This window comes from Vagococcus elongatus (assembly GCF_003987645.1).
Lineage (GTDB): Bacteria > Bacillota > Bacilli > Lactobacillales > Vagococcaceae > Vagococcus_A > Vagococcus_A elongatus.
In genome coordinates this window covers 1-57,671 of sequence record NZ_NGKA01000014.1, presented here as the reverse complement: position 1 = coordinate 57,671, position 57,671 = coordinate 1, and the positions used below count along the sequence as shown (strand labels likewise).

Below are 57,671 nucleotides of genomic sequence, written 5' to 3'. Positions count from 1 at the left end.
TCTTCTTTAAGTTTTTTTGCAATGGTTTCGAGGGTCGTGGCAAATTCAAGTAAACTTTGGCGATCTTCGCGATCAATCAGGACATTTGTTACAGGTTTATCATTCATTGTCATCGCTCCCTTATTGTTGTTACTTAAATTATACCTTATTTTTACTATTTTTTTAAGTTTTATCATGTCAATAAGGAAACAAAAAACGATAGAAAATAAATGAATCAGAGTGAAAAGTTCTTTACTTATGAAAGGAGGTTGGACGGTGGAAAGGATTTAAACAAACTAAAAAGTCGATGGCGATTACAGAGGATTAAGAAAGATTGCTTGTAAAGGTTTCAAGGTAAAAGTTGATTTTTGGCAGAAGAAAAAATCTCCATTGATTTTAATACTTGTATTTGCTATACTCAATTAGTGACCGCATCTTATCTTGTGTCAGAGTCATGTTTGAAACAAGTCAACTGATTGCAAAAATCAGGTGAGATAAAAAATAAATATTTTAAAGGTTCCTTAGCTCAGTTGGGAGAGCACTACCTCGACAAGGTAGGGGTCGCTGGTTCGAGACCAGTAGGGACCATCATGCCAAACGCTCGTATACCAAGGGTTTGGCTTTTTTTGTGCATATCTGTAAAGTTTTTACATAGAATTATCTTTCTTCATTTTTAACAAATCAATTTTTTATCTTTGGAGGGGACAGGTAAGAAAAACTCTATCCTTTATAACATCAACACCCAAACTAATCCCACATATAAGAAAGGAACAAAAGGGAGTCTGGTGACTTCCTTCTTGAGAAGATTCAGCAGCAAAACATATATCAACGCTAAGATAGTCGCAAGAAAGATAATCTGCCACATGGAAATAAAATCAATGAAGCAGCTCCAGACACATAAAAGCTTAATATCACCTTCACCAAAACCGTCTGGTACGATGTGGGTCAAGAAGCGAAAAGATAAATAAAAACAAATAGACGCCCACCAAAAGAAGGAATGGTCGGCTGGAGATATCAGTGTGATGGTCCACATTAAAAGAAACTGTCCATATAAAATACTGGGAGATAATAAAGTATAGTGAGTATCGGTGTAGGCAAGGAGAAAATTTGCATAAACTAAAATAACTGTCACTGGTGACGAGAGATTTTTTTGAAAAGCTGTGCCAAAAATGAAAGATAAAAAAATAAGAACCCGCAAAAAAGGAAGGGGTGTTTGTTTAGGCAGAATCTCGGAAAATTCCAGATGGATTAATTTAGGCAGAGATACAGAGGCTAACGCAAGAAAAAGAACAGGCACCACTAATGACTCCATAAGTTTCCTTCTCCTTAGAATGATTTATAATAGAATTCGACAAAGGGATGTTTTCCATTGAAAAACACTTCGTTTTGAAGGATAATGAAACTACCTTTACCATCGATACAACAATCAGCTAGAATTATTTGAGATGGTTTAAAAAAATAAGATAGGATGTTAGGGATGAGTCCAATAACGAAAAAGTCTGTATTTCTGATCATGTTCCCTTTGCTTGCTGTTTTAATGCTGACTTCTTGTAAAGAAGCAGTGAAACCAGAAGAAGCAGGAGTTTTGTTTGTTAATCAATTAGTTTTTCAAGAAGATAAAGACTTATTTGCTGCCAATTTTTCGAATGGGGAAGAACTGTCTGAAGAAATCAATCTGCAGAAAAAGACACTGGTGGCCAATATCGTTTCAGATATCAATCAGTTTGGGGGCGTTATTTCCTCCGAGCAGACAGAGGCAATGGTAGAGCTTTGGATTAAAAAAATGATGACAACCACACAATTTCAACTGAAAAGTCTGAAAGATTTGGGGCAGCGTCAGTATGAAGTCTATTTCACTGTGACAGGGTTGGATTTTATTCGCTCCTATCAGGAAATGACAGATGATTTAGTAGATGAAATGTTGAATAATCCTGAAATCTCGACAAATAATTACAAGCTGGGAGACAGCATGGTAGCTTCTATGACAGAGGCAATCGAGGATATTCGTCAGAGCGAAGAGTCAGTGAAAGTTTCGCTAATCCTTGAAAAAGACGGGTCGCAATGGAAAATTGATCCAAAAGAACGTGAAAAAAAAGCAACGCAAATGTTGCTGGCGTTTTTATCTGGTCATGGATCATCAGAAAGTTTGGCGGAGGAAATGCAGAAAGTCGTTCAAAGAAGTATGACAGAGGCGCAAAACATGATCGATGATGAATATAAAGGTAAAAAAGAAAAGACTTCCAGAGATGAAAATAAACCAGAAGATTCTTCCAGTGAAAAAGAAGAGACATCTGGGGAAGTGACGATTGAAACCGAGGAAACTTATGATACTGGCAATGATTCTTCAAATGAAAAACCATAAGCTATAAATTAAAAAGTCGCAGCACTGCTAAAAGGTTTTGGGCAGTTGCCGGCTTTTTTTGTGTCGGGAGTTCTGAAGTTAATGTATACTTAGAACAGAAATCAAAGAAGGAGTAAGAGAATGAGAGAACTGATTGAAAATAAGCTAGATTTGCTGCCGTCAAGTCCCGGATGTTACTTGATGAAAGATAAACATCAAACAATCATTTATGTCGGCAAAGCTAAAAACCTGAAAAATCGTGTGCGTTCTTACTTCAGAGGAAGCCATGATACGAAAACAGAACGCCTCGTCAGTGAAATCACTGATTTCGAATATATTGTCACAGAGTCCAACATTGAAGCTCTGCTGTTGGAAATAAATCTGATTAAAGAAAATGACCCCAAATATAATATTATGTTAAAGGATGATAAAAGTTATCCTTTTATAAAGATTACCAATGAAAAATATCCTCGTTTATTGATTACTCGAAAAGTAAAAAAAGATAGAGGGTTGTATTTTGGTCCCTATCCTGATGTGAGAGCAGCAAATGATACAAAAAAACTATTGGATAAGCTGTATCCTCTGCGAAAGTGCAAAGTATTGCCCAAAGAAGTGTGTCTATACTACCATTTGGGTCAATGTTTGGCACCTTGTGTGATGAAGGTGGACTCGCAAATTTACAAAGATATGGTAGAAGAAATCAAGCAATTTTTAAATGGCGGTTATACCGAGATTCAGAAGGATTTGGAAAAACAAATGCTGTCAGCGGCGGAAAAAATGGAATTTGAAAAAGCAGCTGAATTGCGAGATCAAATGAAGGCTATCGAAACCGTGATGATTAAACAGAAAATGACTTATGCAGACTTTGTAGATCGTGATGTCTTCGGCTATCACGTAGACAAGGGGTGGATGTGTGTCCAAGTTTTCTTTATACGTCAAGGAAAATTAATTGAACGAGATGTGTCGGTGTTTCCTTTTTATAACGAACCGGAAGAAGATTTTTTGACATTTATCGGACAGTTTTATTTGGAAAATCAGCATTTTGTGCCTAAAGAGCTTTTTATACCAGACGATATTGATTTGGCTAGTGTGGAAGCATTAGTCAAAACAAAGGTATTCCAGCCTAAAAGAGGGGAAAAGAAAAAGTTGGTAGCCTTGGCAAATAAAAATGCGAAGGTTGCTCTGACTGAAAAATTTGATTTGATTGAACGAAGAGAAGAAAGAACAATCGGTGCTGTGGAAGGACTGGGGAATGCGTTGAATATTCCTGCACCAATTCGGATTGAGGCATTCGATAACTCCAATATTATGGGAACCAGTGCAGTCTCGGCGATGGTCGTATTTATTGACGGGAAACCAGCCAAAAATGAGTATCGAAAGTATAAAATCAAAACAGTTACTGGTCCAGACGACTATGCCTCTATGAGAGAAGTTATTTACCGGCGATATGCCCGAGTACTAAAAGAAGAACTGCCGTTGCCGGATTTAGTTATTATTGATGGCGGCAAAGGTCAAGTGGATGCAGCTAGAGAAGTTTTGGAAAATCAGCTGGGACTGGAGTTGCCGATAGCAGGTTTGGCCAAAAATGAAAGACATAAAACGAGCGAGTTGTTATTTGGTCCCACTTTGGACACCGTGCCTTTAAAAAGAAATTCCCATGAATTCTTTTTATTGCAGCGGATTCAGGAAGAAGTCCACCGTTTTGCAATTACTTTCCACCGTCAGCTTCGCAGCAAAACCAGTTTTTCTTCTCGCTTAGATGGCATCGAAGGGTTAGGGCCGAAACGTAAACGGTCTTTGTTGAAACATTTTAAATCTATTAAAAGTATTGAGCAGGCAACTTTGGAAGAGCTTCAGAAAGCAGGCTTGCCAAAAAATGTGGCTGAACGTGTCCGCCAACACTTTCATAGCGAAGCTGAGAGACCAAAGTCTGATGACAATTAATTTGATTAGTGGTACAATTTTGAAGTCAGTAAAATTGTTGAATAATGAAAGAGATGGGAAAAATGAATAATGCTATCATTCAGATAATTTGCGGAATTATTATTTTTGTGAGTATCTTATATTATTTAAAAGTAATGCCTAGTTATCGCCAGACGGACCGGGGCAACCGTGTGTTGTCGGCTGCCAGTCAACTGACTTTCAGCAGCTATATGGTTGGGTTTGCTTTAATTTTAATTGTTATCAGCATTCAGGGGATGTCCACTCGTAACTTCATTCAGAGCTGTTTGTTGCATGCAACAATTGTTTCTGTTGTGAATGCTGGAAGCATCATTTTTTATAATATAAAACTGCCGAAAAATTAAAGTTGCAGACAATTTCTGATAGGAGACAGAAGGAGGGGAAACATGTTAGAGGTAAAAAATCTTAACAAAACTTTCGGCTCATTGAAAGCTGTGGATGATGTTTCATTTGCAGTGCCTGGCGGGAAGATTTTGGGATTGATTGGTCAAAATGGTGCGGGGAAATCAACGACATTTCGTTTGATTTTAGATTTCTTAAGTCCTGACTCAGGAGAAATTTTATGGAATGGCGCACCCTTAACTGAAAAAAATTATAATGAGATTGGTTATTTGCCAGAAGAAAGGGGATTGTATCCCAAAATCAGCATTGAAGACCAGCTGATTTTTTTTGCCAAATTAAGAGGGAAAACCAAAAAGGAGATTTCTCCTTTAATTGACCAGTGGATGGAAAACTTTCAAGTGAAGGGTAAAAAAAGTGATAAGATTAAATCCTTGTCCAAAGGGAATCAACAAAAGGTTCAAGTGATTGCCACCTTGATTCATAGTCCCAAGTTGATTATTTTAGATGAACCATTCAGCGGACTGGATCCGGTCAATGCAGAGTTATTGAAAGACGCAATTCTTGCCTTGAAGGAACAGGGATCATCAGTCATTTTTTCAAGCCACAATATGGAAAATGTTGAAAAAATTTGTGATCATTTGATTATGCTAAGAGATGGTGCTGTTGTTCTAGATGGTGCGGTCCATGATATTCGCCATCAGTTTGAGCGGACGAAATTGCTGATCGATTCCAAGTTGCCGATGGAAGCTATCTCTGAGATAGAGGGAGTGAATCGAGTTGTTCGCCGGGTGGATGGTATTCTGCAAGTTGATTTGGCGAATGAAAAAGTAGGAGAAGAAATTTTCAGACTCGGAGCTGACTTAGGTTATATGCCGATTTTCAGTCAGACCCCGCCTACATTGGAGGAAATTTTCAAGATGAAAGTGGGGGAGAATCATGAATAAATTTTGGGTCGTTGCGCTAGAAACATATAAAAGAAACGTTAAAAGCGTCACGTTTTTAGTCATGTTGCTAGCTCCGCTGCTGATCATCGGGATTGGCGCCCTTTCCGGGTTTATTGGTTCTAAGATGGGCGAAGCAGACGAAATTGCTGTGGTCTCCGACAATGAAGTGATTCGTCAGGCATTTCTTGAACAAAGTGATTTGACGATCGTGGAGAAGTTTGATACTGAACCCGAGGCAGAGCAGGCGCTGAAAGATGATAAAATTGGCGGTTATCTGGCAATTGCTATCGATGAAGAGACGCAAAAATTAACGGGAAGTTATATCGGAACCTCAGCAATGGGCACTACGGATAAAATGATGACCACTCAGATTTTGTCCAGCATTCAAATGAGTTTTATCAGTCAGGAGCTGGGACTGACAGGAGACGATTTGCAAAAATTATTGACTCCTGCCGATCTAAGCGAAAAAACAGTAAAAGTTGAAGATGGGAAAATCACTGAAGCTAAAGGCAATCAGCTGGCGATGATGATTGTTTCCATGCTGGTCAGTGTTGCGATGTTTATGATTATCACCTTGTATTCACAAATTGTGGCACAGGAAGTAGCCTCGGAAAAAGGCACCCGAATCATGGAGATTATTTTATCCAGTACTAAGGCGTCAAAACATTTTTACGGTAAAATGATGGGGATTCTAATGGTGATACTGACGCAATTAATTGCTTACGTACTGGCTTTTGTTGCAGCTTTTCCATTAGTGAAGAATTTGGACATCGTCAAAGATTTTTTGAAGGTGGTTCCTTTGAAAGATTTAGCGAAGAGTCTTTTAGGCTATAATATGTTATTTCTTCTTTTAGGGGTCATGATTTATACGATTGCAGCAGCTTTCAGCGGCTCCCTAGTTTCTAAAGCAGAAGATGCCAGCAAAGCAGTGGTACCTGTTTCTTATCTGTCTATGGCAGGTTACTTTCTGACGATTTTCTTAGGCATGAATTCCCCTAACCATTTATTGTTTAGGATTTCATCTTTTATTCCGTTTCTGTCTTCTTACACAATGCCTCAGCGAATTGCCAGCGGAGGCGTCAAAGATACAGAAGTAATTATTTCTCTAGTGATTTTAGCCGTATCTGTCGTTTTACTTTTGAAACTTTCTGCCACACTATATAAATCAACAGCACTTGTGTATAGTGATGCCGGCATGTGGAAAACACTGAGACAATCTATCGGGAATAATCACACAAATAAAGCTGATTAATTTTTTATAAAACAAAGACCTGTCTGATGTAGAATTTGTCTAATTAGAAAGGTCTTTGCTTTTTTCATGCAGAGAAAGCTGTTTCATAGTAAAATAGTAAGCAAGGAGGTAATGACTAATGGACATAACAAAGACAATTCGATTGAACAACGGGGTGGAAATGCCTCGTCTCGGCTTAGGAGTTTGGAGAGCTGAAGAAGGCGGACAAGTTGAAAATGCTGTGAAGTGGGCTCTGGAATTCGGCTATCGTTCCATCGATACAGCGAAAGTGTACGGTAACGAAGCAGGGGTAGGCAAAGCCATCCGTGAAAGCGGCGTCCCTCGTGAAGAACTATTCGTAACGACGAAAGTTTGGAATGATGAGCAGGGGTATGAATCCACGCTGAAGGCCTTTGATAACAGTTTGAGAGATTTGCAGCTGGACTACATCGACCTGTATTTGATCCACTGGCCAGTGGAAGGCAAGTACAATGATACTTGGCGGGCAATGGAAGAGATTTATGCCAGCGGAAAAGTCAAAGCGATAGGCGTCAGCAATTTTCATGCCCATCATTTGGACGATTTAATGTCTCATGCAGAGATAGTACCAGTCATCAACCAGATAGAACTTCACCCATATTTGAATCAGAAAGAGTTGCGAGATTACTGCAAAGATAAAGGAATCGTGGTGGAAGCGTGGAGTCCTTTAGGGCAAGGCAAAGTCCTTGAAAATGAGGTGTTAAGACAGATTGCAGCAAAATATAACAAAACAGTTGCTCAAATTATTTTGCGCTGGGATCTGCAGCACGATATCGTAACCATCCCTAAATCGGTCACCAAGAGTCGAATCATTGAAAATGGCAGTGTCTTTGATTTTCAATTGACTGATGAGGATATGGCAAAAATTGACGGTTTGAATAAAAATGAAAGATTTGGTGCCAATCCGGATACCTTTGATTTCTAAAAATCAGAAAAATAACTTTCCAGAGCGTGAGCTTTTGGGAAGTTGTTTTTTTGTTTTCGTGAGTAAATATTTTTATTAAATTATTGTATAAGCAAACGTATTCCTAGAGAAGTTTTCTAAGATTTTTGTTATAATGGTAAAGATTGTAAAATTAGAAAGGACGTTGTGTATGTCGCATATAAATACTTTACTAAAGGGAATGAATCCCAGGCAAAAAGAAGCCGTAAAGCTAACCAACGGTCCATTATTGATCATGGCAGGCGCAGGGAGCGGAAAAACAAGAGTGCTGACCCATCGCATTGCCTATTTAATCGAGGAAAAAGAAGTCAATCCCTGGAATATTCTGGCGATTACCTTTACGAATAAAGCAGCCAAAGAAATGAGAGAACGTGTCAGCCGGCTTGTGAAAGAAAACAGCGAGGCGATCTGGGTGTCGACGTTTCACGCAATGTGTGTTCGTATCTTACGTCGGGACGTGGATTTAATTGGTTACAGCAGTAACTTTACGATTGTTGATACTTCAGAACAGCAAACGCTGATGAAACGTATTCTTAAAGAATTGAATCTCGATCCTAAAAAATTTGATCATCGGGCCATGTTATCTCACATCAGTCAGGCAAAAAATGAATTGTTGACTGCTAAAGCCTATGAGGCCCGTCAGGGGGATTATTTCCAGCAGCAAGTGGCTAAATGTTATCTCCTTTATCAAAAAGAGCTTAGACTCAATCAGTCCATGGACTTTGATGATTTGATCATGTTGACGATTCGTCTGCTTCAAGAACATCCCGAAGTCTTGTCATATTATCAAAATAAATTTCAGTATATTCATGTGGATGAATATCAGGATACGAACCATGCGCAGTATACATTAGTCAATTTGCTGGCAGCACGTTTTAGAAATCTTTGTGTGGTTGGGGATGCGGATCAAAGTATTTATGGCTGGCGTGGTGCGGATATCCAAAACATTATGGATTTTGAAAAAGACTACCCTGATGCCAAGGTCATCTTACTGGAGCAAAATTACCGGTCGACGCAAACGATTTTAGATGCGGCAAATCATGTCATCAACAATAATGATAACCGCAAGAAAAAAGAGTTGTGGACGGAAAACACAGAAGGGGATAAAATCACTTACTTCCGCGGCAGGACAGAGCGGGAAGAAGCGTTGTTTGTCATCCAGCAAATCGAGGCACTGAAAGAAAAAGATCAGCGTTCGAATGGCGATTTTGCTGTGTTGTACCGGACGAATGCCCAGTCGCGGGTATTGGAAGAAATGTTGTTAAAATCAAATATTCCTTACACTATGGTAGGAGGACATAAATTCTACGATCGAAAAGAGATCAAAGACATCATCGCCTATCTGCGTTTGATTGCTAATCCCATGGACTCTTTAAGTTTCGAACGTATTGTCAACGAGCCAAAACGAGGCATCGGTGCAACCTCCATTAGTAAATTGCAAGATTTTGCGTCACTTTATGAATGGGGTTTACTGGAAGCAGCAGTGAACGTTGATTTAGCCAACATCACAGGAAAAGCGGCCAGAGAATTAGTGAAATTTGCTCATATGATACAGGATTTGCAAAAGATGGTTCCTTATTTGACGATAACAGAACTTGTTGAAGAAGTTCTAAAACGGAGTGGTTATACAGAAAGTCTAGCCATTCAAAACAATTTGGAAGCTGAGACACGTATCGAAAACTTACAGGAATTTATGACTGTGACAAAAGAATATGATAAAGAATCCGCCACAGCTGAAACTCAGTCAGAAGAAAATAAGCTGGTCAGCTTTTTAAATGATCTGGCGTTATTGTCTGATATTGATACATTTGATGAGGAACAGTCCCAAGTGACGTTAATGACTCTTCACGCAGCTAAAGGTCTGGAATTTCCAGTAGTTTTCATCATCGGTATGGAAGAGGGACTTTTCCCTTCCTCCCGCAGTATTCTTGAAGACGATACGGTGGAAGAAGAACGACGGTTGGCTTATGTGGGAATTACCCGAGCTGAGGAGAAACTTTATCTGACTAACAGTCTATCGCGAAATTTATACGGTCGTTTTCAGGAGAATCCTTCCTCTCGTTTTATTTCAGAAATCAATCAAAATCTGCTGGAAATCGAAGGAACAGCTCGAAAGACGATATATAGCGGGACAAGTCAGATGACTGGCAGAAGTCGTACTGCCACACAGAATCAGCGACCTCGCCCAGAAACAAAAGTTGTGACTAAAAAACAACTGACAGGCGGCGAGCAGCTTGGCTGGCAGTTGGGAGATAAGGTGCTCCATAAAGTTTGGGGCGAAGGGACGATTATCAAAGTTACCGGTACGCAAAATGATTTGGAGTTAGATGTTGCTTTTCCAGCTAAGGGAATCAAACGGCTGTTGGCAGCATTTGCCCCAATTACTAAAAAGTAATCAAACAGAAGGAAGATAAAGCTTATGGAAGAATCTCGGATTCGTGAAAGAATCACCGAATTAAATAAACAATTGAAGCAATATGCTAAAGAGTACTATGAGTTGGATCAGCCCACAGTTACGGATCAGGAATACGATCAACTGTATCATGAATTGGTTCAATTGGAGACAGCTAATCCAAACTTTATCACTGAGGATTCTGTGACTCAACAAGTGGGCGGGAAAATACTGGAAGGATTCGAGAAAGTCCGTCATGAACATGTGATGCTGAGTTTGGGCAATGCCTTCAATAAAGAGGACCTTCTGGCATTCGATCAACGGGTTAAAAAGTTGACAGACCGTCAGATTTCCTATATTTGCGAGTTGAAAATCGACGGCTTGGCAATCTCGTTGACTTATGAGAATGGCAGATTTATCCAAGGGGCGACACGCGGCGATGGAACTGTCGGCGAGAATATCACCGAAAATCTGAAGATGGTCAAATCCATTCCTAAGAGATTATCTCAGCCATACACCGTAGAAGTTCGGGGAGAATGTTACATGCCTAAAGACTCTTTTTTGAAGTTAAATATGGCTCGGGAAGAATCTGGAGAAAATGTTTTTGCTAATCCACGAAATGCCGCAGCAGGCAGTTTGCGTCAATTGGATACGAGAGTAGTAGCAAAAAGGAATTTAAGCAGTTTTATTTATAGTGTGGCTGTATTTGGCGAGCTGACGGCTATTTCTCAATCAGAAGTTTTGACGGAATTGAAAGAGTTGGGCTTTAACATCAATCAGGAAGCTGAAGTGTGTCACTCAATGGAAGAAGTTTGGACATTCATTCAAAAATTTCAAGAATTGCGTAATACTTTGCCCTATGAAATTGACGGGATAGTAGTAAAAGTAAATGAATTTGCAGCACAGGAGGATATCGGCTTTACGGTCAAGGCCCCGCGTTGGGCAATCGCCTACAAATTTCCTGCGGAAGAGTCTGAAACAAAGCTTTTGGACATTGAATGGACAGTGGGACGAACAGGAGTGGTCACGCCGACAGCCATCATGGAACCTGTACGTTTGGCAGGAACAACCGTTGCCAGAGCGAGTCTGCACAATGCGGATTTGATTCAGGAAAAAGATATTAGGTTGAACGATTATGTGATGGTTCATAAAGCAGGAGACATTATTCCTGAAGTGACTCGTTCCATTCCTAGTAAACGAGCCGATGACAGTCAGCCATACGAAGTGCCTACCCGCTGCCCGGTGTGCGACAGTGAGCTGGTCCATTTGGCAGAAGAAGTAGCCTTGCGCTGTATCAATCCGATGTGCCCTGCACAATTGAAAGAAGGCGTGATACACTTTGCTTCGCGTAATGCCATGAATATCGATGGTATGGGCCCGAAGGTAATCGAGCAGCTTTTTGATAGAGAATTGATTCACGATGTGGCGGATTTATATCTTTTGACAGAAGAACAATTGTTGACTATGGATAAGATAAAAGAAAAAGCAGCCGGGAATTTGCTGGCAGGCATTGAGCAGAGTAAAGAAAATTCCTTGGAAAAATTGTTATTCGGTCTAGGTATCCGCCATGTGGGAGCAAAGGCCGCCCAACTTATTGCCGAGAGATTTGGGACCATGGATAAAATCATGGCAGCATCGGTGGAAGAGTTGACTGACATCGACTCTCTCGGAACAGTAATCGCTGAAAGTCTCGTGACTTATTTTGAAAAAGAAGAAGCCAGACAGCTGGTTGAAGAGCTGGAGGATGCTGGAGTAAACATGACTTATCAAGGTCTTTCAAGTGCACAAATTGCTTCGGTCGAATCTGATTTCCAAGGTAAAACCGTGGTTTTAACAGGAAGTTTGACGACGTATAAGCGAAATGAAGCTAAAAAGGTGATTGAGTCTCTCGGCGGAAAAGTAACAGGCAGTGTTTCTAAAAAGACCGACTTGGTTATCGCAGGAGAAGAAGCGGGAAGTAAATTAGTCAAAGCTCAGGAGTTAGGGGTAACTGTTTGGACAGAAGATCAGATGGTCGAGGCATTTGAAAGAGGTGGACACGATGAAAAAAGCTAAATGGTTTATTTTTCTAGCTAGTACATTGATGTTGTCAGCTTGCGGTAATTTGGAAAACAGCGGCGGACAGATGACTCCTGAAAAAACCGGTACCGGAGAAGCGGTGACCACCGGACAAATCAATAGCGACAGTTATCAGGCGTTGATGATTGAAGGGCAATATAAAACCAGCCCTGCCCGCACGATGGCTGCCAGTCGCATGAACAGCAATTACAACTTAAATAATTATGATAAAGGACTGCTGGAATTATCAAAAGAGCAATTTGCAACGGATAAATATTTTTTCGAAGAAGGACAATTTTTAACAGTCAATCTGTTGAAAGAATGGTTAGCCAGAGAATCATCAGAAAACAAAGAGGGGCTGAATCCGTCAGATGGAGGAAAGCCTGTCATTTTACAACAAATAATCGAACAAAATTTTATGGATAAGGATTCACAAAAACTTGCCGGTATTAGTATCGGAGTCGCTCTTAACAGTGTGGATTACAGCGGAGATGCTGCTGTGGAGATTAGTGATGAAGAAATCATTGATTCAGGAAAAAAAATAGTTGAAAAAATTCTTCCTCGCTTAAGGGCGTTGGAAGGTGTGGGAGATGTTCCTATCATTTTTGGTTTGTTTAATCAAAGCAGGGAAGATGATGTGGCTGGAGGAAATTATTTTGCCAGTGTTGTCAGCAAAAAAGGCGATAAACTGGCAGATTGGCAAGCAGTGGATGAAGAATATATCGTCTTGCCTGTAGATGAGGGAGTAAACAATTCCGCTGCCGAAGATGGTGTGAATGTAAAATACAAAGATTTTAAACAAAATATTCAGGGCTTTTTCCCTAATCTGAGCGGTTTTTCTGGAAAAGCTTACTATCGAAATCAACAAATGCAAAAAATAACTATTATCATTGAAGCAAAATATTACCATACGTCCGAATTACAAAGTTTCACACAGTTTGTCGGGAACAGTGTGCGTTCGATTTTCAATGTGCCCGGTGCAGTGGAAGTTCAAATCAATCATTTGGGTGTGACATCAGCAGTGGTTATGAAACCCGCTGGAGAGGCTGAGGTCATTGCTCAGGTTTTTAATTAATCCCTACTACTATATCTGATAGAGTATGATAGAATAAAAAGGTGAATAAAAAAATAGTTATTTTTTTTAATAGAAGATTCTTGTTAAAATAACGACGAGTGCAATGACAAATCCGTCATGGATAAGGAAAATGTTGTGCTAAAAGAAAAGAAGGGGTCTTGCGAAATGCCGATTAATGCTGAAGAGGTCAAAAAAGTTGCTAATCTGTCAAAACTGGCAATTACGGAAGAAGAAATTGGAATGTTTACACGACAAATGGTAGACATTATCCAAATGGTCGAGCTTTTGGATGAAGTCGACACTGAAGGGGTGCCGGTAACCTTTACTGTAGCTCATGATCATACGGTGCTAAGAGAAGATATTGCTGTCCAAGCTAATCTGACTGAGGAACTATTGAAACAAGTACCAGAAACAGAGGACGGTTATATCAAAGTACCTGCTATTATGGATAACGGGGAGGCTGGCGCGTAATGAGTGAACTATACAAAAAAAATGTTGACGAACTTCAAAGCTTGTTGACTAAAAAAGAAATCAGTGCAGTAGAATTAATAACAGATACTTTTGACAGGATCGAATCGACGGAAAAAGAGATCGATGCTTTTTTGACATTAAACAAGGAAAATGCTCTGAAAAAAGCTGAAGAAATCGATGAGAAAGGAATCACCTCTGAGAAACTGTTAGCAGGTATTCCCATCAGTGTGAAAGATAATATTGTTACTAAAGATATGAGAACGACCGCAGGAAGTAAAATGCTGGAAAATTTTGTGTCAGTTTATGATGCAGCAGTTATCGAAAAAATGTCAGAAGCTGGTCTGATTAATGTGGGGAAAGTCAACTTGGATGAATTTGCCATGGGGGGAACCACAGAAAACTCTTATTTTAAACCAACTAAAAATGCTTGGGATCAAACAAAAGTTCCCGGGGGTTCTTCCGGAGGCTCGGCCGCTTCGGTTGCTTCTGGGCAAGTCCCGGCATCTATAGGGTCTGATACTGGCGGAAGTATTCGTCAGCCGGCTGCTTTTAATGGTATCGTAGGCATGAAGCCTACCTATGGACGGGTTTCCCGTTATGGTTTGATTGCTTTTGCTTCCAGTTTGGATCAAATTGGTCCGCTCACACGCACAGTGAAAGACAATGCGTTGATTCTTAATGCCATCAGCGGTCATGACCCGAAAGACAGTACCAGTGCCAAACTGGCAGTTCCTGATTTTACCGCAAACTTAACTGGGGATATCAAGGGAATGAAAATAGCCGTCCCTGAAGAATATCTTAAAGACGGCGTGGCACCAGATGTTTGTCAAGCTGTTCAAGAAGCTATCAAGACGTTTGAAAGCTTGGGGGCGATTGTAGAACAAGTCAGCCTGCCTCATACGAAATATGGTGTTGCCGCTTATTATATTATTTCTTCAGCTGAAGCGTCATCGAACCTTCAGAGATTTGACGGGATTCGTTATGGTTACCGTTCTCCAGAAGCAAAAAGTTTAGAGGACGTTTATGTTATGTCCCGTTCAGAAGGCTTTGGTCCGGAAGTTAAACGCCGCATCATGTTGGGGACATTTTCATTGAGCGAGGGTTCTTATGATGCTCATTTCAAAAAAGCCAGTCAGGCGCGGACGTTGATCAGACAGGATTTTGACCATGTCTTTTCCGAATATGATTTAATTATCGGGCCTACCACACCTACTGTGGCTTACGGTTTTGGAGAAATCGTCGATGATCCGGTGGCGATGTATATGGCTGATGTCCTAACCGTTCCAAGTAATTTTGCCGGGCTTCCGGGGATGTCTGTTCCTTGCGGATTTTCAGAAGGATTGCCGATTGGTTTGCAGTTGCTAGGAAAACATTTTGACGAAGATACCATGTATCGGGCAGCTTATGCTTTCGAACAAGCGACTGACTTCCATAAAAAACAACCAGCAATTCTAGGAGGTAAGTAAGATGAACTTTGAAACAGTGATCGGCTTGGAAATTCACGTTGAATTAAAAACTAACTCTAAAATATTTTCGAGTTCTCCAGCACATTTTGGGGCTGCTCCTAATGTCAATACAAACGAAATTGATTTTAGCTACCCGGGCGTATTGCCTGTAATGAACAAAGGGGCGCTGGAATATGGTATCAAAGCGGCGTTGGCCTTAAATTGTGAGGTTTCTCAGCATACTCATTTTGATCGTAAAAACTACTTTTATCCAGATAACCCAAAAGCCTATCAGATTTCTCAAAATGACAATCCGATTGGTTCCAATGGTTGGGTAGAAATTGACGTCGAAGGTCAAAAGAAAAAAATCCGGATTGAACGAGTCCATTTGGAAGAAGATGCCGGGAAAAATATCCATGGAGATGCTGGGCATTCCTACGTAGACTTGAATCGTCAAGGGACACCGCTGATTGAAATCGTGTCCGAACCAGATATTCGTTCTCCAGAAGAAGCTTATGCTTATTTGGAGACGGTCCGGTCAATCATCCAATATTCTGGTGTCAGTGATGTGAAGATGGAAGAAGGCTCGATGCGTTGCGATGCTAATATTTCCATTCGTCCTTATGGGCAAGAAACCTATGGGACAAAGACCGAACTTAAAAATTTGAATTCTTTAAACTTTGTTAAAAAAGGCTTGGAATTTGAAGAAAAACGTCAACAGAAAGTTTTGTATTCTGGCGGTGTTATTCAACAGGAAACAAGAAGATTTGACGATGTCACAGGTGAAACGATTTTGATGAGAGTCAAGGAGGGGGCAAGCGATTATCGCTACTTCCCTGAACCGGATATTCCTACGATTGATATTTCTTCTGAATGGATTGAAGAAATTCGTGAGACCTTGCCGGAAATGCCGAGTGTCCGCCGTGAACGCTACGTCAATAAGTTAGGTTTGCCTGAGTATGATGCCATGGTGTTAACATTGACTAGAGAAATGTCAGATTTCTTTGAAGCGACGATTGCCCATAAGGTAGATCCTAAACAAGCGTCTAACTGGCTGATGGGAGAAGTATCTGGTTACCTTAACAGTAACGGGGTAGAATTGCATGACACTAAACTAACCCCAGATAATTTGGCTGGCATGATTTTGCTGATCAAAGATGGTACTATCAGTTCTAAAATGGCTAAAAAAGTCTTCCTGGAACTAATAAAAAATGGTGGAGACGCTAAAAAAGTGGTCGAGGCAAAAGGTTTAGTACAGCTTTCTGATCCAAAACAGTTGTTACCGATTATCACAGAAATATTAGACAATAATCAACAATCAGTAGAAGATTTTAAAAATGGCAAAGATCGTGCAGTCGGCTTTTTGGTCGGACAAACGATGAAAGCAACAAAGGGACAGGCCAATCCGGGCGTGGTAAATAAATTATTGATGGAAGAGTTAGCGAAGCGCTAATGCATGAGGGAAAGTGATGAAAGCAAGAGTAATTTATAATCCTACATCTGGTAAAGAACTGTTAAAGAAAAATTTGCCGGATATTCTGACAATATTGGAAGATGCGGGATATGAAGCAAGTGCCTATGCCACCACTCCCGAACCTGATTCAGCTGAAAAAGAAGCACGTCGGGCAGCCTTGGCTGGGTTTGACTTAGTCATAGCAGCTGGCGGAGATGGTACCATCAATCAGGTGATTAATGGTATCGCCCCATTGGAGAAAAGACCGAAGATAGCTATTATCCCGGGCGGGACGACCAACGATTATGCTCGCGCGTTGAAAATCCCCCGCACAGATGTGATCGAAGCAGCAAAAGTGATCGCAAAAAATCAAACGTTAAAAATCGATATCGGGAAAGCTGACACGCAATATTTTATTAATATTGGTGCTGGAGGTTATTTGACAGAACTGACCTACGAAGTGCCTTCTCAATTGAAAAGTGTTTTTGGTTACTTAGCCTATTTGGTTAAAGGTGCGGAAATGCTGCCACGAGTAAAACCAATCAATATGAAACTGAAATATGATGACGGGGAGTATGACGGGAAAGCCTCAATGTTTTTCTTAGGCTTGACTAATTCGATAGGCGGTTTTGAAACAATTGCCCCTGATGCGCAACTAGATGACGGGAAATTTTCCCTTATTGTAGTAAAAACAGCCAATATCATTGAAATTTTAGCTTTGATTGTTTTGCTATTAAATGGCGGCAAACACGTGAATGATCCTAACATCTTGTACACGAAAACATCTAAGCTCTACGCTGAAGCATTGGACGATGATGTGCGGATGATGATCAACCTTGACGGGGAATATGGCGGAGATGCGCCGATGACTTTTGAAGTTCTGCCTCAACACATTGAATTTTTCGTCAATTTGGATGAAATTTCAGAAGATGCGATTGCAGGAGATGAAGAAATCTTGGAAGTTTCAGAAGCCTTCGTCAAAGAGGTGGAAGGATTGACAGGTGAGGATTTAGATGGGGATGGAAAAATTTCTTAACTGAATAGATTGAAGGAATCAGGCAACTGATTCCTTTTGTTGTGTTTGGATAGGAAAAGAAAGTGAAGGTGTTTTATGTATCCAGTGAAAAAAAATGACCAAGTGATTGCAGATATAGTAGATTTAACCCATGAAGGTTTGGGTGTGGCAAAGATAGAAGGGTATCCCATCTTTGTTGAAAATGCTTTGCCGACAGAAAAGGTCAATATCCATATCTTAAAAACAGGGAAAAAATTCGGTTTTGGCAAAGTTATCAGTTATCTTGAGAAATCAGCGGTTCGAAATGAAGACTTGAAGCAGGAATTGATTCGGACGGGGATTGCTCCTTTGCAACATATGACCTATGAAGCTCAACTGACCTTTAAACGAGAACAAGTTGTGAATGTTTTGGAAAAAATTGCAAAGATGACAGACGTAGAAGTTGCACCTACGTTAGGGATGGCTGAACCGTATAGGTACCGGAACAAGGCACAGATTCCTGTTCGCCGTGTTGATGGTGAACTCTCTACCGGTTTTTATCGGAAAAACAGTCATGATTTAGTACCTATCGAAGATTTTTATATTCAGCATAAAGAAATCGATGACGCCATCATCGCCGTCAGAGATATTTTGAGAAGATTTAAAGTGAAGCCCTATAATGAGGAGGATCATACTGGACTGATTCGTCATATTATCGTCAGAAGAGGCTTTTATACGGAAGAGATGATGATTGTTTTGGTGACGCGGGTGGCGAAGATTTTTCAAGTGGAAAAAATTGTGGAAGCTATCGCAGCTGAATTACCTCATGTAGTTTCTATCATGCAAAATATCAATGGTGAAAAGACCAATGTCATCTTAGGCAAGGAAACAAGAAATTTATTTGGGAAAGAATTTATCACTGATCAGCTCCTAGGAAATCAGTATCAAATTTCTGCGGGGTCCTTTTTCCAAGTGAACACAGAGCAGGCAGAAAAATTATATCAGACAGCAATAGACTTTGCTGATTTAAAATCTTCGGATATCGTGATCGATGCTTACTGCGGTATCGGAACGATCGGCTTGTCTCTTGCGAATAAAGTCAAACATGTCTACGGTATGGAAATCGTTCCTCAGGCGGTAAAGGATGCTAGAACCAATCAGCAAATAAACTACATCGAAAATGCGACATTTGAGGTGGGGGCAGCGGAAAAACTTTTACCTAAATGGCAGGCGGAAGGTGTTTCTGCAGACGTGTTGATCGTGGACCCTCCCAGAAAAGGATTGGCGGAGAGTTTTATCGAAACATCAGCGGAGATGAGTCCAGATAAAATAGTTTATGTTTCCTGCAATCCTGCAAGTTTTGCTCGGGATGTCAAGCGGTATGAAGAGCATGGCTATCGATTAGCAAAAGTACAGCCGGTGGATATGTTCCCGCAGACGAACCATGTGGAGACTATTGTGTTGCTACAACGAGCAGATACGTAGAAATCCTTTATTTCAAGCACTTTTACAAACATATCGTCTTTACGAATGAGGGCGGTAAAATCAGAAATAAAGTGATTAAAAACTACATCAATGTTTCTGTAGTAATTGATATAGAGTGCGTAGATACAAGAAAATAGACAAGCCATGTCTATGAAAAACTTATTTACATTTTGGAGGGTTAATATGAAACCGATTAGTTTGGCAGAACGATTGATGTTTAATACTGTGAGAATAGAAGCTCATGATGGTTCTTCTGGAACAGGATTCTTTTTTAACTTTAAGCAAGGAGAGCTTACCATTCCTGTTCTTATTACTAACAAACATGTTGTAAACTATAATAGAACTGAAACAGTAAAGTTTCTTCTACATTTAAGAGAAGAAGATGGTGAAATTAAAGAAAACTATGCACTCACATTACAGACAGAATGGTTTTTTCATTCTGAAAAAGATTTGTGTTTTACATTTATAAATCCAATATTTGAGGAAGTAAAAAGGCGAACAGGAAAAGAAGTATTTTATATAGCTAACGAGGAAAGCTTGATTCCTAGTCTAGAGAAATTAATGGAATTAAGTGCTTTAGAAGAAATTGTAATGATTGGATATCCAATAGGATTATGGGACAGTAAGAATAATTATCCTATTTTTAGAAAAGGCTATACAGCGTCACACCCTGCTTATGATTTTAACGAAAAAGGAATTGCTTTAGCAGACATTTCTGCTTTTCCAGGGTCATCTGGATCACCAATTTATATTTTAAATGACAATGGCTATTCTGATAAAAAGGGTACTACTTATGTGGGAGCTAAAAGATTAATTTTTTTAGGTATTCTGTATGCTGGTCCAACAATGAATGCAAGCGGTGAAGTATCAGTCATTGATATACCTACACAACAAAAAGTAGTCAGCAGAACATCTGTAATGACTAATTTAGGCTACTATGTTAAATCTGTAGAATTACTTGAATTTAAAACCATAATTCAAGAGAAGTTAAACCTGCAAAATAATACTTAAGATTAATTATTATTCAAAATAAATAAATTTGAATACACTATTAGACGTTCTGAATAAAAAGAGCGTCTATTTTTTTACCCAATTTTGAAAGCAGGTGACGTTATGAGAGCAAAACTACTAAAAAATAAAGGTCGTTCCCCACCCTATAGACCATCAAACAAATTAGATTCATGAAACCATTAAACAGAAAGGATAAGTAAAAATATGGAACTTAAATTTGTCATTCCTAACATGAAAAAAACATTCGGAAATTTAGAATTTGCTGGCGAGGATAAAATCGTACAGCGAAGAATCAACGGACAGCTTACCATCTTATCACGAAGTTATAATCTCTATTCAGATGTACAACGTGCAGATGATATTGTGGTGGTACTTCCTGCTGAAGCTGGCGAAAAACATTTCGGCTTTGAGGAACGTGTGAAGCTCGTCAATCCACGCATTACTGCCGTGGGCTATAAAATCGGTACTCGTGGCTTTACTAATTACATCTTAGAAGCTGACGACATGATTAAAGAATAGAAAGAGAGGAAAAATTATGAGATTAGCCAATGGCATTGTTTTAGAAAAAGAAGCTACATTCGGGGAATTGAAGTTCTCTGCACTCCGTCGTGAAGTAAGAATCCAAAATGAAGACGGTACAGTATCGGAAGAAATCAAGGAAAGAACCTATGACCTTAAATCCAAAGGACAAGGACGCATGATTCAAGTGAGTATTCCTGCCAGTGTTCCACTGAAAGAGTTTGACTACAACGCACGAGTGGAGCTTATCAATCCAGTTGCTGATACGGTGGCTACTGTTACCTATATGGGTGCTGATGTTGACTGGTATATCAAGGCTGATGATATTGTGCTGACAAATGATTCCAATTCCTTTAAAACACAACCTCAACCAAAGAAAGAATCTATACAAGATAAATAGACGCTAGGGGTGAAAGGAGGATTTTACTCATGAAACAGCGTGGTAAAAGGATTCGCCCGTCTGATAAAGATTTAGTCTTTCATTTTACGATTGCTTTACTTCTGACTGTTTTCCTGCTGGTTGTCGGACTGTTTCATGTGAAGACAATCCAGCAGATCAACTGGCAGGACTTAAACCACTCACAAACAGATAAAATTGACATTTCATATTTAGCTATCAGTTTCAGTGTCGCAATTCTTGTCTGCTTGCTGGGGGTGCTTCTATTCAGAAGATATCGATACGATACGTTCAAACAACTACAGCACCGTCAAAAGCTGGCAAAGATGATACTTGAAAACAAGTGGTATGAATCGGAACAAGTCAAAACTGATGGCTTCTTCAAGGATAGTACCAGTCGGACAAAGGAAAAGATAACCTACTTCCCTAAAATTTTCTATAGACTGAAAAACGGTTTAATTCATATCCAAGTGGAAATTACGCTGGGAAAATATCAAGACCAGCTTTTACACTTGGAGAAAAAACTAGAAAGTGGTTTGTACTGTGAATTGACCGACAAGGAGCTAAAGGATTCTTATGTAGAATATACCTTGCTCTATGACACTATTGCCAACCGACTTTCCATTGATGAAGTACAAGCCAAAGATGGTAAACTCCGCTTAATGACAAATGTCTGGTGGGAATACAACAAGCTCCCTCACATGCTGATTGCTGGGGGAACTGGTGGCGGTAAAACCTATTTCATACTGACACTGATTGAAGCTCTGCTTCATACCAACTCAAAACTATACATCCTTGACCCAAAGAACGCTGACCTTGCAGACTTAGGCTCTGTAATGGGAAATGTCTACTACAGAAAAGAGGATATGTTATCTTGCATTGACCTTTTCTATGATGAAATGATGAAACGCAGTGAAGCCATGAAAAAGATGGAACACTACAAGACAGGCGAAAGCTATGCATACTTAGGATTGCCAGCACATTTTCTTATCTTTGATGAATACGTGGCTTTTATGGAAATGCTGGGAACAAAAGAAAATACCGCAGTGCTTAACAAGCTGAAACAGATTGTTATGTTAGGTCGTCAAGCTGGTTTCTTTCTGATACTGGCTTGTCAAAGACCCGACGCAAAATATTTAGGCGACGGAATCCGTGACCAGTTTAATTTTAGAGTGGCTTTAGGTCGTATGTCTGAAATGGGTTATGGCATGATGTTTGGCAGTGACGTACAGAAAGATTTTTTCCTAAAGCAGATTAAAGGACGAGGTTATGTTGATGTTGGCACAAGTGTTATCTCTGAATTTTATACTCCCCTTGTACCTAAAGGACATGATTTCTTAGAGGATATAAAAAGGTTATCCCACAGCAAACAGGACACGCAGGCGACGTGCGAAGCGAAAGTCGCAGGTGTGGACTGATTTGCTGGCTGGTGTGGCGCCAGCCACGCCAGCACTTAACCCCCCGTATCTAACAGGGGGGTACAAATCGACAAATAACAGAGACAAAAATTGAAGTTTACCCTTTAAGTACAAGGGATTTTAAGCAGACAGGCAGGTGTCAACTAAGTGACTAAAAGTTGACATTTGCTTTTTTGATTGGAGGGATAAAGCTGAATAAAGAAAAAAGCGGACAGAAACTACAGGAAACACGCTTGGCTTATGGGCTTACTCAAAATCGTTTGGCAGTTGCTACAGGCATTACAAGGCAGTATCTAAGTGATATTGAAACAGGCAAAGTCAAGCCATCAAATGATTTACAACAGTTGCTTTGGGAAACATTGGGACGCTTCAATCCCGATGCTCCTTTAGAAATGCTCTTTGATTATGTACGGATTCGCTTTCCGACGACGAATGTTCAGAAAGTGGTGGAAGAAATCTTGCGTTTAAAGCTCTCTTATTTTCTCAATGAGGACTATGGCTTTTATTCCTATTCAGAACATTACCACTTAGGCGATATTTTTGTCCTTTGTTCTAACGACTTAGAGAAAGGTATTCTTGTGGAATTAAAAGGACGTGGGTGCCGTCAATTTGAAAGCTATCTTCTGGCACAAGAGCGGAGCTGGTATGAGTTTTTCATGGATTGTTTGATAGCTGGTGGTGTGATGAAACGAATTGACCTTGCTATCAATGATAAGACTGGAATTTTGAATATTCCAGAGTTGACAGAAAAATGTAGGCAGGAAGAATGTGTTTCCGTCTTCCGCAGTTTCAAAAGCTATCGCAGTGGCGAACTGGTACGCAAAGATGAAAAGGAATGTATGGGCAATACGCTCTATATCGGTTCATTACAAAGTGAAGTCTATTTCTGTGTCTATGAAAAAGATTATGAGCAATACAAGAAGAATAACATTCCCATTGAAGACGCTGATGTGAAAAATCGCTTTGAGATTCGCTTAAAAAATGAACGTGCCTATTATGCTGTCGTTGATTTATTAACCTATGGCAAGCCAGAGCGGACCGCCTTTAAAATTATCAACCGCTATCTTCGTTTTGTGGATAAGGACGATTCAAAACCTCGTTCGGATTGGAAAATTAGTGAAGAATGGGCTTGGTTTATCGGACACAATAGAGAACAACTCAAATTGACCACCAAACCAGAGCCTTATTCATTCCAGCGAACGCTAGGCTGGCTTTCTCATCAAGTCGCTCCCACCTTAAAAATGGCCATCAAACTTGATGAACTTAATCAGACGCAGGTCATCAAAGAGATTCTCGACCATGCAAAGCTGACAGAACGACATATGCAGATTTTGAAGCAACTGTCGGCAAAAGAACAGGACGTGATAACAAAAAAATAACTTAATACAAATTCATTGAATACAGAGAGGAGAACAATTGTATGAATTTCGGACAAAACCTATATAACTGGTTTCTATCAAATGCTCAATCCTTAGTGCTATTAGCAATCGTTGTGATTGGGCTTTATCTTGGTTTCAAACGTGAGTTTAGTAAACTCATTGGTTTTTTGATTATTGCGATTATCGCAATCGGCTTGGTCTTCAATGCAGCAGGTGTCAAAGATATTCTGTTAGAACTTTTCAACCGCATTATTGGAGCGTAGAAAGGACGTGAACATATGGACGATATGGCTGTATATATTGCGAACTTAGGTAAATACAATGAGGGCGAATTAGTCGGAGCTTGGTTTACCTTTCCCATTGACTTTGAGGAAGTCAAAGAAAAAATCGGCTTGAATGATGAGTATGAGGAATATGCAATCCATGATTATGAAATGCCTGTTCCAGTGAGCGAATATACTTCCATTGGCGAACTCAATCGCCTATGGGAGATCATATCGGAACTGCCAGAGGAATTACAATCGGAGCTATCCGCTTTACTCTCTTATTTTTCAAGCCTTGAAGAATTAAGCGAACATCAAGAGGATATTATCATTCATTCAGATTGTGATGATATGTCTGACGTGGCTCGTTACTATATTGAAGAAACTGGAGCATTAGGCGAAGTGCCAGTCAGTCTTCAAAACTATATTGATTATGAATCCTATGGCCGTGATTTGGAACTTTCGGGAACATTTATCACAACTAATCATGGGGTCATTGAAATCATCTACTAAATCTGTTGGTGTATGACTGCTGACAGATTTTCTTATTTTAGGGGTAGCCTTAAAAAAGCTATTCCTCTTTTTTATGAAAGGACTGATTACATGAAAAAAATACGAAGCTATACCAGTATCTGGTCGGTAGAAAAAGTCTTGTATTCCATCAACGACTTTAAGCTACCGTTTCCGATTACTTTTACTCAAATGACATGGTTTGTGGTGTCTATTTTTGCAGTCATGCTTCTTGGCAATCTGCCACCACTCTCCATGATTGAGGGAGCATTCTTGAAATACTTTGGACTACCTGTCGCACTGACATGGTTTATGTCTACAAAGACCTTTGATGGCAAAAAAACTTATGGCTTCTTGAAGTCTGTGATTTCTTATGTGTTAAGACCAAAGCTGACTTATGCAGGAAAAACCGTGAAACTCGGTAGCAGTCAACCACAAGAAGCCATTACAACAGTTAGGAGTGAATTTTATGGCAAATCCAATTAAATACATTGAAAATAACTTGGTCTGGAATAAAGATGGTGAGTGTTTTGCCTATTATGAGCTAGTTCCTTTTAACTACTCGTTTTTAAGTCCAGAACAGAAACTACAGGTGCATGATTCCTTTCGGCAGCTCATTGCACAAAATCGTGATGGGAAGATTCATGCTCTACAGATTAGCACTGAATCCAGTATTCGTTCTGCACAAGAACGCTCAAAACATGAAGTTACTGGCAAATTGAAAAATATTGCCTATGAGAAAATCGACCAGCAGACAGACGCTTTAATATCCATGATTGGTGAAAATCAAGTGGACTATCGTTTCTTTATCGGCTTTAAGCTCCTGCTCAACGATCAAGAGTTTTCTATGAAAAATCTTACCGTTGAAGCGAAAAATGCTGTAAGTGATTTTGTTTATGATGTGAACCATAAGCTGATGGGCGATTTTGTTAGTATGAACAATGATGAAATCCTGCGCTTTCAAAAGATGGAAAAGCTATTGGAAAACAAAATCTCTCGTCGCTTCAAAATACGTCGTTTAGAGAAAAACGACTTCGGCTATCTGATAGAACATCTCTACGGACAGACAGGGACTGCTTATGAAGACTATGAGTATCACTTATCTAAGAAAAAGCTGGAACATGAAACTCTCATTAAATATTTTGATCTTATTAAGCCTACTCGCTGTTTGGTGGAAGAAAAACAGCGATATTTGAAAATCCAGCAGGAAGATGAAACCGTCTATGTGGCTTACTTTACCATTAACAGTATTGTCGGAGAGCTGGACTTTCCATCTTCTGAAATCTTCTATTATCAGCAACAACAATTTACATTCCCGATTGATACTTCTATGAATGTGGAAATCGTGGCAAACCGTAAAGCACTAAGCACCGTTCGCAACAAAAAGAAAGAATTGAAAGATTTAGATAATCACGCTTGGCAAAGTAATAACGAAACCAGCTCCAATGTGGCAGAAGCATTAGATAGTGTCAATGAGCTGGAAACCAGTTTAGACCAATCCAAAGAATCCATGTACAAGCTCTCTTATGTGGTGCGTGTATCTGCACCTGATTTAGACGAGCTGAAACGTCGTTGTAATGAAGTCAAAGATTTTTACGACGATTTAAGCGTGAAGCTGGTTCGACCTTTTGGCGATATGTTAGGACTGCATGAAGAATTTCTACCTGCCAGTAAGCGTACCGTGAACGACTATATCCAGTATGTGACTTCGGACTTCTTAGCTGGACTTGGCTTTGGTGCGACACAAATGTTAGGCGAAAATGAGGGAATCTATGTCGGCTACAGCTTAGATACAGGACGCAATGTTTATCTCAAACCAGCTCTAGCCAGTCAAGGCGTCAAAGGCTCTGTCACTAATGCGTTAGCTTCGGCTTTTGTGGGTTCATTAGGTGGCGGTAAATCTTTTTCGAATAATTTGATTGTCTATTATGCGGTGCTTTATGGAGCACAAGCGGTTATCGTTGACCCAAAGGCGGAACGTGGCAACTGGAAAGAAACTCTACCAGAAATCGCTCATGAAATAAATATTGTCAATCTAACTTCTGATGAGAAAAGCAAAGGGTTACTTGACCCTTATGTCATACTAAAAAATTCAAAGGATTCAGAATCACTGGCGATTGATATTTTGACATTTTTAACTGGTATTTCTTCCAGGGATTCTGACCGTTTCCCTGTTTTAAGAAAAGCCATTCGAGCGGTCACTAATAGTGAAGAACGAGGACTACTCAAAGTGATTGAAGAATTGCGTGTTGAGGGAACAGTTATGAGTACAAGCATTGCCGACCATATCGAGAGCTTTACCGATTATGATTTTGCCCATCTTCTTTTTAGTGATGGCACGGTGGAACAATCCATCAGTCTTGAAAAGCAACTCAACATTATACAAGTTGCGGATTTGGTACTGCCAGATAAGGAAACTTCTTTTGAGGAATATACCACTATGGAGCTTCTTTCGGTCGCTATGCTGATTGTCATTAGTACCTTTGCTTTGGATTTCATTCATTCAGACAGAAGTGTTTTTAAGATTGTAGACCTTGATGAAGCATGGAGCTTTTTACAGGTGGCACAAGGCAAAACCTTATCTATGAAATTAGTAAGAGCTGGACGTGCTATGAATGCTGGGGTCTACTTCGTAACTCAAAATACAGATGACCTGTTAGACGAGAAATTGAAAAACAATCTTGGTTTGAAGTTTGCCTTTCGTTCCACTGACCTTAATGAAATTAAAAAGACCTTAGCCTTTTTCGGCGTTGACCCAGAGGACGAAAGTAATCAGAAACGACTGCGTGATTTAGAAAATGGACAGTGCCTTATCAGTGATTTATACGGTCGTGTCGGTGTGATACAATTCCACCCAGTTTTTGAAGAACTACTTCATGCCTTTGATACCAGACCACCCGTGAGAAAAGAGGTGTCATGATGGTACAAAAATTAAAATCAAACTGGACGCTCAAACGTCTAGGCAAAGTGGCAATGACAGTGGCTCTCACACTTGTAATTGCCATTTTACTTTTAGCCATGCTTGGAACAGTGGTTCAAGCTGCTGGGCTGGTAGATGATACCGTCAATGTAGCGAATGAATACAGTAAATATCCTTTAGGAAACTATCAGCTTGATTTTTATGTTGATAATTCTTGGGGCTGGTTGCCTTGGAACTGGTCGGACGGAATCGGAAAACAAGTCATGTATGGCTTATATGCCATTACCAATTTTATCTGGACGATTAGCCTATATCTTTCCAATGCGACAGGCTACCTCATACAAGAAGCCTACTCTTTAGATTTCATTAGTGATACAGCGGATTCTATTGGGAAAAATATGCAGACCTTAGCGGGTGTCACAACAGGTGGGTTATCAACAGACGGCTTTTATGTCGGTTTTCTTTTAATCTTGATTTTGGTGCTTGGTGTCTATGTAGCCTATACAGGACTGATTAAGCGAGAAACTACAAAGGCGATTCATGCCATTGTCAATTTTGTGATGGTCTTTGTTCTATCGGCTTCTTTCATTGCCTATGCTCCCGACTATATTAAGAAAATCAATGATTTTTCATCAGACATCAGTCAAGCCAGTTTATCACTAGGAACAAAAATCGTACTACCTCATTCAGATAGTCAAGGCAAGGACAGTGTGGATTTAATCAGAGATAGCTTGTTTTCAATACAGGTGCAACAGCCTTGGTTATTGCTTCAATACAATAATTCAGACATGGAAAGTATCGGCGTGGAACGTGTAGGAAATCTACTTTCAACCAGCCCAGATACCAATAATGGTGAGGATAGAGAAAACATTGTCATTGAAGAAATTGAGGATAGAAATAATACCAACCTTACCATCACAAAGACCATTAACCGACTAGGTACCGTTTTCTTCCTCTTTATCTTTAATATCGGGATTTCAATATTCGTCTTCCTGCTTACAGGTATCATGATTTTTTCACAGGTGCTTTTTATCATCTATGCCATGTTTCTACCTGTGAGCTTTATTTTAAGTATGATACCGTCCTTTGATAGCATGTCAAAACGTGCTATTACAAAGCTCTTTAATACCATTTTGACACGAGCTGGTATTACGCTTATCATCACAACCGCTTTTAGTATCTCGACCATGCTCTACAGCCTATCTGTTGGCTATCCATTTTTCTTGATAGCTTTCCTACAGATAGTGGTATTTGCAGGTATTTACTTCAAGTTGGGTGATTTAATGAGCATGTTCTCACTTCAAAGCAACGATTCTCAAAATATGGGAAGTCGTATCATGCGAAAACCTCGAATGCTTATGCACGCTCAAATGCACCGATTACAGCGGAATCTTGGACGCTCTATGACCGCTCTTGGCGTTGGTTCGGCTATTAGCAGTGCGTCAAGAAAACAAGGACAATCGGGTTCGGGTAGTTCTGCAAGGACACAAGCAGATCATACACGACCAGACAGACAGGAAAAATCAACGCTTGGAAAGCGAATCGGACAAACAATCGGAACGGTGGCAGATACCAAAGATAAAATCGTTGATTCGGCTGGTAATCTCAAAGAACAGGTTCAGGAGTTGCCGACCAATGCCAGATATACGATTTATCAAGGAAAATCGAAAGCCAAAGAAAATGTGCGTGACCTCACTTCCAGTATTTCTCAAACCAGAGCGGAAAAGTCTAGTGGACGTAAGGAACAGCAGGAACAAAGACGACAAACTATTGCGGAACGTCGCTCTGAAATGGAACAAACAAAACAGCAAAAACAACCTGCTTCCAGTATTCATGAAAGACCTGTTACAAAGCAAACACAATCCCATGAAAAACAGACTACAAAGCAATCTACTGTACAGGCTTCACGCATGGAAGCACAACAGGAAAAACAGAAACGACCAACAGTGAAACCAGTTACTTCAACTTCAAATGTAGAACGTCAAAATACTATATCACAAGAAAGAATAGCTCAAAATCCTACAGTTTCAACAGTTCAGCGACCATCTACTATACAGAAAGTTCAAAGTTCAACCATTAAAAACAGACCCTCACTAAAATCCGCCACAATCAAACGAGAGCCTAGAAAACCATGAAGCTAAAGTATCTTGTAATTAGTTTCTCTGGACTATTCATGATGGTGTTTGCCTTACTTCTTTTTGTCGCACTGCTCTTTTCAGATGAACAGGACAGCGGATTTTCTAACATTCACTCTGGCGGTGTGAATGTGTCCGAAGAAGTATTGGCTCATCAACCGATGGTGGAAAAATACGCTAAAGAGTATGGAGTTGAAGATTATGTCCATGTCTTACTTGCGATTATTCAAGTAGAATCGAGTGGTGCAGCAGAAGATGTTATGCAATCATCAGAATCCCTTGGACTTCCACCAAACTCATTAAGTACAGAAGAATCCATCAAGCAAGGGGTAAAGTATTTCAGCGAGCTTCTTGCCAGCAGTGAAAGGTTGGGAACGGATTTAGAATCTGTCATTCAGTCCTATAACTATGGCGGTGGCTTCTTAGGCTATGTTTCCAATCATGGTGGAAAATACAGTTTTGAACTGGCACAAAGTTTTTCAAAGGAGCATTCAGGTGGCGAGAAAGTGTCTTATCCCAATCCAATCGCCATTCCCATCAATGGGGGCTGGCGGTACAACTATGGAAATATGTTTTATCTTGCTTTGGTAAAACAATACCTCATCACAACGACACACTTTGATGATGAAATGGTACAAGCCATTATGGACGAAGCTTTGAAATATGAAGGCTGGACGTATGTGTATGGCGGTGCTTCTCCCACGACTTCTTTTGATTGTAGTGGTTTGACTCAATGGTCATATGCAAAAGCTGGAATTAACCTACCTCGAACTGCACAAGAGCAATATGATGTCACACAGCATATCCCACTTTCAGAAGCTAAAGCTGGCGACTTGGTATTTTTCCACTCGACCTATAACGCTGGCTCATATATTACGCACGTTGGGATATATCTTGGCGATAATCGTATGTATAATGCTGGCGACCCGATTGGCTATGCCGACCTTACAAGTTCCTACTGGCAACAGCATTTAGTGGGTGCTGGAAGAATCAAACAATAAAGAAAGGACGATTCAATAATGAAATTAAGAAAAAATCAGAATAAAGAAAAGCAACTTCCAAAAGAGAAAAAGCAAAAAATTTATAAGGTAAATCCTCGTAAGAAGATTGTGATTGGTTTATGGGTACTTTTAGCCCTTAGCTTTAGTTTTGCCCTATACAAAAACTTTACAGCCATTGATACCCATACCGTTCATGAAACCAAAATCATAGAGAAAGAATATGTCGATACGCACAAGGTAGAAAACTTCGTGGAGAACTTTGCGAAGATCTACTACACTTGGGAGTTAGACGATAAATCTATTGATAACCGCATGGAAAAGCTCAAAGGTTATCTGACAGAGGAGCTTTTAGCTCTTAATGCTGGTACGGTTCGTAAGGATATTCCTGTTTCTTCTTCTATGAGAGCTATTCAGATATGGACGGTTGAGCCTACAAGTGATAATATCTTTGATGTGACCTATAGTATAGACCAGCTCATTACAGAGGGCGAAAACAAGAAGACCGTTCAATCTGCTTATGAAGTAACGGTCTATGTAGATGAATTTGGAAACATGGTGCTAATTAAAAATCCGACCATAACTAGCATTCCATCAAAATCAGATTACAAACCAAAATCTATGGAAAGTGACGGAACGGTTGATTCCGTTATGACCAATGAAATCAATGAGTTTCTAACGACATTCTTCAAACTCTATCCCTCTTCAACCATGAGTGAGCTTTCCTACTATGTGAATGAGAGTGTCTTAAAATCAATCGGCAAAGACTATATTTTTCAAGAACTCGTCAATCCGATTTACAATCGCAAGGACAATCAAGTCACGGTATCACTGGCAGTAAAATACCTCGACCAACAGACCAAAGCAACACAGGTGTCTCAATTCAATTTAACACTTGAAAAGAGTGGGAGTAACTGGAAAATTGTAGAATGATTTGAGAGTTCTGTTTAGAACAGTATTTTCTATAGTTAACAAAATTAATTGTAGTGTTATAGAATAATTTGCGATGTCCAATTTCTTGTGCGGTAAGTGATTATAATGTAATCACAAAGTTATCGGAAGATATAATCCCATCAATTTAAATTTCTATCTTCCGATTTCTATTTTTTACTATATAGAAAAAATAAAAAATAACACAAAAATCCATAAAAAAAGCTGATAAACCGACGGATTTATCCTATAATAGTAATAGGGACAAAACTAATACTCGGCTGTGCACAATATAAAGGCTATCATAAAACATCTGATACGCTTCGGTATGAAACTTAACCTGGGTAAGCACAGAATTCATATTAATCGTGAAGAAAATCCTTGAGACTTTAATATTGTTGGCCTTGATTCAAAAAAATTCAGCACTACTGTAATTAACGGACAGCAGTAAACGAGGCAGCGGTTAAATTAATCGAAACTACCTTGCTCCCTAGATCCTAGATTGAAAAAGCTGAAATACTTCCTACAAAAGAGATGCATAGTCCTAACAAAAAAAGATAAGAAAAACAACGATTTCATGTGCTTTAATAAATTATTGAAATAATATAACTGAAGAAAAATTAAACTGCAATCTAATCGAACAGATTTGACATGAAATTAGAAAAGAGGCTTTGTAAATCAGCTTTGCGAGACTATTATGAGCTTGACAACTGACGAAATACCATTCATCATACATAGAAGATAGATATTAGATTAAATTTAGAGTTCTTTCAGTATAAGCGTAGTTAATAGGTAAAGTTAATAGGTAACTCAAAAAGTTCTATGAAAACTTCTGTAAAAATGACCAGGGCACTTGACAACGAGCCTCCATCGTTGAGCATTCTGACGTTAAAAAGCGCACTAAGAAAGCGCGTCAGAACAGGCTATTATAGCTCAACAATGCTCATTGTCAAGTATACGCTACGTCACTTCAGATAATAAAATTTTTCTAACAAAATTTTTATTTGATTGAGGGGGGAGCGCTTGTTTTAGCTAAAACCTTTTTGTAGCAACGTTTACAGTGAATTTTGATAAAAACTTTTTGAATTACCAGTTAATAGGAGGAGGTTAATGTATGAATTCTATTTTTCATGATTATAATTCAGAAGTGGAGGTTAGAATATATTTTAATCACTCAGTAGGCACTCATTGTCATTCAGAAATTGAATTTATTTATGTTTTAGAAGGTGAACTAAATGTTGTTGTAGAAAAGCATGATTATATATTAAAAAGTCATGACTATTTGATTATCAATTCAAATGAGTCTCATCAATATGAATCTGTTTCTTATGAAACTTTAATTACTGAAGTTCATATTTCTTATCAGTTATTGAAGAGCATTATTAAGAATAAAGATATAATCTTCACAAATGATTCAAATATGCTTGATTTGAGAAGAGAAAATATCGGGAAAATAGTCAAAACGCTTGTCAATCAGATAGCTATCATGGAAAAGGGAAAAAATTTTAAACATTTTTCCCTAGTATATGAACTTATTGATGAATTATGTAAAGGCTATTTGGTTTCAACAAATCAAAATGAAAGATTTAAAAGTAATTATGATGAAAGAATTTCTTTGATTATTGACTACATTAATAGAAACTTTTCTAGCGATATTTCTTTAACAGAAATTTCTGAATATTTTTCTATGTCACCTTCCTATTTTTCACGTTTTTTTAAACGAAATTTCTCAGTTAATTTTTCGGTCTATCTAGTGAATCAAAAACTTGATAAGGCATATGAACTTATTCGTGATACTGATGCATCCATTACTCAAATTGCATTAGAATGTGGATTTCCAAACATAAATTCCTTTACAAAGGCGTTCAAATCAAGATTTGACTCCTTGCCAAGTGAATATCGAAGAAAGTTAGGGATTCAGAAAAATGAAACTCTAATGGATAGGCAAGAATCTACAAAGCAAACTTTAGAAAAACTACAGAAATTTATGATTAGTAATAAAAGTGATTTTATTCAAGAAGAGACTGAACTAATTGATATTTCGAAAAAAAATCATAAGCGACATAAAATCAACAAAAAATTTAATGACGTCATTACCATGGGTTCTGCTAAAGATTTGCTTAACTCACAAATAAAATCTCATATATTATTTTTGAAAAAAGAATTGAAGATTAAGTATGTCAGATTCTCGGACATCTTCTCACAAGAAATGGGTATAGATATAACTTCGCATAGTGAAATTAATTTTGAACGAATATACGAAATACTGGACTTTCTAACAGAGAATGGTTTGAAAATATGGCTTGATCTTTCTGTAAAAAATTATAACCACCGAAAAGATTTTTTTATTTTAAAACCGATTGGTGACTCTGATAATGTAGAGATGGCAACTTCATGGAAATCTCTAATTACGATGTTTATTGTTAACGCTATACACCGGTATGGCATTGATGAAGTAGAAACTTGGATGTTTGAAATTTGTCCAGATAAAACATTACAACTAGATGATGATAAAAAGATATTCCGTTTCTGTATAGAAATATATAAAATATTCAAAGATTACTCGCAAAAAATAATTGTCGGTATCTCAGGTTTTGACGATAACCAGCTAAAAAAAACTTATGAATTCATTTTGAAGGCAAAAAGTAAAGGAATTGAATTTGATTTTATTTCTTTGAAATTGTTTCCATATCAATATGATAAAAATCAGAATGAAATTCGTTCAAAAGACGAAAATTTTGTTTTGAAACAAGTCAAAAAATATATAGACATTTTTAATTTTTTTACAAAACCCATCTATATATCAGAATGGAATATTACAAAATCAAACAAAAGTATCATCAATGATAGCTGTTATAAAGGTGCTTATATAGTTAAAAATTTGATTGATATCATTGATTTGGATTTTAAATCGATTGTCTATTGTGCAGGTTCGGATGCTTCTGGTCAGTACTTTGATACCAATAATATTTTAAATGGTATCTCGGGTCTTGTCACCAAAAGTGGAATTCCGAAACCATCTTTTTTTGCTTTTGATTTTGCAAATAGGCTGGATGAAACAATGATCTCAAAAGGTAAAAACTATCTGCTAACGGAACGCGATGATAATCATTACACTTTGCTTTGTCATAACTATAAGCATTTGAATTATTTGTACTATTTCAAAGATGAAGAAGAAATATCTCTGAACAACTATGATACAATATTTGAAAATAATACCGATAAATCGATAAAAATTAAGCTTACTGGAATATCCAATGGTATTTATCAGATAGAAAAGTATTCTGTATCAGAAGAAAAAGGTAGTATCATGAATGAGTGGAAGAAGTTCGGATATTTGGATAAAATGAACAAAGAACAAGTTGATTATCTTTATAGAAATATTTTACCTGATTTAACAATTGAGACACTCAAAGTTAGTAATAATGAAATCAAATTTACAATTGATCTTTCAGCAAACGAAATATGTTTAATGAAAATAACCAAAAATTTCTGGACCTGATCAAATTAAGGAAATATCGTTATAAAATTATAATAGCAAAAGAAGCAAGTCATCAAAAAGTAGACTTGCTTTTTTTTACGTGTGTCAGCCATGATATTTATCAGGCTGTTGAAAATCCAGTCACGGTTAGTTACCGCTGAGTGTAGCGAACCAAAAAGCAAAAATCAGTGATGTTGGGTGAAGGGAGTAGTTTAGCAAATCTCTTGAGCCTATGAACTGAAATCTGATGAGGATAAATGGTAGACAAGATTGCGGTATAAACCGAAATCAAAAGATTTACCTTGAGGAGGCGGTCGAATCGAAGACATAATAGTGAAAGTAAACATGAAAGACTGAACAATTTATCGTGTTTCTACGATTTGAATTACACGAAAGATATTTTTCAAAATTTGCTAATAAGGAAAATATGAGAGTAAATTGATGAGAATGATCTCTCAGATGATTAAAAATGGAGATGTCATATTTTCTTGCAAGAAAATATGTTGTTAACAGTATTATTGTCAATACTAAATATGAAGATACACCACTCGGAAATCCTTAAAGAATTTTGGAATCCCAATTCTAGCAAACTTATTCATACATACACCTATGATAAATGGAAAGATAGACACTAATTTTTCGAATGTTCTCTTTGAATGATACGTTCACTATGCCTTTAATCAGCGTAAATCAAAAAGAATCCCAAATAATTCTGAAATAACTGAAACACGATTAAAAAAGTAATGTGAAATTGAATTACACCCCGATAAAACAAAGATAGAAAATGATAGCGAATACAAAATGACAATAATAATTCATCAAATAATGTCATGTGAGTTTTGGACTACAGTAGTAATGGAAATAATAGACGACGATTATTGAAAGAAATCGGGAGAGATAAAATATTTTGAATACTATAATTTGATTGTAGTTGGTGATGCGAAAGCCAATTATTACAGATTCTTTATAAAAAGAGTAAGGAGGAATTGAAATGACTGAAACTAAAAAGTATGCGAAGAAATTGAATGTAATTGACAATGTTATTGTTGCTGACAGCTTGAGAAATCAAGTGATTCATAACAATACGTTAGGGTATGCATTTGAAGTATGCTTGGATTATTATCGTGGTCAATTTTTAACAGTAATTGATGAATTTCAAATTACAATTGATGGAGAGGTTGTCCCAACAGAAACCATTAAGTTCTGTATTAACGGAAAAGAATTCAATCCAATTGAATTTGAACATTGTTATTCAGAATTTTGGCAGGCTATTGAACCAGCAACGATTAATGTATTCAAACCTGGTGGACTCAAAGCTGGAGAACACAATGTGGAATTGCATTTGATTTTTCGTTCACCTTACATGCCAATTGGATCAAATCATGAATATATGGCCATTGATAATTGTGGAAAAAGAACTTTGTCACTAGTTGAGGAGGAATAATATATGACAAAAATTAAAACTGGAGTAATTCTATTTTCATTTGGAACTTTATTCCTTAATAAGAAGCTTGATTTAGAAGGAGTTATTCGAACTGCGGCTGAAATTGGTGCAGAAGGCTATGATATTGTTGCTGCACAGTCAATCCCAACTTATCCATATGTATCAGACGAATTTGTTGAATTTGTTAATGAATGTAAGAGTAAGTATGGCATTGGTCCTATGTGTTATTCGGCACAACTAGATCGAGGAATGCTGAAAGAACGTGATTTAACTGAAGAAGAGGCATTACAGCAAGCAATTACTTCTGTTATTTCTGCAAGCAAACTTGGCTGTACTGTAATGCGTGAACAGTATTTGTTGTCGCCGGCATCACTTGAAAAATTGGCACCTTATGCCGAAGCATACAACGTACGAGTTGGAATTGAAATTCACAATCCCGAAAGTCCAATTACACCAGCAATTTTGGAATATTTGGAAGTTATTGAACGAACAAAAAGTAAATTTATCGGATTTATCCCTGATTTTGGAGCATTTGCGACAGGTCCTAATAAGCCAATTTGGGATAGAGCCTTATCTAAAGGGGCCACAACGGAGCAATTGAAAAGATGTGCTCAATTAAAATATGATGAGGTATCAAAAGAAGATGCACTAAAAATAATGGATTCTGAAATTGAAAAAACCCCTGCCTTGCTTGATGTTATTAATAGTTTCTATGGTTTTGTTCAGTTCAAAAAAGATATTTCAAAGGAGTTGGAAGGATTAAAAAGGATTATGCCGTATGTATTTTCAATGCATGGAAAATTTCATTATGTTGATGAAAATCTTCATGAACCAGCAATTCCTTACGAAGAAATTATTCCAGTTATTGAGGCAAGTGGCTACGATGGTTATATTGTTACAGAGTATGAAGATGAAGGTGGTTATGATGCTATCGAACAATGTCATCGCCATATTGCAATGATCAAAAAGCTTACAAGTTAGTACTAGAGTATTTTTCTGAAAGAATTAAAAATGGTTTGGTCGCCAAAACCCTATTTTGTGCTTTTTACCATTTTAAAAACGCTGATATAAAACCTTTTTAAGATAGTGAAAATGGAACTTTTGAGGTTTTGGTTACCTAACCAAAAATGGAGGGAAAATTTTGAAAAAATTAAAAATTGGTTTTGTCGGATGTGGAGGAATTGCTTTTAGCAAACATTTTCCGGCACTTGCAAAATTGAAAGATAAAGTTGAATTAGTTGCATTTTGTGATTTGATTAAAGATCGTGCAGAAAAAGGAAAAAAGGAATACGGCGATGATGGAGCAAAAGTTTATACCGATTATGTTGAGCTTCTTAAAGATAAAAGTATTGATGTTATTCACGTTCTTACCCCAAACATTTCTCACTCAGAAATAACGGTTGCTGCTTTAGAAGCTGGTAAGCACGTAATGTGTGAAAAACCAATGGCAATCAATTCTGCAGAAGCACAAAGAATGATTGACGCAGCTAAATCTACTGGGAAAAAATTAACAATAGGATATCAGAATCGTTTCCGCTCTGATTCATTAGAAACAAAGGCTGCTTGTGAAAGCAATGAGTTAGGAGAAATTTATTTTTCAAAAGCGCATGCCATTCGTAGAAGAGGGGTTCCCACTTGGGGCGTATTTCCTGATAAAGCAAAACAAGGTGGTGGACCTCTAATTGATATAGGTACCCATGCTCTTGATCTTACACTTTGGTTTATGGATAATTATAGAGTTAAAACAGTTTTTGGTTCAACATATCAAAAATTAAAAGATAAGCCCGAAGGAAACCAATTTGGTCCTTGGAACCCGAAGACATTTGAAACAGAAGATTCAGCATTTGGTTTTATAAAAATGGAGAATGGAGCAACTATTTTTTTAGAAGCAGCCTGGGCCCTTAATATGATTAATCCTAAAGAAGCTCAAGTAACATTGTGTGGAACTGACGGTGGTGCGGAGATGTTTGGAGCGGCTTATGCTGATCAAGGTTATGTTGTATTCAATAACATTAAGCATAACACACAGGTTCAAACACAGCCGTCTCAAGGATCAGGTGTTTTTGGTTTTGAAAACACAACACATCTCGAACAAAGAGATGCAGAAGCAACCCAATGGATTGATGCTATTATCAATGATACAGAACCGCTTGTAAAGCCCGAGCAAGCATTTGTAGTTACTCAAATTCTTGAGGCGATTTATAAATCGGCAGAAACAGGTGAAGTAGTTCATTTAAGTTAGTAAGTGATGAAATCTGCTCCTTCATAATTTGAAAGCATTCTCTTATGAGGGGGTTAGTTACATTAATAGAATGGAGAGTTAAAAGTGCAAATCTATTTGATAAGACACGGGCAGACTTATTTTAATAAATATGGCAAGATGCAAGGATGGTCTGATACGCCTCTAACAATTGAGGGCGAAAAGGCAGCAGAAACTGCTGGAAAACGATTGGCAAATGAGAAATTTGAGCGGGTATTTTCGAGTGATCTAAGAAGAACGGTTGAAACAGCAAAAATTATTTTGAAGTATAGCAAGTATAATGCGAATACTTTGATAGAACCAATGAAAGAATTTAGAGAAACTTTTTTTGGAGAATTTGAGGGTAACTACGACACTGAAGTTTACTCGCGGTTAGCGAAAAAATTGAATATTGCCGAAAATGAACTTTTTGAACGGTTATCTTTTGTAGATATTTCAAATGAACTTCAGAAAATGGAACCGTCAAAAGATATGGAAAGCCATATTGTGTGTGAAAAACGTATATTTGCAGGATTAGATATAGTTACTTCTAAAATCGAGAATCATAATAGTTCAAGGGTGCTTATTGTTACACATGGAAATGTTATTAGAAATATTGTAAATAAAATTACTCCTAATATTAATGTAAAAAAAGAAATCAATAATTCAGGTATCACAATTATTGAATATGCTGAGAAAAAATATAAGTTAACACAATTTAATGATATGGAGGTAAATAATGACAATTAACATAGGTATTATAGGATTTGGATTCATTGGCCATATCCATGAACAGAGTTTAGCCGATAGAAATCAAATGAAAGTCATCGCAATTTGTGATATTGATAGTGAAAAAATGAATGACTCTATCACCAAAAATGTCATTAAAACAACTAGTGTAGATGAACTATTAAAAATCAAAACGATTGACACAGTCATTGTCTCAGTTTTTAACGATGCACATAAAGAAGTGGTGATAAAAGCGGCAATAGCAGGTAAAAATATCATTTGTGAAAAACCAGCAGCTATGAATGTTTCAGAATTTGATGAAATGATGGCGGTTGTAAATGAAAAAAAAGTTAAATTTACTGTGCATCAACAACGTCGACTTGACAACGATTTTAGAACAGCAAAAAAAGTTTATGAAAAAAAAGAACTTGGAAATATTTATACAGTTCAATCAAAACTCTATGGTTTGAATGGAAATATGCATGATTGGCATATTTACAAAAAGCACGGGGGAGGAATGCTTTATGATTGGGGTGTTCATCTAATTGATCAAATGCTTTATATGATTGATAGTAAAATTATTTCAATCTTTGCAGATGTTCGAAATGTTATTAACGAAGAAGTTGACGATTATTTTAAAATATTACTTGAGTTTGAAAATGGAATTATGGGGGAAATTGAACTTGGAACCTATTATCTTACGGATAAACCACATTGGTTTGAGAGACATTGGTTTATTGGGGGAGATAAGGGGAGTATGTATAGTGATGGTTTTATTCCAGAAGGAAAAGTGGTAAAAACATCTCGTTTGCTTGAGAATGTACCAGGGAAAACTGTGATGACCGCATCAGGTCCAACAAGATCATTTGGAACTGTCGCAGATGGAATCTTAATGACCGAAGAGTTACCTGTTACAAATTATAATTATCAGATGTTTTACGATAATTATGTCAATACTCTTCAAGGGACCGATGACTTTCTTGTTAAACAATCGGAAGTACGGCGAGTCTTATCTGTTATGCAAGCAGTTCGTGAATCTGGATTAAAAAAAGAATCGATTAAATTTAAGAATGGCCTTTAAATGAATAAATTGAATTTGACATTTTTATAAATAAGATAACAATCTATCTCAAAGAGATTATCTAAAAAGAAAATGAGGTTAAAAGAAATGTTTGATCTTTTTAAAAAAAGTAAAGTAGCAGTAATTAAGACACCGCTGTATTCTTTAGCAGATGGGGAAGTTATTAGAATAGAACAAGTTAATGATTCAATGTTTTCAGAAAAAATGTTAGGTGATGGATTTTCAGTAAAACCGATTACTAATGATGTATTCTCTCCGGGAACTGGAGTTGTAACAAATATTTTTCCAACGAAGCACGCAATTGGAATTAGGTTAGAAAACAAAATTGAAATTCTAGTTCACATGGGAATTGATACTGTTGAATTGCAAGGAAATCCATATCATATTAATGTTAAGGTTGGGGACAAAGTTACTAAGGATACATTATTAGGAACAATGAACATACAGGAAATTATAGATGCCGGGAAAGAAACAGATTTAATTGTCGTATTTCCTGAACTAAAAGTGGATGATTCATTCACTTTGAATCTTACTGGTAATCAAAAACATGGAACAAAAATTGGAAGTGTCACATTAGTTTAGAAAAAATAGAGACGCTTAAAAAGTTGAGATATTTACTGTTCTTTGATGCTATAAATAATTGGTAACGTTCTCTATCTTTAAATGAATCCGTTCTCGAACTTAGTGAATGCTTGTTTATGTCGATTGTTCTGTATTCTTTTTATTTGCTTTTTGCTGAATTTTTGTAATTCATATAGACATAATTTGAAGTTCTGTCTATCTGTTTAACAAGTAGATAAATGATTTATTTAGCTGTTTAGCTGAAGAACTTTGTTTCATTTGATAATTTCCTTATTAATTATTTTTTGCTATTTGTTAGATTATAAATCTTTTCCAGTATTTTAATAAATGCTAATCATAGAGTAGTAACTTGAATAACAGTTAATTTTTTTAGCTTAGTTCAGAATTTGAAAATTAGTTACATTGCTTTTGGTGATAAAAAGTTTCTGTTTATGATATATCAAAAACTTGAGAGGAGCGTATGATAGAGTAAAACATAATTTACTTCTATCAGACAAATGAATAATGAAAAACAAAAACGACATTCAGGAATCAGTGAATAAAATAATAGAGTTGGCAGGCGGAGAGAATAATATCATTACATTTTCCCATTGCGCAACAAGGCTTAGATTGAAACTGAAGGATGATAACCTCCAGAAAATGGATGAACTAAAAAAAGTACCTGGGGTTATGGGCTTGCTAGAAAGGGGAGGAGAAACACAAATTGTAATTGGAAATGCTGTTCAAAATTATTATTTTGAAATGGAAAAAATACTTAAAGAAAAATCCACAGGATTTGTCGATGAAAATTTAGATGATTTACCAAAGCAAAAACTTAGTGTACTTGATCAAATTACTGGACTCGCTTCAGATCTTTTCATCCCAATTATAGGAACTCTATCAGCATGCGGAACATTAAAGGGAATCATTGCTCTACTAGTAATGATTGATTGGATTTCAACTAGTAGCGGTGCGTACTTGGTTCTTTATTCAATTGCCAACGGAATGTTTTATTTTCTTCCATTTTTCTTAGCTTACACTACTGCAAACCATTTTGGAGGAAAACCAGCAATTGCTTTAGCGATTGCTAGCGCGTTATTGTATCCTGATATTATGACTGCTGCTGAACAAATTACGAAGGGTTCAAGCTATTCTTATTTTGGAATACCTTTAATGCTGATGAATTATTCGTCTACGGTATTACCTATCATTGGTTCGGTTTGGATTGCTTCAGTAATTGAAAAGAAGTTAAGACAGGTTATTCCAGATGTTCTTAAAATGATTTTTGTTCCTTTAATTACTTTATTAGTGACTTTATCTATTGTATTTTTAGCGGTGGGACCTATTTTAACAATTGCAATGAATACAGTTACTTCATTTGTTCAATTTTTATATTCAATAGCGCCATCAATTACTGGTGCAATTTCAGGTGGATTATGGCTTCTATTAGTTTCGGTTGGATTATCAAAAGCCTTCATTCCTTTATTTACTGCTGATTTTGCGACAATGGGATATACTTTATTTGGGCTTGTTGCATTTTTTATTGCTCCAATGGGAATTGGGGGTTCAATGGTTGGAATCGCACTACGGGCCAAAAAGAAAAGTGTAAAATCAATCGCATGGAGCGCTTTTTTTACCGCTGTAATCGCAGGAATCACAGAGCCAGGTTTGTTTGGTTTGGCAATCCCTGCAAAAAAACCTCTCTTAATTGCAAGTGGTTGTAATGTTATCGGTTCAATGCTTGTATTATTATTTGGAGGTAAGTTATATACCTTATCATCTGCTGTATTGGGAATTCCAGCTTTGATTTCACCATCAAAAGGGATAGATTTGTCATTTTGGGCAGTCATTATATGTTGTATTATAACGCTTGTTCTTTCGGCAACACTAACCTATTTTTTTGGTTGGTCACAAGAAAATGAAGATAGTTTTGAGTAAAAATTGTTTCAAAAGAATAGAAAGAAGGTATTATAGTGAAATTAGGACTGGTATCAGCGATTCTAGATCAAAGTGATTTTAAGGAAATGATTGATATCGCTGCAAGTAATGGATTAGAGTGTGTAGAGGTTGCTTGCTGGCCAAAAGGTAAGGCAGAAAGGCGTTATGCTGGGGTATCACACATTGATGTTTCAGATTTAGACTCTAAAAAGGCAAAGGCTATTTTAGGTTATGCTAAAGATAAAGGAGTAGAAATTTCCTCTTTAGGTTATTATCCCAATCCACTAGATGAAAACTTAGAAAAACGCCAAGAAGCGATTGACCATTTGTATCATTTGATTGATGCGGCTAAATTACTTGATGTTAATCTCGTAACCACTTTTATTGGAAGAATGCAGACGAAGGGACTTTCAGAGAATTTAGCTGAAATGGAGAAAGTTTGGCAACCGATTATTACTTACGCAGAATCGCAAAAAGTCAAAATTGGGATTGAAAACTGTCCAATGCTCTTTACTGAAGATGAATGGCCTGGTGGACAAAACTTGATGACAACACCAGCGATTTGGCGTGAAGTCTTTAAGCGATTAGATAGTAATTATCTTGGATTAAACTACGACCCATCACATTTTGTTTGGCAGCAGATTGACTATATTGCGCCACTTTATGAATTCAAAAACAAAATTTTTCATGTACATTATAAGGATATTAAAATTTTTCCTGAAAAACTAAAGGATGTTGGTGTAATGGCAACTCCACTGCAATATATGAGCCCCAAATTACCTGGACTTGGTGATGTTGATTGGGGTAGATATGTTTCAGCTCTGACAGATATTGGCTACACAGGAAATACGTGTATTGAAGTAGAAGATAAATCATTTGAAGCAGATTATGATGCGGTTAAAAGATCAATCAAGTTAAGTACTAAATATTTGAGAAATTTTGTTATCTAGCATGATGATTGCTTTAAGTTTAAACTTCACAGATATTATTTGCGAAAAGCTTTTAAAAACATATACGCATTTTAGAATAGTTGCTTGTCAACTTTAGAATGTATTAATTTGTTATATAAATCAGTTTTATTCGCGATTAATCAATTGGAGCGAAAATAGACTCTCTTTCAGTTAGTGATGCTATAAATCATTGAAATGATTAGAATATTATTTTATTAAATTTTCAAGCTTGTTTTAATTTAAAATAAATTCAAGAGCTAGTTAACGAAACAATCTCTATAGATATTATTGATATGACTACATGTATCACAATGAATTGTAAAGAATGATTAAGTTAATAAAAATAATAATAATTAAACGGCGGCTATCTTGCCGCCTTTTTAAAAAAGGAGAGAATAATCACGTCAAAATTTCTGGGTATAGATATTGGTGGCACAAGTATTAAATTGGGAATTGTTACTGGTAATGGAGACATTGTAGAGAAATGGCAAATATCTACAAATCGTAGTGAGAGTGGTAACATGATTATAAAAGACATTGTTAACTCCATTTCCGGAAAGATTTTTGAGAACAAATTAAAAATCTCAGACTTTTCTGGAATTGGAATTGGTGTTCCAGGTCCTGTTGAAGGTGGTCGAGTAAAACGTGCTGTGAATTTAGGATGGAAGGATATGCCGCTTGTTGAAATAATTCAACAGTCATTTAATCTGCCTGTTCAGCTAATAAATGATGCCAATGCTGCTGCCTTAGGAGAGCTGTGGATAGGTTCAAAAAAAGGAATGCAGGATGTTGTTTTTGTAACACTTGGCACGGGTGTTGGTGGCGGTATTGTAGTTAACGGAAAAATTATTAATGGTGCCAATGCTTCTGGAGGGGAGATAGGGCATATTCCATTAATTACTAATGAAAGTCGGATTTGTAGTTGTGGCAATATCAATTGTTTAGAATGTTATGCTTCGGCAAATGGTTTATTTCATACAATGAAGAATCTAGTAAATCAGTATGATTCCATGCTAAAATTTTCCAATACTGCAGACATTTTTGAGTTAAGTGCGAGGGGTAACTTGATTGCACATGAAGCAATTGAAACGACAATTTCCTACTTAGCCTATGCGTTAAGCAGTATTATAAATACTCTTGATCCAGAGGAAGTTATTATTGGTGGTGGATTATCGGATGCAGGTGAAGCACTGTTATTACCACTTCGTAAAAGCCTTAAACCATTGTTATTTCCCCAGATTAAAGATAATCTTCGTCTTAGAAAGGCATCTGTAGGAAATGATGCGGGCGTTTTAGGAGCCGTTTATCAAGTTATTCAAGAGCAAAAGCTATAATAAAAGAGTGTGTTTAAATGTTACGCCTAATAGCCTTAGATATAAATGTGATGCTTTTTGACAATTCAAGATGTTCTAACTGCACAAACCAAGATATTATCCATCGGATTAAATCAAGTGATATTCGAATCGTGTTGTGTACTGCCTCTATTTCGAGGGAACAATCGATTGTTTAAGCGTTATAATGGTGCGACAATTGATCAACTTCAAGATAAAACAATTATCTTTTAGGAATATTTACCATTTGATTTTTTAATGGAAATTGAGTAACTTTGTCAAGAATTGAATCTCCATTAACATGTTCAAAATGATGATGATATTTATACTTCAAATCTAGACATTAGTCCGCATACTTTATACAATAGTTATTTAAGTCATCGGTTGACAAAATGGTTTTTCTTTCCGTGCAAACTGGTTTGTCATACCGAAATATTCATCACTTAATGATGGAGCAAAAGTAATTATTCCAAATATACTAACTAAGACAGATGATTAAGAGAAATCAAATTACAAGTAAATTTATTAGATTAGGATAGAAGAATAGATAGTCAAATAATTGAAGAGATTACCAAATTTTTAGAAACTTTTTCCAAACTGTATCCAAACATAATAAAAGAGGAGATCTCGTATTATGTTCAATACAAAGTTTTTGAAGCTCATTAATTAAAGATATTTTTTCGAAAATCTTATTTGCATAGAAAGTAAGGGAAGAATTATGATTAACTTCTCATTTCAGTATATTAAGATGATGTGATGTTAAATTCAGAGCTTTGGATAAATTATCTTTGTGATAACATCGATTATTATCTTAATCGTAGTCATCATTTTAGGAATTAATGCAAACAGACGCATGAAAAACTTGATATGTTGAGAAATTAAATTGGTAGAGTAAAAATTTCAGATGATTTATTTCATAAGAAAAATTATTAGAATGGAGCGTGATAAAATGCAGAAAACAGAATGGGTGCTATGTCCAATCTGTGAGAGTAAAACACGTTTAAAGATTCGGGAAGATACCGTACTGAAAAATCTTCCACTTTATTGTCCAAAATGCAAACAAGAAAATTTAGTTGAAATAAGGCAGTTTAAAGTAACTATTATTACAGAGCCAGATGCAAAGACAAAGAGCCGATAATTTGAGAAATTAAAATCTCATTTTATCGGTTCTTTCTGTTTTACGGAGTGCCGTTAAGATTAGTCCTTGATATCTTTTGCTTCGCTGATTCCATTTGCCAAGGATTGCATTAAAGACAGTTCCTTATCAGTGAAGTTATCCATTTGTTTTTCTACCTGTAATCTTCTGGTGCTTTTCACCAGATCGTTACGAGGTAAGAAAAATTCATCAACGGACACATCAAGTAATGATACAAGATCGTAGAGAACTTGTATGCTAGGATGTTGACCTTTATTTTCAATATTTGTTAAATAACGTGGGTCAATTTCAATTAACGCTCCCACTTGTTCACGAGTTAATCCTCGATTCATTCGAGCTTCTTTGATAGCTAACCCAAAGGCTCTAAAATCAAACTTATCTTCTTTTTTACGCATATTAAACCACCTATATACATTTTACTGTTCCTATAAAAATTGAGACAGGTATAGAAAAACGTGTTATAAGGTTTATGAATACCTATTATTCGTTTCTTTACACTCAATAGTGTTATAAACGCTTATCTCAAATAGGAAAGGTCGCCAATTTATTTACCTTTAAAAGTATAGTTAGAAAATCAAGATTCTTGTAGATAAAACTGGCGACCCATTGGAGGTCAAAGTCGTCATGAGGTACATTACAGCCAATCGAATATTTGACTTAGAGGTCTTATTAAAAAAAGTCGCCCACCAGCGATAGATAAGTACGACCATCAATGTAGTTTTTTAAGACATATACATAGAATTAATAAAGCATATAAACAGATATATCAATCTGTCTATGTGCTTTTTTTATGTTTCGAGATAATTTTTAAAGTTTTTTCAATCGATAATGCAACAAATCACCCTTTCACGTCGGGACTAAGAGTGAAAGGAGATAAAACGAGCAAGGCTTACTTCCTTTCAGAACAGAAGGGAGGTGAGAAACCATGAAACCATCTTCTTTTCAAGTCACGATTGAAAATCAGTTTGACTATATCTGCAAAAAAGCCATAGAAGACGAACGGAAAGATTACTTTAAATATCTTTCTAGGCTTGCGAAACGTGAAGTATCCTTTTCGGATATTGGCGATTATCTCGTCAATCAGTTTGCGACTACAGATACTTACACAACTGACTTTCAGACTTTTACACTCAATGATATTTCGATTGGTATTACAAATGATTTGTTGAGTGAAGCATTGCGAGAATTGCCAGACAAGAAACGTGAGATTTTACTACTGTTCTATTTTATGGATATGAGTGATTCAGAAATAGCAGACTTACTGAATTTAAACCGTTCTACTGTCTATCGGCATAGAATGAGCGGACTAGCCTTAATCAAGAAGTTTATGGAGGAGGAAAACCAATGAGAAATCAATATCCTATGATTCCATTTGCTCTTATTGCTAAGGGTTGTGATGGCGATACAGAAGCTATTAACCAGATTCTTCATCACTACAGAGGGTACATTACAAAACGCTCTCTAAGATTGATGAAAGATGAGTATGGCAATCAAAGTATGGTCGTTGATGAGATCTTACGTGGACGAATGGAAACCAGACTGATTACAAAAATTTTATCATTTGAAATTAAGTGACATTGTTTACTCTCTCTTTTCGTGGAAGTGCGGATATGCTTTCCACACTTCCCGATTGAAGAGCTTGTTATTCCATCAAAGCATATTGTCTTTCAGTATGTTTTGATAGGCTGACAAGCCAGTTGTTCTTTGAAAACTAAATAAGTAGCAATCGAATACCTTTCGATAAGAAAAGAGCCAGCGGAGCTGACCGCCATGACCTGCCCTGTAAAGATAGCGAGCGATTCAGTCAGTGATCCGAGAAGCAATCTTTAGCAGGACTGCCAGCGAAGACATTCTTATCGTGATAATGATACTCCTGTATAGTCACAGTCCGAGCGTTGAAAGCGTCGCAGACAATGAGTACAGTTGGACGAGAACCGTGCAAGGGTGAAACTCCCGTGAGCTTTGCTAAAGCTGTTCGATTGCTTGTAAAACTTTATAGAAAAGGGAGGAGAAGATGATGAATGAAAAATTAATCCGTTATAGTATGCAGATTGCAATGCTAAAACAACTTCTTTCCCGAAACTTGATTTCCAAAAAAGAATATATGCTTGTAAAGAGAAAAATCATGCAAGAATATAAAATTATTTCTGATATAACCTCTTGAATTGTGTTATACTAAAGTAATATTTACGCTACAATAGGAACACAAAAAGGAGGGGATTGAATGAAAGAAGTAGAAATCATAAAAGCAAAAAGCTCATTGTCTAATTCAAAACGTGGACAGAAGATTGATCGTTTACGTGTAGCTGCTTATTGTAGAGTTAGTACAGATAGTGAAGACCAATTAAATAGTTATAACTCACAAAAAGCTTACTACACTGATTTGATTCAGAAAAACAATGAATGGGTATTTGCTGGTATCTATGCGGATGAAGCTATAACTGGAACACAGATTACGCACCGAACTGACTTTCAAAGAATGATAAGTGATTGTTTAAATGGCGAAATTGACATGGTTATTACAAAATCAATATCGAGATTTGCAAGAAATACACTGGATACATTGAAATATGTGAGAATGTTGAAAGAAAAGAACATAGCAGTATACTTTGAAGACGAGAAAATAAATACTCTTACTATGGACGGAGAGTTGCTGTTAGTAGTTTTGAGTTCGGTAGCACAACAAGAAGTAGAGAATATTTCTGCCAATGTAAAAAAAGGCTTGAAAATGAAAATGAAACGTGGCGAGTTAGTAGGTTTTCAAGGGTGCTTGGGTTATGATTACCACCCAGAAGATAAATCAATTACAGTAAATAAAGAAGAAGCAGAAATTGTTCGTTATATCTTCAATAGATACATTGAAGGTGCTGGTGGTTCTGTAATTGGTAATGAGCTAGAAAATTTAGGTTATAAAACTAAGTACGGTAATTCTACTTGGGTTCCGACCACGGTTTTAGGAATTATAAAAAACGAGAAATACAAAGGCGATATTCTTTTAGGTAAAACATTCACTGTAGACCCCATCTCTAAACGTCGTTTAGAAAATATGGGGGAAGAAGATCAGTTTTACATTCGTAATCATCATGAGCCTATTATAAGTGAAGAAGTATTTGATAAGGCACAGGAAATCTTGAATCGGAGAAGCAAGAATCGTGGAAAAATCGGTGACGGAAATACTAAGCGAGAGAAATACAGCAGAAAGTATGCATTCAGTTGTTTACTAGAGTGTGGTTTTTGTGGTGGTACTTTAACCCGACGTAGATGGCATAGCGGTTCTGAATACGACAAGGTTATTTGGCAATGCGTAACAGCCACTAAGAAAGGAAAAAAGCATTGTCCTCATAGCAAAGGTATTCCCGAGCAGGCGATAGAGGATGCATTTATCGAAAGCTATCGTATTATGTGTGACAGCAATAAAGATGTTCTAGATGAGTTTTTGAATAGAATGGAAGAAACGCTTAGTAGTAGTTCAGTAAATAAACAACTTGCAAAAGTTGATAAGGATATAGATTCTTTAGAGAAAAAGAAAAGTAAACTGGTTGATATGCGTTTGGAAGATGTAATTGATTCTGAAACTTACGAAGCTAAATTTTCTAACATGACTCAAAAGCAAGAAGACCTAATCAAAGAACGTATAAAACTTCAAGAAACAGCCTTAAATGAAAAAGACATCAAACGTCGTCTCAAAGAGTTCAAAAAGACACTTGAACAAAATGAAGTTTTGACAGAATTTGACCGATATGTATTTGAGAGTATTGTTGAAAAAGTTATTGTAGGGGGATGTGATGAAGATGGGAAAATTGACCCAGCTCAATTGGTCTTTGTTTACAAAACAGGTTTTAAGAATAGCTTAGATGGAAATAAGTTTAAGCCTCAAAGAAAGAATGCAAGAGGAAATCGCAAGCCTAAAGAATTGTGTTCACATACTAAAAACGAGGTTGATAGTTTGTGTTCTGATAGTAATGCCGACACATGTGGAAGTCGTGGGGTTGTTGCGGAAAGAGGGCTAGTTAAGCATCTGTATTTTAAGCAATTTCGGAAGTTCGTGGTACATATAAGTGATAGTAATAAAATACAGAATAAAAAGATACATAATTGTATAAATATGTCTGTAATATTAGCTGTTTTTTTGAAAAAAGTAAGATTGAAAATCAAGAATATAAACACTAAGACGTTTTTTAAAATGAAACGTCTTTTTTATACGAGCGTTTTCAAAAAGAAAGCCATATAAAAAATAAGGCGCTTAATAAACTCTTGAGGTATTGTTAGTTGTTATAAGCTTATTCAGTACTTTTTTGTATAAGTTTCAAGTAGAAGAATTAGAGTTATAGGAACATATTGTAGATAGTGCTGCAGATGAAAATATCCCCCAAGCTAAGAAATAGAATGAAACTTAGAGGTATGATAATATTACATTAAATAGAATACACCAAACAACAAAATGTGTATGAGAGGTGAGTTGCTTATGCTTTGTCCAAATTGCGGAGAGAAGGCAACGGGCAAGTTTTGTTCAAACTGCGGGACTGCTTTAAAATCTGAAGATACTATTGTTCGAATAAATGGCGTTGATATCAATTTATCAGAAATCATGAGAGAGTGCGGAGATGCTAGGATTAAAGCTATAAAAAGCCTTAGAAGTCAAACAGGCCTTGGATTAACAGACGCAAAAGAAATAATGTTTAAAGCGTATGAGGGCAAGCATATTCCAGAATACACCCACAAACCAAACCAAAAAGAAAAGAAATCCTCTTTGAGGAAAAGACTAGTTTCCTTACTAATGATTGTCGGACTTGTTGGGATGGTATTTATTGTTGTAACAGGTAAAATTAAGTATTATGAAACACTTAGGCTTGCGGGTGAAAGTAGAGGATACATTGGCAGAGAGTCAAAGATTCTAGAGTCTCAAGAAGGTATCGAGCAAGTATTCAATAAACTGAGAGACAGAAAGGAATTTGAAGACGGAGAGATATATTTATATGACTTTTCCCTAAGTAATGAAAGGATTTATGCCATAATTCAAGACACAACAATAGAATCAAATTTTGATAGATACGCTTATAACGGTACGAGATTATTTCGACCAAGTTGGAGTAAAGGTGATCCCATTAATGCTGCTACTCTTATGGACGGGAAAAGTATTGACATAAATGATTTGAGTCCACAAGGGATTCATCGGTTTTACACGCAAATTAATAATTATTTGGATAAAAATAATGTTGAACTTCCTGAAGACCATCTGATTCAAATTAGAGTCCATACCAATTTAACTTCAGCCCTTCCGGAATTAACGTCGAGTGTAAGCGGTTTGCGTGAAGACCTTTCTTTTAAAAGTGATTTAGATGGAGATGATTTCGAAGTTAAGGACCAGTAGTTCGACAAATAATTTCACTCTAAATTAAGTCAGAAAAATAGTTTTGTCAAAAAATATTTATTTACAGTAAATAAAGTGCTCAAAACCATGCTTTTTAGTTGCTTGAACGGTCTTTTTTTCTATTATATGGGAGTTTTTCTCAAAGTGCTTTCGCATCCCAAGAAGAATACGAAATTCGATGACAACATTTTTAAGTTAGCAGGCAGTTTAAACGTGAGGATGCAGTATTCTAAATACATTTAAAAACGCCGGGCAATCAAAAATCCTTCTTTTTTTCATAGAAGGATTTTTAGTTTTTCTATTTAACCTGCTCACCCACGTAATTCTCGATACAATGCAGCGATAATATCTTCAATCGATGTTTTCCGTATTTCCAAATTTTTAAGATTTTCGATTTTTGATAACTCACGTAGTAGTTGATTTAAAGGAATGCTTGAATCAACCATCGAATAAACATGGTTATTACCACTACTTTCAAGCAGTTTTAAGGAGTCCATCACCGGGGGTGTTCCTGTTACTTCGATATGTATTTCAGAGATACTGCCTCTGACATCCCGCAGTTGCTGAAAATTACCATCAAAAATAATGTTGCCCTGAGACAATAAAATGATTCTCTGTGCCATCTCTTCTAGGTCAGTCATATCATGGCTCGTCACTAAAATGGTGGTCTTTTTTTCTGCATTTAATTCTTTTAAAAAAGCAATCATTTGCCTTTTCGCAAGGACGTCTAGCCCAAGAGTAGGCTCATCTAAAAAGATGACTTCCGGATTATGAAGCAAAAGCATGCCCAAATCTGCACGCATACGCTGACCGAGACTGAGTTCCCTTGAAAAAGTATTAAGAAGCGGACCTAAATCAAGCAAGTCAGTTATCATTTCTAAATTTAGGCGGTACACATCATTTGGAATATCCCACACTGTTTTTTTCCATTCAAAACTGGTAATGATTGGCTGATCCCACCAAAGTTCTGTCCGTTGTCCGAATAACACACCGATTTTCTTCATCAATGTTACCCGATTCAAGGAAGGATCCAGTCCAAGAACCCGCACATTTCCGCTATTAGGCTGAAGAATACCAGATAATATTTTCATTGTGGTGGACTTGCCGGCACCATTCGCACCGGCGTAGGCGACGAATTCTCCTTTATTTACCGTTAAGGAAATGTCATTGAGAGCTGTTGTTATTATTTTTTGCGGCTTTATAAAGTGAACGAGCGTCTCTTTTAAATTATTTTTTGGTTGAAGCTTTGTATAGTTTTTTGTGACTTTATCGATGACCAAAACCGGAATATCTTGGGCTGCTGTTTGTTTCATAATATTTTAATCCCTTCCTAAAAAGAGTAATGCAGCAATTAATATAAACATGCTGGCAATTACTGGTAAAATTCCATAGGCTAGTTTGATTGTTTCTTTCGTAGCTGCATTTAGCAGAAGAATACTGGGAAACCAAGCAGTAAGTCCTATGGGTAAAACGGTAAGCAAAATATTTTGTATCGTTTTTGGAAAACCGTTCAAAGGATACACTTTGATGGCTGTAAACGATAAAATCTCACCTGCTACTTCTTCCGAAGCCACAGGAGAATAAAAAGCTCTGGCGGAAAAAATATAAACTAGGGATAAAATAATAAACATGGACAAAAACACATAGCCGATCAATAACAATAACCACAAGATAGAGATCTTTAACTTTAATTGATGAGCTGCGTACACAGTAACGATAATCCCCGTAAGGAATATATGACTGCTGGAAACAGGGGAAAAGCCATTGGTCAAAAGTTGAATCGGTAAGGGCACTGGCTGAGTCATACAGTGGTCGAGTTGTCCCCGACCGATGATCCTGCTGATTTCTCCCATATTATTCCCTCGGAAGAAAAGCCAGTAAATTCCATCAACTAAAAGACTATATCCCAGCATAAAAATAATCTGATTGTTGCTGATTCCTGTTCCTTTACCAAACTGAGTTGAAAGTAGAAAGACACTTGCTACAGCGGAAAGGGCAGAGACTGTCTCTGAAAAAATATAAATAAAAAATGAGGATGGTTCTCTTAGAAACCAAAGTAAATCCATTTTTGCGTGGAGTTTAAGTAGTCTAAAGGTAACTTTTATGTTAGCCGCCAAAAGAGATCATCTCCTCTTCGCTTTTTTTATAAACGATAGACGCAATTGTCCAAAACAGGACATTCCAAACCACTTGCATCAATAAAGCATTTGCAGGTTTGATTATTCCCATATAGATATTTATCGGCACACTTGCCAAAGAGGCAAAGGGGAGAAGCCTAAGAAAATTTCCTACAGGAAGGGGCATCACGTTCAATGGAATCACCGCTCCAGTAAGAAGATTTAACAACGATTCTCTAATTTGCAGGGCAGCCCAGCACTTATCTTTTAAGTGCATGGCAAGAGCCGCAAAAATAAAATCCATCGCAAACCCAAGACTCACTGACAGCAAGAGACTAATCATCCCCATTATCCCGGTGTAAAAAGAATCTGGCAGCGGGTTTATTCCAGCAATAGAAGCCAAAACTATCAAAGGAAAAGAGAGTGTAAAAAATGTCGGTATCCAAATTTTCCCGATCGTTTCCGCTATAAAACTGGAAAAGATAGGCATTGGCCTTGTGTATCGACCAATTATGGAGCCTTCCCACATGGAAGAGGTGGCAGGAGTAATAATATCCATTTGTGGCCTGAAAACTGTGGACAAAAGGGAATACGTCAGCAACTGGGAAGTGGTCAAAGACATTTCGGAGTTTTGTCCGATAAACAGCCATATCTGGCACATAAAATAAAACCAAATATAATTGAGTAGCTGCTTTTTAAAAACGGGGAGAAGACCACCGCTAAATTCTTGGTTGTAAGATATTTTAATGGTAATTATAAACGATTTAAACATTAGTAAAAGTCATCCTCTCATAAAATTTTAGACACAAAAAACCGATGCGTCTAGATACACGCATCGGGAGTAATTCTATGAAAAGAATTATTTTAGCCGATCAAGACACGTGTACCATCAAAAAAAGACGCACTCAAATAGGGTACAGCTAAACTACCGCATTTTGCTAGTGTACCGATAATCAAGTATTTGGCTATTTTTGGATAGCTGGACACGTGTTTCACCTCGTTGTTATAAGATAAATTAATCATAGCATATTACCAATTTGAAGACAATTGATGTTCCAGATGAATTTACAGAGAGGTTAAGTAAAAGTGGTTTCTAACATCATAAGCTTCCAAGTAGTTATTTAGCACAAAAAATCAGCAGAAAGACTTTTAATCTATCTGCTGATTTGTTGAGATGAAAAAATATCGAATTGAAACTTGACTATGAATTTCTGAAGAAACTGGTTAGTTCGCCCAGGGCATACCAGAAAGAATGTCAACTTTGGTAAGAGCTATTTGTTTGGTTAGAAGTATTGGTATCATTGGATAATGTAGGCATCTAAGATTTCTCCGTAATAGGCCGTATGGTAGTCACGGTTTGAACCGTGAAAGCTACTGTCCACATCTTGAGGATAATATTTATTTTTATTATCTTCCGTGATAGCTTCAGGGTCCTGTTTTTGTTTGTAGATTACACGACATTCTAATGTGAGTGGAAGTTCACGAATGGCAGGAACCGAAATTTTTTCAGATTCTACTAGAGTTAACTTTGCTTCCTCGATTTTATCAGTATTCCGTCCAGTTTTTTTGCCGCAGATTCCTAAAATTTTCTTGTCAAAATTTTCCATCGGTATGTTGATGGTAAATTCGCCATTTTCTTCTAGTAGTTGGCGGGTAAAACGATTCTCACGAACAAAAACAGTGAAAATAGGTTTTGACCATTCAATTCCCAGAGTTCCCCATGAAATAGTCATGGCATTTACTTTATCTTTTGACTTGGTGGTAAGAAGAACACCTTTTGAAACAGCACTTAAAATTTCTTCTGCATGATCCCAAATTTGAATTTTTTGTTTCATTTTAACCGCACTCCTTTTATTATCACTCATTTTATCATATACACGAATACACAGTTTAGCAAGGTATCGCTTTAGTAGAGATAATATAAAGAAGATATTTGATAATCAACGTTGTATCAAAGTTTGTGTCATATAATTTTAGGTTCGTTCGTTCGTTTGTTGGGACAGCTATGAAACACTTCCCCCTGTAATCCTTGCGATTACAGGGGGAAGTAGAAGCATATTTTACATTTGTTACATCAGATAGCTGGAGGAGGCATAGTTTTGAAAAACGAACTATCTTTGCCAAACTAATGAAGAGTAAGAACTAAAAATAGATGATAAACATCAAAAGAAGACCATGAAACATTAATCTTCACATATCATTAGTGATCTAATAATCGTTGATGAGTAGTTTTTCCTCTGAACATTCATATAGGAGAATAGACCATCAAATCATGGTTTTTAAGAGATAGAAATTTATTGTTTTGTTAGCTCCAAATAGACCGTGATAATAACGTCGCCTTTTGCAACTCCTGATATCGTTCCAGATTGCCCATCAGGAGAAACAGATGTTTCAAAAGGAAGTGGAAAGCCTGAAATCATATCTACAACAAGTCTCTCTATGTAATAACCTGGAATACTCTTTATAGTATAGCTGTAATTTTCTCCATCAGTAGCAATTTCAGAGTAGCCTTCATCAATAATACCCCCTGTATTATAATCCTTAAAAACAATATTCGTGGTCTGAACTATCCGACCTTGTTCAGAAGAGTAATAAAATATGACATCGATGTTACCATCTATGTACTCCCCTTGCGCATTATCTGGTAAAATATTGTCAATCACTAGGTAACCGGGTATCTCCGGTGGTTGAATAGCATATTCGGTTCCGACCCGTTCAGATATTGTTTTCCGATAAATTTCATTCTTGTTTTCATCATAACCAATAATAGTGACCGTTCCTTTTATTTCCTTATAAATATACTTAACATGGATCACACTTCCTCCCGTCACGGTTCCCGTGGGAGTACCACCTTCAGTTCTTATAAATTCAAAGCCCTCGAAATTTTGTTCTTCAGTTAAGTAAGTTTCTCCATGATTGTACGTTTTTTCTATGGCATCTACTATTTGGGTTTCGTTATTATTATCATCAATATAAACATGCTCTGTAACTACAGTTCCTGTTAAAAGTTGATAGACATAGGTGACGGTTTGACTCTCTGCTTTAAACTCTCCCGTAGCTGGTGCCCCTTTGACTTCAACAAATTTATATCCGGAGATTTTTTCTGGTTCAGTTTGATACGGTTCGTTCACACCCCCGGTCAAAGTGATCGGTTCAGCAAGCTCTTTGTCGTCCATGTCTACATAACGGACAGTGACAGTACCTTGTTGTTGATAGACATAGGTGACCGTTTGATTTTCTGCTTTAAACTCGCCTGCAGCTGGCGCCCCTTTGACTTCAACAAATTTATACCCGGAAATTTCTTTTGGTTCAGTTTGATACGGTTCGTTCACACCACCGGTCAAAGTGATCGGTTCAGCAAGCTCTTTGTCGTCCATGTCCACATAACGGACAGTGACGGTACCTTGTTGTTGATAGACATAGGTGACCGTTTGACTTTCTGGTTTAAACTCGCCAGAGGCGGGAGCCCCTTTGACTTCAACAAATTTATACCCGGAGAATTCTTTTTGTGTTGTGTCATAAGGTTCGTTCACACCACCGGTCAAAGTGACTGGTTTTGCAAGCTCTTTATCGTTCGTGTCCACATAACGGACAGTGACGGTACCTTGTTGTTGATAGACATAGGTGACGGTTTGACTT

At 37.2% G+C, this 57,671-nt stretch carries 51 protein-coding genes and 1 tRNA gene (1 of these 52 running past the window's edge); 43 read left to right on the top strand and 9 right to left on the bottom strand.

Translation table 11 applies throughout. The annotated features are described in order from the left end of the window. Positions 1-107, bottom strand: partial view of an amphi-Trp domain-containing protein gene (locus CBF29_RS09600; RefSeq protein WP_211334273.1) — the start only. 166 nt of this gene lie to the left of the window's left edge; the window shows 107 of its 273 coding nt (coding positions 1-107); its start codon is at positions 105-107; its stop codon lies off the left edge, out of view. A 387-nt stretch (positions 108-494) separates the two neighbouring features. Here CBF29_RS09600 and CBF29_RS09595 point away from each other — a divergent pair. After that, positions 495-567: transfer RNA gene (locus CBF29_RS09595), tRNA-Val, on the top strand. A 139-nt stretch (positions 568-706) separates the two neighbouring features. Here CBF29_RS09595 and CBF29_RS09590 read toward each other — a convergent pair. After that, the gene (locus tag CBF29_RS09590) at positions 707-1,291 is read right to left on the bottom strand and encodes a prepilin peptidase (RefSeq protein ID WP_126809514.1); all 585 of its coding nucleotides are present in this window, start codon (positions 1,289-1,291) and stop codon (positions 707-709) included. A 165-nt stretch (positions 1,292-1,456) separates the two neighbouring features. On the opposite strand from CBF29_RS09590, the gene CBF29_RS09585 reads away from it, so the two are divergent. The 37 genes from CBF29_RS09585 to CBF29_RS09405 all read left to right on the top strand — a co-directional run bounded on the left by CBF29_RS09585 (position 1,457) and on the right by CBF29_RS09405 (position 46,526). Further along, complete coding sequence (locus tag CBF29_RS09585) at positions 1,457-2,341, top strand: hypothetical protein (protein ID WP_126809513.1); 885 nt, start codon at positions 1,457-1,459, stop codon at positions 2,339-2,341. 120 nt (positions 2,342-2,461) lie between these two features. After that, positions 2,462-4,264: an excinuclease ABC subunit UvrC gene (gene uvrC / locus CBF29_RS09580; RefSeq protein WP_126809512.1), complete on the top strand. Its 1,803-nt coding sequence runs from the start codon at positions 2,462-2,464 to the stop codon at positions 4,262-4,264. 62 nt (positions 4,265-4,326) lie between these two features. Beyond that, positions 4,327-4,626, top strand: coding sequence for a hypothetical protein (locus tag CBF29_RS09575; protein WP_126809511.1), 300 nt, complete (start codon positions 4,327-4,329; stop codon positions 4,624-4,626). Between the two features lie 42 nt (positions 4,627-4,668). After that, positions 4,669-5,568 carry an ABC transporter ATP-binding protein gene (locus tag CBF29_RS09570; RefSeq protein WP_126809510.1) on the top strand — a complete coding sequence of 300 codons (900 nt, stop codon included), beginning with the start codon at positions 4,669-4,671 and terminating at the stop codon, positions 5,566-5,568. Further along, positions 5,561-6,820 carry an ABC transporter permease gene (locus CBF29_RS09565; protein WP_126809509.1) on the top strand — a complete coding sequence of 420 codons (1,260 nt, stop codon included), beginning with the start codon at positions 5,561-5,563 and terminating at the stop codon, positions 6,818-6,820. Before CBF29_RS09570 ends, CBF29_RS09565 begins: the two co-directional genes overlap by 8 nt. A 118-nt stretch (positions 6,821-6,938) precedes the next feature. Further along, positions 6,939-7,763 carry an aldo/keto reductase gene (locus CBF29_RS09560; protein ID WP_126809508.1) on the top strand — a complete coding sequence of 275 codons (825 nt, stop codon included), beginning with the start codon at positions 6,939-6,941 and terminating at the stop codon, positions 7,761-7,763. Between the two features lie 169 nt (positions 7,764-7,932). Next, positions 7,933-10,176, top strand: coding sequence for a DNA helicase PcrA (gene pcrA / locus CBF29_RS09555; RefSeq protein ID WP_126809507.1), 2,244 nt, complete (start codon positions 7,933-7,935; stop codon positions 10,174-10,176). A 24-nt stretch (positions 10,177-10,200) separates the two neighbouring features. Continuing rightward, the gene (ligA, locus tag CBF29_RS09550) at positions 10,201-12,228 is read left to right on the top strand and encodes an NAD-dependent DNA ligase LigA (RefSeq protein ID WP_126809506.1); all 2,028 of its coding nucleotides are present in this window, start codon (positions 10,201-10,203) and stop codon (positions 12,226-12,228) included. Further along, positions 12,215-13,306: a CamS family sex pheromone protein gene (locus CBF29_RS09545; RefSeq protein ID WP_126809505.1), complete on the top strand. Its 1,092-nt coding sequence runs from the start codon at positions 12,215-12,217 to the stop codon at positions 13,304-13,306. Before ligA ends, CBF29_RS09545 begins: the two co-directional genes overlap by 14 nt. A 165-nt stretch (positions 13,307-13,471) precedes the next feature. After that, the gene (gene gatC / locus CBF29_RS09540; RefSeq protein ID WP_126809504.1) at positions 13,472-13,777 is read left to right on the top strand and encodes an Asp-tRNA(Asn)/Glu-tRNA(Gln) amidotransferase subunit GatC; all 306 of its coding nucleotides are present in this window, start codon (positions 13,472-13,474) and stop codon (positions 13,775-13,777) included. Further along, positions 13,777-15,243 (top strand): Asp-tRNA(Asn)/Glu-tRNA(Gln) amidotransferase subunit GatA, encoded by a 1,467-nt coding sequence (gene gatA / locus CBF29_RS09535; protein ID WP_126809503.1) that lies wholly within the window; start codon positions 13,777-13,779, stop codon positions 15,241-15,243. The genes gatC and gatA overlap by 1 nt, the downstream gene beginning before the upstream one ends. A gap of 1 nt (position 15,244) precedes the next feature. Beyond that, a complete protein-coding gene (gene gatB, locus CBF29_RS09530; RefSeq protein WP_126809502.1) occupies positions 15,245-16,675 on the top strand; it encodes an Asp-tRNA(Asn)/Glu-tRNA(Gln) amidotransferase subunit GatB in 1,431 nt (476 codons plus the stop codon). A gap of 13 nt (positions 16,676-16,688) precedes the next feature. After that, on the top strand, positions 16,689-17,711 hold the full coding sequence (locus CBF29_RS09525; protein ID WP_126809501.1) for a diacylglycerol kinase: 1,023 nt from the start codon (positions 16,689-16,691) through the stop codon (positions 17,709-17,711). Between the two features lie 75 nt (positions 17,712-17,786). Next, entirely contained in the window at positions 17,787-19,154 is a 1,368-nt protein-coding gene (gene rlmD / locus CBF29_RS09520; RefSeq protein ID WP_126809500.1) for a 23S rRNA (uracil(1939)-C(5))-methyltransferase RlmD, read from the top strand. Positions 19,155-19,337: 183 nt separating this feature from the next. Further along, positions 19,338-20,165 (top strand): S1 family peptidase, encoded by an 828-nt coding sequence (locus tag CBF29_RS09515; protein WP_126809499.1) that lies wholly within the window; start codon positions 19,338-19,340, stop codon positions 20,163-20,165. Between the two features lie 204 nt (positions 20,166-20,369). Beyond that, positions 20,370-20,684 (top strand): YdcP family protein, encoded by a 315-nt coding sequence (locus CBF29_RS09510; RefSeq protein ID WP_126809498.1) that lies wholly within the window; start codon positions 20,370-20,372, stop codon positions 20,682-20,684. Positions 20,685-20,697: 13 nt separating this feature from the next. Beyond that, entirely contained in the window at positions 20,698-21,084 is a 387-nt protein-coding gene (locus CBF29_RS09505; protein WP_126809497.1) for a YdcP family protein, read from the top strand. Between the two features lie 29 nt (positions 21,085-21,113). Further along, positions 21,114-22,499: an FtsK/SpoIIIE domain-containing protein gene (locus CBF29_RS09500; RefSeq protein ID WP_126809496.1), complete on the top strand. Its 1,386-nt coding sequence runs from the start codon at positions 21,114-21,116 to the stop codon at positions 22,497-22,499. A 185-nt stretch (positions 22,500-22,684) separates the two neighbouring features. After that, complete coding sequence (gene mobT, locus CBF29_RS09495; protein ID WP_425469896.1) at positions 22,685-23,878, top strand: MobT family relaxase; 1,194 nt, start codon at positions 22,685-22,687, stop codon at positions 23,876-23,878. Positions 23,879-23,919: 41 nt separating this feature from the next. Then, positions 23,920-24,141 carry a hypothetical protein gene (locus CBF29_RS09490; RefSeq protein ID WP_126809495.1) on the top strand — a complete coding sequence of 74 codons (222 nt, stop codon included), beginning with the start codon at positions 23,920-23,922 and terminating at the stop codon, positions 24,139-24,141. Positions 24,142-24,156: 15 nt separating this feature from the next. Further along, entirely contained in the window at positions 24,157-24,654 is a 498-nt protein-coding gene (locus CBF29_RS09485) for an antirestriction protein ArdA (RefSeq protein WP_126809494.1), read from the top strand. A gap of 90 nt (positions 24,655-24,744) precedes the next feature. Further along, complete coding sequence (locus tag CBF29_RS09480; protein ID WP_126809493.1) at positions 24,745-25,137, top strand: conjugal transfer protein; 393 nt, start codon at positions 24,745-24,747, stop codon at positions 25,135-25,137. Then, the gene (tcpF, locus tag CBF29_RS09475) at positions 25,121-27,571 is read left to right on the top strand and encodes a conjugal transfer ATPase TcpF (RefSeq protein WP_126809492.1); all 2,451 of its coding nucleotides are present in this window, start codon (positions 25,121-25,123) and stop codon (positions 27,569-27,571) included. Before CBF29_RS09480 ends, tcpF begins: the two co-directional genes overlap by 17 nt. Continuing rightward, positions 27,568-29,706, top strand: a complete 2,139-nt coding sequence (locus CBF29_RS09470; protein WP_126809491.1) for a CD3337/EF1877 family mobilome membrane protein — start codon at positions 27,568-27,570, stop codon at positions 29,704-29,706. The genes tcpF and CBF29_RS09470 overlap by 4 nt, the downstream gene beginning before the upstream one ends. Further along, positions 29,703-30,707, top strand: a complete 1,005-nt coding sequence (locus CBF29_RS09465) for a bifunctional lytic transglycosylase/C40 family peptidase (protein WP_126809490.1) — start codon at positions 29,703-29,705, stop codon at positions 30,705-30,707. The genes CBF29_RS09470 and CBF29_RS09465 overlap by 4 nt, the downstream gene beginning before the upstream one ends. An 18-nt stretch (positions 30,708-30,725) precedes the next feature. Beyond that, positions 30,726-31,637, top strand: coding sequence for a conjugal transfer protein (locus tag CBF29_RS09460; protein ID WP_126809489.1), 912 nt, complete (start codon positions 30,726-30,728; stop codon positions 31,635-31,637). A 1,111-nt stretch (positions 31,638-32,748) separates the two neighbouring features. Then, a complete protein-coding gene (locus tag CBF29_RS09455) occupies positions 32,749-35,136 on the top strand; it encodes a GH39 family glycosyl hydrolase (protein ID WP_126809488.1) in 2,388 nt (795 codons plus the stop codon). A 970-nt stretch (positions 35,137-36,106) separates the two neighbouring features. Beyond that, the gene (locus CBF29_RS09450) at positions 36,107-36,559 is read left to right on the top strand and encodes a C-glycoside deglycosidase beta subunit domain-containing protein (protein ID WP_126809487.1); all 453 of its coding nucleotides are present in this window, start codon (positions 36,107-36,109) and stop codon (positions 36,557-36,559) included. 3 nt (positions 36,560-36,562) lie between these two features. Beyond that, complete coding sequence (locus CBF29_RS09445; RefSeq protein WP_126809486.1) at positions 36,563-37,540, top strand: sugar phosphate isomerase/epimerase family protein; 978 nt, start codon at positions 36,563-36,565, stop codon at positions 37,538-37,540. Positions 37,541-37,700: 160 nt separating this feature from the next. After that, positions 37,701-38,801, top strand: coding sequence for a Gfo/Idh/MocA family protein (locus tag CBF29_RS09440; RefSeq protein WP_126809485.1), 1,101 nt, complete (start codon positions 37,701-37,703; stop codon positions 38,799-38,801). Positions 38,802-38,885: 84 nt separating this feature from the next. Then, positions 38,886-39,548 (top strand): histidine phosphatase family protein, encoded by a 663-nt coding sequence (locus CBF29_RS09435; RefSeq protein WP_126809484.1) that lies wholly within the window; start codon positions 38,886-38,888, stop codon positions 39,546-39,548. After that, entirely contained in the window at positions 39,538-40,608 is a 1,071-nt protein-coding gene (locus CBF29_RS09430; RefSeq protein ID WP_126809483.1) for a Gfo/Idh/MocA family protein, read from the top strand. Before CBF29_RS09435 ends, CBF29_RS09430 begins: the two co-directional genes overlap by 11 nt. Before the next feature lie 87 nt (positions 40,609-40,695). Continuing rightward, complete coding sequence (locus CBF29_RS09425; protein WP_170170039.1) at positions 40,696-41,190, top strand: PTS sugar transporter subunit IIA; 495 nt, start codon at positions 40,696-40,698, stop codon at positions 41,188-41,190. 504 nt (positions 41,191-41,694) lie between these two features. Then, the gene (locus CBF29_RS09420) at positions 41,695-43,107 is read left to right on the top strand and encodes a PTS transporter subunit EIIC (protein ID WP_126809481.1); all 1,413 of its coding nucleotides are present in this window, start codon (positions 41,695-41,697) and stop codon (positions 43,105-43,107) included. A 35-nt stretch (positions 43,108-43,142) separates the two neighbouring features. Further along, positions 43,143-44,057, top strand: a complete 915-nt coding sequence (locus tag CBF29_RS09415; protein ID WP_126809480.1) for a sugar phosphate isomerase/epimerase family protein — start codon at positions 43,143-43,145, stop codon at positions 44,055-44,057. A gap of 395 nt (positions 44,058-44,452) precedes the next feature. Beyond that, positions 44,453-45,391, top strand: coding sequence for an ROK family glucokinase (locus CBF29_RS09410; protein WP_342775203.1), 939 nt, complete (start codon positions 44,453-44,455; stop codon positions 45,389-45,391). A 946-nt stretch (positions 45,392-46,337) separates the two neighbouring features. Continuing rightward, positions 46,338-46,526, top strand: coding sequence for a cysteine-rich KTR domain-containing protein (locus CBF29_RS09405; protein WP_126809478.1), 189 nt, complete (start codon positions 46,338-46,340; stop codon positions 46,524-46,526). A 59-nt stretch (positions 46,527-46,585) separates the two neighbouring features. Here the strand turns inward: CBF29_RS09405 and CBF29_RS09400 are convergent, their stop codons facing one another. Next, on the bottom strand, positions 46,586-46,939 hold the full coding sequence (locus CBF29_RS09400) for a helix-turn-helix domain-containing protein (RefSeq protein ID WP_126809477.1): 354 nt from the start codon (positions 46,937-46,939) through the stop codon (positions 46,586-46,588). 530 nt (positions 46,940-47,469) lie between these two features. Here CBF29_RS09400 and CBF29_RS09395 point away from each other — a divergent pair. The 5 genes from CBF29_RS09395 to CBF29_RS09370 all read left to right on the top strand — a co-directional run bounded on the left by CBF29_RS09395 (position 47,470) and on the right by CBF29_RS09370 (position 51,915). After that, complete coding sequence (locus CBF29_RS09395) at positions 47,470-47,892, top strand: sigma-70 family RNA polymerase sigma factor (protein ID WP_126809476.1); 423 nt, start codon at positions 47,470-47,472, stop codon at positions 47,890-47,892. Next, a complete protein-coding gene (locus CBF29_RS09390) occupies positions 47,889-48,119 on the top strand; it encodes a helix-turn-helix domain-containing protein (protein WP_126809475.1) in 231 nt (76 codons plus the stop codon). The genes CBF29_RS09395 and CBF29_RS09390 overlap by 4 nt, the downstream gene beginning before the upstream one ends. Before the next feature lie 442 nt (positions 48,120-48,561). Continuing rightward, the gene (locus CBF29_RS09380; protein WP_126809473.1) at positions 48,562-48,708 is read left to right on the top strand and encodes an SHOCT domain-containing protein; all 147 of its coding nucleotides are present in this window, start codon (positions 48,562-48,564) and stop codon (positions 48,706-48,708) included. Positions 48,709-48,768: 60 nt separating this feature from the next. Then, entirely contained in the window at positions 48,769-50,775 is a 2,007-nt protein-coding gene (locus tag CBF29_RS09375) for a recombinase family protein (protein ID WP_126809472.1), read from the top strand. A gap of 234 nt (positions 50,776-51,009) precedes the next feature. Continuing rightward, positions 51,010-51,915 (top strand): hypothetical protein, encoded by a 906-nt coding sequence (locus CBF29_RS09370; RefSeq protein ID WP_170170038.1) that lies wholly within the window; start codon positions 51,010-51,012, stop codon positions 51,913-51,915. A gap of 311 nt (positions 51,916-52,226) precedes the next feature. Here CBF29_RS09370 and CBF29_RS09365 read toward each other — a convergent pair whose 3' ends face one another. The 6 genes from CBF29_RS09365 to CBF29_RS09345 all read right to left on the bottom strand — a co-directional run. Then, the gene (locus CBF29_RS09365; RefSeq protein ID WP_126809470.1) at positions 52,227-53,228 is read right to left on the bottom strand and encodes an ABC transporter ATP-binding protein; all 1,002 of its coding nucleotides are present in this window, start codon (positions 53,226-53,228) and stop codon (positions 52,227-52,229) included. A gap of 6 nt (positions 53,229-53,234) precedes the next feature. Continuing rightward, on the bottom strand, positions 53,235-54,032 hold the full coding sequence (locus tag CBF29_RS09360; protein WP_126809469.1) for an ABC-2 family transporter protein: 798 nt from the start codon (positions 54,030-54,032) through the stop codon (positions 53,235-53,237). Then, entirely contained in the window at positions 54,022-54,804 is a 783-nt protein-coding gene (locus CBF29_RS09355; RefSeq protein ID WP_126809468.1) for an ABC-2 family transporter protein, read from the bottom strand. The genes CBF29_RS09360 and CBF29_RS09355 overlap by 11 nt, the downstream gene beginning before the upstream one ends. A gap of 92 nt (positions 54,805-54,896) precedes the next feature. Continuing rightward, a complete protein-coding gene (locus CBF29_RS14150) occupies positions 54,897-55,019 on the bottom strand; it encodes a hypothetical protein (RefSeq protein WP_281272918.1) in 123 nt (40 codons plus the stop codon). A 311-nt stretch (positions 55,020-55,330) separates the two neighbouring features. Next, a complete protein-coding gene (locus CBF29_RS09350; RefSeq protein ID WP_126809467.1) occupies positions 55,331-55,867 on the bottom strand; it encodes a flavin reductase family protein in 537 nt (178 codons plus the stop codon). A 459-nt stretch (positions 55,868-56,326) separates the two neighbouring features. Continuing rightward, on the bottom strand, positions 56,327-57,671 hold a 1,345-nt coding region (locus CBF29_RS09345), incomplete at its 5' end, for a MucBP domain-containing protein (RefSeq protein WP_211334272.1).

Excerpts from the sequence above, each read along its gene's own strand:
- CBF29_RS09500 (WP_126809496.1), top strand. The coding sequence starts at position 21,114 with ATGAAACAGCGTGGTAAAAGGATTCGCCCGTCTGATAAAGATTTAGTC.
- CBF29_RS09450 (WP_126809487.1), top strand. The coding sequence starts at position 36,107 with ATGACTGAAACTAAAAAGTATGCGAAGAAATTGAATGTAATTGACAAT.
- CBF29_RS09355 (WP_126809468.1), bottom strand. The coding sequence starts at position 54,804 with ATGTTTAAATCGTTTATAATTACCATTAAAATATCTTACAACCAAGAA.
- CBF29_RS09425 (WP_170170039.1), top strand. The coding sequence starts at position 40,696 with ATGTTTGATCTTTTTAAAAAAAGTAAAGTAGCAGTAATTAAGACACCG.
- CBF29_RS09455 (WP_126809488.1), top strand. The coding sequence starts at position 32,749 with ATGAATTCTATTTTTCATGATTATAATTCAGAAGTGGAGGTTAGAATA.
- CBF29_RS09480 (WP_126809493.1), top strand. The coding sequence starts at position 24,745 with ATGAAAAAAATACGAAGCTATACCAGTATCTGGTCGGTAGAAAAAGTC.
- CBF29_RS09545 (WP_126809505.1), top strand. The coding sequence starts at position 12,215 with ATGAAAAAAGCTAAATGGTTTATTTTTCTAGCTAGTACATTGATGTTG.
- gatC (WP_126809504.1), top strand. The coding sequence starts at position 13,472 with ATGCCGATTAATGCTGAAGAGGTCAAAAAAGTTGCTAATCTGTCAAAA.
- CBF29_RS09590 (WP_126809514.1), bottom strand. The coding sequence starts at position 1,291 with ATGGAGTCATTAGTGGTGCCTGTTCTTTTTCTTGCGTTAGCCTCTGTA.
- gatA (WP_126809503.1), top strand. The coding sequence starts at position 13,777 with ATGAGTGAACTATACAAAAAAAATGTTGACGAACTTCAAAGCTTGTTG.
- tcpF (WP_126809492.1), top strand. The coding sequence starts at position 25,121 with ATGGCAAATCCAATTAAATACATTGAAAATAACTTGGTCTGGAATAAA.
- CBF29_RS09405 (WP_126809478.1), top strand. The coding sequence starts at position 46,338 with ATGCAGAAAACAGAATGGGTGCTATGTCCAATCTGTGAGAGTAAAACA.
- CBF29_RS09400 (WP_126809477.1), bottom strand. The coding sequence starts at position 46,939 with ATGCGTAAAAAAGAAGATAAGTTTGATTTTAGAGCCTTTGGGTTAGCT.
- CBF29_RS09470 (WP_126809491.1), top strand. The coding sequence starts at position 27,568 with ATGATGGTACAAAAATTAAAATCAAACTGGACGCTCAAACGTCTAGGC.
- CBF29_RS09365 (WP_126809470.1), bottom strand. The coding sequence starts at position 53,228 with ATGAAACAAACAGCAGCCCAAGATATTCCGGTTTTGGTCATCGATAAA.
- CBF29_RS09370 (WP_170170038.1), top strand. The coding sequence starts at position 51,010 with ATGCTTTGTCCAAATTGCGGAGAGAAGGCAACGGGCAAGTTTTGTTCA.
- CBF29_RS09560 (WP_126809508.1), top strand. The coding sequence starts at position 6,939 with ATGGACATAACAAAGACAATTCGATTGAACAACGGGGTGGAAATGCCT.
- CBF29_RS09575 (WP_126809511.1), top strand. The coding sequence starts at position 4,327 with ATGAATAATGCTATCATTCAGATAATTTGCGGAATTATTATTTTTGTG.
- CBF29_RS09445 (WP_126809486.1), top strand. The coding sequence starts at position 36,563 with ATGACAAAAATTAAAACTGGAGTAATTCTATTTTCATTTGGAACTTTA.
- CBF29_RS09510 (WP_126809498.1), top strand. The coding sequence starts at position 20,370 with ATGGAACTTAAATTTGTCATTCCTAACATGAAAAAAACATTCGGAAAT.
- CBF29_RS09395 (WP_126809476.1), top strand. The coding sequence starts at position 47,470 with ATGAAACCATCTTCTTTTCAAGTCACGATTGAAAATCAGTTTGACTAT.
- uvrC (WP_126809512.1), top strand. The coding sequence starts at position 2,462 with ATGAGAGAACTGATTGAAAATAAGCTAGATTTGCTGCCGTCAAGTCCC.
- pcrA (WP_126809507.1), top strand. The coding sequence starts at position 7,933 with ATGTCGCATATAAATACTTTACTAAAGGGAATGAATCCCAGGCAAAAA.
- ligA (WP_126809506.1), top strand. The coding sequence starts at position 10,201 with ATGGAAGAATCTCGGATTCGTGAAAGAATCACCGAATTAAATAAACAA.
- CBF29_RS09420 (WP_126809481.1), top strand. The coding sequence starts at position 41,695 with ATGAAAAACAAAAACGACATTCAGGAATCAGTGAATAAAATAATAGAG.
- gatB (WP_126809502.1), top strand. The coding sequence starts at position 15,245 with ATGAACTTTGAAACAGTGATCGGCTTGGAAATTCACGTTGAATTAAAA.
- CBF29_RS09485 (WP_126809494.1), top strand. The coding sequence starts at position 24,157 with ATGGACGATATGGCTGTATATATTGCGAACTTAGGTAAATACAATGAG.
- CBF29_RS09375 (WP_126809472.1), top strand. The coding sequence starts at position 48,769 with ATGAAAGAAGTAGAAATCATAAAAGCAAAAAGCTCATTGTCTAATTCA.
- CBF29_RS09460 (WP_126809489.1), top strand. The coding sequence starts at position 30,726 with ATGAAATTAAGAAAAAATCAGAATAAAGAAAAGCAACTTCCAAAAGAG.
- CBF29_RS09350 (WP_126809467.1), bottom strand. The coding sequence starts at position 55,867 with ATGAAACAAAAAATTCAAATTTGGGATCATGCAGAAGAAATTTTAAGT.
- CBF29_RS09390 (WP_126809475.1), top strand. The coding sequence starts at position 47,889 with ATGAGAAATCAATATCCTATGATTCCATTTGCTCTTATTGCTAAGGGT.
- CBF29_RS09515 (WP_126809499.1), top strand. The coding sequence starts at position 19,338 with ATGAAACCGATTAGTTTGGCAGAACGATTGATGTTTAATACTGTGAGA.
- CBF29_RS09380 (WP_126809473.1), top strand. The coding sequence starts at position 48,562 with ATGAATGAAAAATTAATCCGTTATAGTATGCAGATTGCAATGCTAAAA.
- CBF29_RS09465 (WP_126809490.1), top strand. The coding sequence starts at position 29,703 with ATGAAGCTAAAGTATCTTGTAATTAGTTTCTCTGGACTATTCATGATG.
- rlmD (WP_126809500.1), top strand. The coding sequence starts at position 17,787 with ATGTATCCAGTGAAAAAAAATGACCAAGTGATTGCAGATATAGTAGAT.
- CBF29_RS09430 (WP_126809483.1), top strand. The coding sequence starts at position 39,538 with ATGACAATTAACATAGGTATTATAGGATTTGGATTCATTGGCCATATC.
- CBF29_RS09585 (WP_126809513.1), top strand. The coding sequence starts at position 1,457 with ATGAGTCCAATAACGAAAAAGTCTGTATTTCTGATCATGTTCCCTTTG.
- CBF29_RS09490 (WP_126809495.1), top strand. The coding sequence starts at position 23,920 with ATGAATTTCGGACAAAACCTATATAACTGGTTTCTATCAAATGCTCAA.
- CBF29_RS09570 (WP_126809510.1), top strand. The coding sequence starts at position 4,669 with ATGTTAGAGGTAAAAAATCTTAACAAAACTTTCGGCTCATTGAAAGCT.
- CBF29_RS09565 (WP_126809509.1), top strand. The coding sequence starts at position 5,561 with ATGAATAAATTTTGGGTCGTTGCGCTAGAAACATATAAAAGAAACGTT.